General features: G+C 63.1%; 51 protein-coding genes and 2 pseudogenes. 22 read left to right on the top strand and 31 right to left on the bottom strand.

Going from position 1 to position 54,732, the window contains the following annotated elements; genetic code table 11:
• From X739_RS0134895 to X739_RS144700, 4 genes are all read left to right on the top strand, one after another.
• Window positions 1-371, top strand: a 371-nt coding sequence (locus X739_RS0134895; RefSeq protein ID WP_031252163.1) for a LysM peptidoglycan-binding domain-containing protein, incomplete at its 5' end; no start/stop codon positions are given.
• A gap of 79 nt (window positions 372-450) precedes the next feature.
• On the top strand, window positions 451-798 hold the full coding sequence (locus tag X739_RS144690) for a metalloregulator ArsR/SmtB family transcription factor (protein ID WP_023773364.1): 348 nt from the start codon (window positions 451-453) through the stop codon (window positions 796-798).
• 24 nt (window positions 799-822) lie between these two features.
• Entirely contained in the window at window positions 823-2,706 is a 1,884-nt protein-coding gene (locus X739_RS144695) for an ABC transporter ATP-binding protein/permease (RefSeq protein WP_023795306.1), read from the top strand.
• Between the two features lie 94 nt (window positions 2,707-2,800).
• Complete coding sequence (locus tag X739_RS144700; protein ID WP_023795305.1) at window positions 2,801-3,148, top strand: hypothetical protein; 348 nt, start codon at window positions 2,801-2,803, stop codon at window positions 3,146-3,148.
• On the opposite strand, the gene X739_RS144705 is transcribed toward X739_RS144700, so the two are convergent.
• Window positions 3,145-4,011: an SMP-30/gluconolactonase/LRE family protein gene (locus tag X739_RS144705; protein ID WP_023795304.1), complete on the bottom strand. Its 867-nt coding sequence runs from the start codon at window positions 4,009-4,011 to the stop codon at window positions 3,145-3,147. The genes X739_RS144700 and X739_RS144705 overlap by 4 nt on opposite strands.
• 404 nt (window positions 4,012-4,415) lie before the next feature.
• Here X739_RS144705 and X739_RS144710 point away from each other — a divergent pair, with 404 nt between their 5' ends.
• Both X739_RS144710 and pssA read left to right on the top strand, forming a co-directional pair.
• The gene (locus X739_RS144710; protein WP_015318533.1) at window positions 4,416-5,114 is read left to right on the top strand and encodes a phosphatidylserine decarboxylase; all 699 of its coding nucleotides are present in this window, start codon (window positions 4,416-4,418) and stop codon (window positions 5,112-5,114) included.
• Between the two features lie 74 nt (window positions 5,115-5,188).
• Window positions 5,189-5,935: a CDP-diacylglycerol--serine O-phosphatidyltransferase gene (gene pssA / locus X739_RS144715; RefSeq protein WP_245273911.1), complete on the top strand. Its 747-nt coding sequence runs from the start codon at window positions 5,189-5,191 to the stop codon at window positions 5,933-5,935.
• Window positions 5,936-5,962: 27 nt separating this feature from the next.
• On the opposite strand, the gene X739_RS144720 is transcribed toward pssA, so the two are convergent.
• Window positions 5,963-8,185, bottom strand: a complete 2,223-nt coding sequence (locus X739_RS144720) for an AMP-binding protein (RefSeq protein WP_023795303.1) — start codon at window positions 8,183-8,185, stop codon at window positions 5,963-5,965.
• A 102-nt stretch (window positions 8,186-8,287) separates the two neighbouring features.
• Window positions 8,288-8,695: a 4-oxalocrotonate tautomerase family protein gene (locus tag X739_RS144725; RefSeq protein ID WP_023773370.1), complete on the bottom strand. Its 408-nt coding sequence runs from the start codon at window positions 8,693-8,695 to the stop codon at window positions 8,288-8,290.
• Window positions 8,696-8,807: 112 nt separating this feature from the next.
• Here X739_RS144725 and X739_RS144730 point away from each other — a divergent pair, with 112 nt between their 5' ends.
• Window positions 8,808-9,671, top strand: a complete 864-nt coding sequence (locus X739_RS144730; protein ID WP_023795302.1) for a LysR substrate-binding domain-containing protein — start codon at window positions 8,808-8,810, stop codon at window positions 9,669-9,671.
• Window positions 9,672-9,885: 214 nt separating this feature from the next.
• On the opposite strand, the gene X739_RS144735 is transcribed toward X739_RS144730, so the two are convergent.
• Both X739_RS144735 and X739_RS144740 read right to left on the bottom strand, forming a co-directional pair.
• Entirely contained in the window at window positions 9,886-10,791 is a 906-nt protein-coding gene (locus tag X739_RS144735; protein ID WP_023795301.1) for a DMT family transporter, read from the bottom strand.
• Between the two features lie 60 nt (window positions 10,792-10,851).
• Window positions 10,852-11,739: a DMT family transporter gene (locus tag X739_RS144740; RefSeq protein ID WP_023782875.1), complete on the bottom strand. Its 888-nt coding sequence runs from the start codon at window positions 11,737-11,739 to the stop codon at window positions 10,852-10,854.
• A gap of 335 nt (window positions 11,740-12,074) precedes the next feature.
• Between X739_RS144740 and X739_RS144745 the strand changes: the two genes are divergently transcribed.
• From X739_RS144745 to X739_RS144755, 3 genes are all read left to right on the top strand, one after another.
• Window positions 12,075-12,656, top strand: coding sequence for a VOC family protein (locus X739_RS144745; RefSeq protein ID WP_023782876.1), 582 nt, complete (start codon window positions 12,075-12,077; stop codon window positions 12,654-12,656).
• Window positions 12,657-12,682: 26 nt separating this feature from the next.
• Window positions 12,683-13,519 (top strand): glutathione S-transferase family protein, encoded by an 837-nt coding sequence (locus X739_RS144750; protein WP_023782877.1) that lies wholly within the window; start codon window positions 12,683-12,685, stop codon window positions 13,517-13,519.
• Between the two features lie 166 nt (window positions 13,520-13,685).
• Window positions 13,686-14,393, top strand: a complete 708-nt coding sequence (locus X739_RS144755) for a LuxR C-terminal-related transcriptional regulator (protein ID WP_023773376.1) — start codon at window positions 13,686-13,688, stop codon at window positions 14,391-14,393.
• Between the two features lie 13 nt (window positions 14,394-14,406).
• Here X739_RS144755 and X739_RS144760 read toward each other — a convergent pair whose 3' ends face one another.
• The 3 genes from X739_RS144760 to X739_RS144770 all read right to left on the bottom strand — a co-directional run bounded on the left by X739_RS144760 (window position 14,407) and on the right by X739_RS144770 (window position 18,360).
• Window positions 14,407-15,510, bottom strand: a complete 1,104-nt coding sequence (locus X739_RS144760; RefSeq protein WP_023773377.1) for a polyamine ABC transporter substrate-binding protein — start codon at window positions 15,508-15,510, stop codon at window positions 14,407-14,409.
• Between the two features lie 69 nt (window positions 15,511-15,579).
• Entirely contained in the window at window positions 15,580-16,686 is a 1,107-nt protein-coding gene (aguA, locus tag X739_RS144765; protein WP_023773378.1) for an agmatine deiminase, read from the bottom strand.
• 156 nt (window positions 16,687-16,842) lie between these two features.
• Entirely contained in the window at window positions 16,843-18,360 is a 1,518-nt protein-coding gene (locus X739_RS144770) for an alpha/beta hydrolase (RefSeq protein WP_023773379.1), read from the bottom strand.
• Window positions 18,361-18,553: 193 nt separating this feature from the next.
• Between X739_RS144770 and X739_RS144775 the strand changes: the two genes are divergently transcribed.
• Entirely contained in the window at window positions 18,554-19,057 is a 504-nt protein-coding gene (locus X739_RS144775) for an OsmC family protein (RefSeq protein ID WP_023773380.1), read from the top strand.
• Between the two features lie 51 nt (window positions 19,058-19,108).
• Here X739_RS144775 and X739_RS144780 read toward each other — a convergent pair whose 3' ends face one another.
• From X739_RS144780 to rpsF, 13 genes are all read right to left on the bottom strand, one after another.
• Window positions 19,109-19,327: a hypothetical protein gene (locus X739_RS144780; RefSeq protein ID WP_015318519.1), complete on the bottom strand. Its 219-nt coding sequence runs from the start codon at window positions 19,325-19,327 to the stop codon at window positions 19,109-19,111.
• Window positions 19,328-19,498: 171 nt separating this feature from the next.
• Complete coding sequence (locus X739_RS144785) at window positions 19,499-20,140, bottom strand: hypothetical protein (protein ID WP_023795300.1); 642 nt, start codon at window positions 20,138-20,140, stop codon at window positions 19,499-19,501.
• Between the two features lie 77 nt (window positions 20,141-20,217).
• The gene (locus X739_RS144790) at window positions 20,218-20,958 is read right to left on the bottom strand and encodes an SDR family NAD(P)-dependent oxidoreductase (protein WP_023773382.1); all 741 of its coding nucleotides are present in this window, start codon (window positions 20,956-20,958) and stop codon (window positions 20,218-20,220) included.
• 48 nt (window positions 20,959-21,006) lie between these two features.
• Window positions 21,007-22,476 carry an amidophosphoribosyltransferase gene (purF, locus tag X739_RS144795; RefSeq protein WP_023773383.1) on the bottom strand — a complete coding sequence of 490 codons (1,470 nt, stop codon included), beginning with the start codon at window positions 22,474-22,476 and terminating at the stop codon, window positions 21,007-21,009.
• Between the two features lie 104 nt (window positions 22,477-22,580).
• Window positions 22,581-23,240, bottom strand: a complete 660-nt coding sequence (locus tag X739_RS144800) for a CvpA family protein (protein WP_023773384.1) — start codon at window positions 23,238-23,240, stop codon at window positions 22,581-22,583.
• Window positions 23,241-23,287: 47 nt separating this feature from the next.
• Window positions 23,288-24,691: a DNA repair protein RadA gene (gene radA, locus X739_RS144805; protein WP_023773385.1), complete on the bottom strand. Its 1,404-nt coding sequence runs from the start codon at window positions 24,689-24,691 to the stop codon at window positions 23,288-23,290.
• Window positions 24,692-24,827: 136 nt separating this feature from the next.
• The gene (locus tag X739_RS144810; RefSeq protein WP_023773386.1) at window positions 24,828-26,318 is read right to left on the bottom strand and encodes a replicative DNA helicase; all 1,491 of its coding nucleotides are present in this window, start codon (window positions 26,316-26,318) and stop codon (window positions 24,828-24,830) included.
• Window positions 26,319-26,563: 245 nt separating this feature from the next.
• Complete coding sequence (locus X739_RS144815; protein ID WP_023773387.1) at window positions 26,564-27,529, bottom strand: small ribosomal subunit Rsm22 family protein; 966 nt, start codon at window positions 27,527-27,529, stop codon at window positions 26,564-26,566.
• Window positions 27,530-27,531: 2 nt separating this feature from the next.
• Window positions 27,532-27,855: a YnfA family protein gene (locus X739_RS144820; RefSeq protein ID WP_023782884.1), complete on the bottom strand. Its 324-nt coding sequence runs from the start codon at window positions 27,853-27,855 to the stop codon at window positions 27,532-27,534.
• Between the two features lie 89 nt (window positions 27,856-27,944).
• A complete protein-coding gene (locus tag X739_RS144825; protein WP_023795299.1) occupies window positions 27,945-29,237 on the bottom strand; it encodes a cyclopropane-fatty-acyl-phospholipid synthase family protein in 1,293 nt (430 codons plus the stop codon).
• A gap of 177 nt (window positions 29,238-29,414) precedes the next feature.
• Window positions 29,415-29,999 (bottom strand): 50S ribosomal protein L9, encoded by a 585-nt coding sequence (gene rplI, locus X739_RS144830; RefSeq protein ID WP_023773390.1) that lies wholly within the window; start codon window positions 29,997-29,999, stop codon window positions 29,415-29,417.
• A gap of 213 nt (window positions 30,000-30,212) precedes the next feature.
• Window positions 30,213-30,461, bottom strand: coding sequence for a 30S ribosomal protein S18 (gene rpsR / locus X739_RS144835; RefSeq protein ID WP_006203718.1), 249 nt, complete (start codon window positions 30,459-30,461; stop codon window positions 30,213-30,215).
• Window positions 30,461-30,949: a 30S ribosomal protein S6 gene (gene rpsF, locus X739_RS144840; protein WP_015318508.1), complete on the bottom strand. Its 489-nt coding sequence runs from the start codon at window positions 30,947-30,949 to the stop codon at window positions 30,461-30,463. Before rpsF ends, rpsR begins: the two co-directional genes overlap by 1 nt.
• A gap of 459 nt (window positions 30,950-31,408) precedes the next feature.
• Here rpsF and X739_RS144845 point away from each other — a divergent pair, with 459 nt between their 5' ends.
• Complete coding sequence (locus X739_RS144845; RefSeq protein ID WP_023795298.1) at window positions 31,409-33,055, top strand: pilus assembly protein; 1,647 nt, start codon at window positions 31,409-31,411, stop codon at window positions 33,053-33,055.
• Window positions 33,056-33,107: 52 nt separating this feature from the next.
• Here the strand turns inward: X739_RS144845 and X739_RS144850 are convergent, their stop codons facing one another.
• On the bottom strand, window positions 33,108-35,069 hold the full coding sequence (locus X739_RS144850; RefSeq protein WP_023795297.1) for an LTA synthase family protein: 1,962 nt from the start codon (window positions 35,067-35,069) through the stop codon (window positions 33,108-33,110).
• A gap of 243 nt (window positions 35,070-35,312) precedes the next feature.
• On the opposite strand from X739_RS144850, the gene fabD reads away from it, so the two are divergent.
• The 8 genes and pseudogenes from fabD (at window position 35,313) to gmk (ending at window position 42,030) form a co-directional block, all read left to right on the top strand.
• The gene (gene fabD, locus X739_RS144855) at window positions 35,313-36,263 is read left to right on the top strand and encodes an ACP S-malonyltransferase (protein ID WP_023773393.1); all 951 of its coding nucleotides are present in this window, start codon (window positions 35,313-35,315) and stop codon (window positions 36,261-36,263) included.
• Between the two features lie 38 nt (window positions 36,264-36,301).
• A pseudogene (locus X739_RS1000000168325) lies at window positions 36,302-36,409 on the top strand (type II toxin-antitoxin system RelE/ParE family toxin); the annotation flags it as partial.
• Between the two features lie 31 nt (window positions 36,410-36,440).
• The gene (fabG, locus tag X739_RS144860) at window positions 36,441-37,178 is read left to right on the top strand and encodes a 3-oxoacyl-[acyl-carrier-protein] reductase (protein ID WP_023795296.1); all 738 of its coding nucleotides are present in this window, start codon (window positions 36,441-36,443) and stop codon (window positions 37,176-37,178) included.
• A 211-nt stretch (window positions 37,179-37,389) separates the two neighbouring features.
• A complete protein-coding gene (locus X739_RS144865; RefSeq protein WP_006203723.1) occupies window positions 37,390-37,626 on the top strand; it encodes an acyl carrier protein in 237 nt (78 codons plus the stop codon).
• Between the two features lie 34 nt (window positions 37,627-37,660).
• Window positions 37,661-38,923, top strand: a complete 1,263-nt coding sequence (gene fabF / locus X739_RS144870) for a beta-ketoacyl-ACP synthase II (RefSeq protein WP_023773396.1) — start codon at window positions 37,661-37,663, stop codon at window positions 38,921-38,923.
• A gap of 102 nt (window positions 38,924-39,025) precedes the next feature.
• Window positions 39,026-40,306 (top strand): endolytic transglycosylase MltG, encoded by a 1,281-nt coding sequence (gene mltG, locus X739_RS144875; RefSeq protein WP_023795295.1) that lies wholly within the window; start codon window positions 39,026-39,028, stop codon window positions 40,304-40,306.
• A 155-nt stretch (window positions 40,307-40,461) separates the two neighbouring features.
• Window positions 40,462-41,352, top strand: coding sequence for a YicC/YloC family endoribonuclease (locus X739_RS144880; RefSeq protein ID WP_023795294.1), 891 nt, complete (start codon window positions 40,462-40,464; stop codon window positions 41,350-41,352).
• 21 nt (window positions 41,353-41,373) lie between these two features.
• Complete coding sequence (gene gmk, locus X739_RS144885; protein WP_023773399.1) at window positions 41,374-42,030, top strand: guanylate kinase; 657 nt, start codon at window positions 41,374-41,376, stop codon at window positions 42,028-42,030.
• Window positions 42,031-42,081: 51 nt separating this feature from the next.
• On the opposite strand, the gene rsmA is transcribed toward gmk, so the two are convergent.
• The 6 genes from rsmA to lptF form a co-directional block, all read right to left on the bottom strand.
• Window positions 42,082-42,921 carry a 16S rRNA (adenine(1518)-N(6)/adenine(1519)-N(6))-dimethyltransferase RsmA gene (rsmA, locus tag X739_RS144890; protein WP_023782892.1) on the bottom strand — a complete coding sequence of 280 codons (840 nt, stop codon included), beginning with the start codon at window positions 42,919-42,921 and terminating at the stop codon, window positions 42,082-42,084.
• On the bottom strand, window positions 42,921-43,934 hold the full coding sequence (gene pdxA, locus X739_RS144895; protein WP_023782893.1) for a 4-hydroxythreonine-4-phosphate dehydrogenase PdxA: 1,014 nt from the start codon (window positions 43,932-43,934) through the stop codon (window positions 42,921-42,923). Before pdxA ends, rsmA begins: the two co-directional genes overlap by 1 nt.
• A gap of 13 nt (window positions 43,935-43,947) precedes the next feature.
• Window positions 43,948-44,880 (bottom strand): peptidylprolyl isomerase, encoded by a 933-nt coding sequence (locus tag X739_RS144900; RefSeq protein WP_023773401.1) that lies wholly within the window; start codon window positions 44,878-44,880, stop codon window positions 43,948-43,950.
• A gap of 88 nt (window positions 44,881-44,968) precedes the next feature.
• Window positions 44,969-47,407, bottom strand: coding sequence for an LPS-assembly protein LptD (locus X739_RS144905; protein ID WP_023795293.1), 2,439 nt, complete (start codon window positions 47,405-47,407; stop codon window positions 44,969-44,971).
• Entirely contained in the window at window positions 47,407-48,492 is a 1,086-nt protein-coding gene (gene lptG, locus X739_RS144910) for an LPS export ABC transporter permease LptG (RefSeq protein WP_023795292.1), read from the bottom strand. Before lptG ends, X739_RS144905 begins: the two co-directional genes overlap by 1 nt.
• The gene (gene lptF / locus X739_RS144915) at window positions 48,489-49,691 is read right to left on the bottom strand and encodes an LPS export ABC transporter permease LptF (RefSeq protein ID WP_023795291.1); all 1,203 of its coding nucleotides are present in this window, start codon (window positions 49,689-49,691) and stop codon (window positions 48,489-48,491) included. The genes lptG and lptF overlap by 4 nt, the downstream gene beginning before the upstream one ends.
• 363 nt (window positions 49,692-50,054) lie before the next feature.
• On the opposite strand from lptF, the gene X739_RS144920 reads away from it, so the two are divergent.
• Window positions 50,055-51,626 carry a leucyl aminopeptidase gene (locus tag X739_RS144920; protein ID WP_023795290.1) on the top strand — a complete coding sequence of 524 codons (1,572 nt, stop codon included), beginning with the start codon at window positions 50,055-50,057 and terminating at the stop codon, window positions 51,624-51,626.
• Window positions 51,627-51,635: 9 nt separating this feature from the next.
• Window positions 51,636-52,085: a DNA polymerase III subunit chi gene (locus X739_RS144925; RefSeq protein ID WP_023773406.1), complete on the top strand. Its 450-nt coding sequence runs from the start codon at window positions 51,636-51,638 to the stop codon at window positions 52,083-52,085.
• Window positions 52,086-52,313: 228 nt separating this feature from the next.
• Here X739_RS144925 and X739_RS1000000170655 read toward each other — a convergent pair.
• From X739_RS1000000170655 to X739_RS144935, 3 genes and pseudogenes are all read right to left on the bottom strand, one after another.
• Window positions 52,314-52,418, bottom strand: a pseudogene (locus tag X739_RS1000000170655) (hypothetical protein); the annotation flags it as partial.
• A gap of 280 nt (window positions 52,419-52,698) precedes the next feature.
• Complete coding sequence (locus tag X739_RS144930; RefSeq protein WP_023795289.1) at window positions 52,699-53,748, bottom strand: glycosyltransferase family 2 protein; 1,050 nt, start codon at window positions 53,746-53,748, stop codon at window positions 52,699-52,701.
• Window positions 53,745-54,662 carry a lysylphosphatidylglycerol synthase domain-containing protein gene (locus X739_RS144935; protein ID WP_245273910.1) on the bottom strand — a complete coding sequence of 306 codons (918 nt, stop codon included), beginning with the start codon at window positions 54,660-54,662 and terminating at the stop codon, window positions 53,745-53,747. The genes X739_RS144930 and X739_RS144935 overlap by 4 nt, the downstream gene beginning before the upstream one ends.
• Between the last annotated feature and the right edge of the window lie 70 nt (window positions 54,663-54,732).

Genomic DNA, 54,732 nt, shown 5'->3' with positions numbered 1-54,732 from the left:
CCGCTGTTGCCGCTGCTCCGGGCGAGACCGCGCCGGCTCCCGCCGCGCCAGCCACCGAGGCCCCGGCTAAGGTCGCGGCAGCCACGCCGCCGAGCGACGTGCCCGAAATCGTGTCGCCCAAGCTCGAACATGCCGACAGCGCGGTCATCATTCGGCGCAACGATACACTGTGGCGGATCTCGCGGCGCGTCTATGGTCACGGCATGCGCTACTCCACCATATACCTCGCCAACCAGGACCAGATCAGGAATCCGAACCGCATCTGGCCGGGGCAGGTGTTCAAGGTTCCGGAAAAGTCGAAGGAAGGCGAAGCCGCCGACCTCAAGGCCATGGGCGAGCAGGCGACGACCGCGCCGATGAAGACGGAATAGGGATAGACCGGCAATTCCGGCAATCTACCCATCGGCCTAGCTTGCCCTGTCATCGTTCATCGTCTATCGCCGATGAACGATGACAGAATGCGTTCCCTTACCAGACCATGCCGCCTCGGCACTGCCTGGCTGCATGCCGGACAGCCGCGCTGTCGCGGCGCGGTTCGCAGCACTTTCGCATCCGGCGCGGATCGAGATACTGAGGCATCTGTCGGCCAGCAATTCCTGCTGCTGCCGTGAGGTCGTCGACCGTTTCGCTCTGGCCCAGTCGACGATCTCCCAGCATCTGAAAATACTGGTCGAGGCGGGCCTTGTCCGGTTCGAGCCCGACCGTCAGCGATCGCGCTATGCGGTCGATCGCGCGGCACTGGCCGACGTGTCGGCATCGCTGGCCGCGCTCATCAATTCCTGCTGCTCCGGCCGCTGACCCTCTCACCTAAAGGCAAGAAAAGTGGCCGAAAAAACCGTCTCCGCCGACACATCCACACTCACGACACTGCGCAATCTCTGGCCCTATATGTGGCCGGCCGACCGCGCCGATCTCAGGGCACGGGTGACGTGGGCGACGCTGCTGCTGGTCGTCGCCAAGGTGACGCTGGTCGCCGGTCCCTATTTCTTCAAATGGGCGACCGATGCGCTGGCGGGCGGCTTCAAAACGCCACCGCCGCTGCCATCGTTCATGCTTGCCCCGGTGATGCTGGTCATTGCCTATAATGTGCTGAGGCTCGTCCAGCTCGGCTTCAACCAGCTCCGCGATGCGCTGTTTGCCCGGGTCGGCCAGCATGCGGTTCGCCAGCTTGCCTTCCGCACCTTCGTGCACATGCATCAGCTGTCGCTACGCTTCCACCTGGAGCGCCGCACCGGCGGCCTGTCGCGCATCATCGAGCGCGGCACCAAGGGCATCGAGACGATCGTCCGCTTCATCATGCTCAACACCGCGCCGACGATCCTCGAATTCGGGCTGACCGCCGGCATATTCGGCTTCACCTATGGCTGGAAATATGTGGCCGTGGTGGCGGTCACCGTCTGCCTCTACGTCTGGTTCACGGTAAAGGCCAGCGATTGGCGCATCTCGATCCGCCGCGACATGAATGACAGCGACACCGACGCCAATACCAAGGCGATCGACTCGCTGCTCAACTTCGAAACGGTCAAGTATTTCACCAATGAGCGCATGGAGGCCGAGCGCTTCGACCGTTCGATGGCGCGTTACGAGGTCGCCGCAACCAAAACCTGGACCTCGCTCGGCTGGCTGAACTTCGGCCAGGGCTTCATCTTCGGTGTCGGCACGGTCGTCGTCATGTGCATGTCGGCGCTGGAGGTGCAGGCCGGCACCCAGAGCGTCGGCGATTTCGTTTTCATCAATGCCATGCTGGTACAGCTTTCCGTGCCGCTCAATTTCATCGGCTTTATCTATCGCGAAATCCGCCAGGGCCTCACCGACATCGAGCACATGTTCGACCTCCTCGACGTGCCGCAGGAGATCGTCGACAAGCCCAACGCCAAGCCGCTGGCCGTCAGCGCCGGCAAGGTCGAGTTCCGGGACGTCCACTTTTCCTATGATCCGAACCGCAAGATCCTGAAGGGCGTCTCCTTCGAGGTGCCGGCCGGCAAGACCGTTGCCATTGTCGGGCCGTCGGGTGCGGGCAAGTCGACCATCTCGCGGTTGCTGTTCCGCTTCTACGACGTGCAGGGTGGCCAGGTTCTGATCGACGGCCAGGACGTGAGGGACGTGACGCAGGACAGCCTGCGCGCGGTGCTCGGCATGGTGCCGCAGGACACGGTGCTGTTCAACGACACCATCGCCTACAACATCCGCTACGGCCGTGTCGGCGCGGGCGAGGACGAGGTGCGCAAGGCCGCCGAACTCGCCCAGATCGGGCCGTTTATCGAGAAGCTGCCCGACGGCTACAAGTCGATGGTCGGCGAGCGCGGGCTGAAACTTTCCGGCGGCGAGAAGCAGCGCGTGGCGATCGCCCGCACCATCCTGAAGGCACCGCCGATCCTGATGCTCGACGAAGCGACTTCCGCACTGGACAGTCATACAGAGCAGGAGATCGAGGCCGCGCTCGACCTCGTCAGCAAGGGCCGCACCACCATCGTCATCGCTCACCGCCTGTCGACGGTGATTGCCGCCGACGAAATCATCGTGCTGAAGGACGGTCAGATAGCCGAGCGCGGCACCCATGTCGACCTGATGCGAAAGCACGGCCTCTATGCCTCGATGTGGGACCGCCAGCGCGAGGCGACCGAAGCCGAGGAGCGGCTGCGCATTGCCCGCGAAAGTGACGAACTGGGTGTCGTCGTGCGCCGGCGCACATCGGAGATGTCGTAGCTCAAAAAACGTCTTGACCTCAACTTGGGTTGAGATTGTAGACCGTCGCCCGAGAGCCGCAAAACAGCATCGTCGAGGACGGGATCAAATGGATATGAGCACTACGAATCAGGATGTTAGCGGCGGCAGCGTGTTCAGGGTCGACAAGTTCGTGGTGCCCGCCAATGCCCGCGACGAGATCCTCGCAAAGGTGAAGATGACGCATGAGTTGCTGCGTCTGCAGCAAGGCTTCGTCCAGGACTTTCTGCTCGAGCAATTGTCAGGACCGGGCGAGTTCAACCTCGTCACGATCGTCGAATGGGAAAGCCAGGCTGCCGTCGACAATGTGGTGCCGATCGTCAGGGCGGCGCACGAGCGCATGGCCTTCAACCCGCAGGAGACGATCGCCCGGCTCGGAGTGCGAGCTGATATCGCCAATTATCAGCGCGTGGCCGGACTCTAGCCAGGCCAGCCCACGCCCGGCGCCGGCGCTTCGATGCCGAGCACCTGGCCGGTGCGGGCGTCGCTTGTCATATGCTCTAAGCCGCGCCACTCGGCGGCGGTGATGAACAGCGTTTTCCTGTTCGCACCGCCCAGCATGCAGGCAAAGCAGCCGCGATCGGCGGTGACGGTCTGCAAGACGTCACCGCCTTCGCGCACCCGCACGCAGTGCTTGTTGGGAACATCGGCATACCAGACCGCCCCGTCGGCATCGAGGCAGATGCCGTCGGGATATCCGTCGAGCTCGGCCCAAATGCGTCTGTTGGACAAGGAACCGTCGGCGGCAACGTCAAACGCGGTCAGCCGGCTGGCATGGGATTCGGCAATGATCAGCGTCTCGTTGTCCGGGGTCAACGCCATGCCGTTGGCGAAGGCGATAGTGTCCGCCACTTGCCTGATCGCGCCATCCGGTGTGACCAGCACGATGGTGCCGGGACCGAAATGCTGGCCGGCCGCCGGCGCCGGCCCGCCGCCATTGACGTAGATGTTGCCGCGCCCATCGACGACGATCTCGTTCCATGGGCTTTTCGACAAGCCACGCAGATCGGCGTGGGTGACCAGCGAGCCATCGCCATCCTGCCGCAACAGCAAGCCCTCGCGGCCTGAGACAACCAGCAGACGACCATCCGGTAGCCAGTCGATGGAGTAGGGCAGGACAGCCGAAACCGTGAGCATGACCTCGCTGCCGCAGTGCGCATTGAAGGCAATAATCTCGCCGGTTCCCCAATTGCAGACCCACAGGCGCCCATCATGCCAGCGCGGCGATTCGCCGAAGGCGAGGCCTTCCGTGACGATATGCGGTTTGTTGCCAGATGGTGTTCGCATGATCAGGAGCCTCCGTTGCGCGCGTCATCGGCCCTTGGCGATGAGGCGCTTCTCCCCAAGGACGGGCGAGATGAAAGTCTCCCGACAGCGGGCCGGTGTATTTTCGTGCGGGAAGAGCACTCCATCGGCTCACGTTGACGCCGAAGGTGCCGGTCTGAGCGAGGGCGGCGTCGGCGCAGATAGGTTTCTCGGCCTTTCTGGCGGCCCGGCGCAGTCAAAGGACAGCTTCGGCAGCTATGGCACAGGCATGCAATTCGGTCTCGACTTCACGAACACCGAGCATAGGGCCGTCCCCGGTCATAGGCGATCCGTGCCTGTTCATCCGCGCCGGCGATTGTCGCGTTGCGGGCAGGGGGTGTTTCGGCTATTGAGGCCGGACCTGAAACAGGGACCGCCCCCAGCCCATGAGCCTTGTCGACACGGTCAAGAACGCGTTCGTACCGATCCATCGCGAAGGCTACCCCTTCATCGCGGCGTTTGGCGCGGCGACGCTTTTCCTCGGCTATTTCTCCTCGATCCTGTTCTGGATCGGCCTGATCCTGACCGCCTGGTGCGTTTATTTCTTCCGTGACCCCGAGCGCGTCACGCCTGTTGACGACCGCCTGGTGGTAAGCCCCGCCGATGGCATCGTCTCGGCGGTGGGACCTGCCGTGCCACCGCGCGAGCTTGGCCTCGGCAATGTCGAGATGACCCGCATCTCCGTGTTCATGAACGTCTTTTCCTGCCACGTGAACCGCTCTCCGGTGCGCGGTCGCATCGCCAGGATCGAACATCGGCCGGGAAAATTTCTCAATGCCGAACTGGACAAGGCGAGCACGGAAAACGAGCGCAACGGCCTTGTCATAGAGAGCCCCAACGGCACGGTGGCCGCAGTCCAGATCGCCGGCCTGGTGGCGCGCCGCATTGTCTGCTGGACCGAGGCCGGCGCTTCGATCGGCACCGGCGAGCGTTTCGGCCTGATCCGTTTCGGCTCGCGCGTCGACGTGTTCCTGCCCTTGACAGCCACGCCGCGCGTTGCCGTTGGCCAGACGGCGGTCGGCGGCGAAACCGTGCTCGCCGAATTCGGCGGTGTCGCCGGCACGCCCCTCGTGCGGATTTCCTGACGGTGGGCACGCAGTATAAAAAATTCGAGGCCCATGCCAGCGGCGGTCCGCGTATCCGCGAGATACCGATGCGCATGGTGCTGCCCAACCTGGTCACCGTGCTTGCCATCTGCGCCGGCCTGTCCGGCATCCGCTTCGCCTTCGAAAACCGTTTTGAGACCGCGGTGGTGATGGTGCTGCTCGCCGCCTTCCTCGACGGAATAGACGGGCGCCTTGCGCGCATGCTGAAGGCGACGTCCAAATTCGGCGCGCAGATGGATTCGCTGGCCGACATCGTCAATTTCGGCGTCGCGCCGGCATTGGTGCTCTATGCCTTCCTGCTCGATAGAGCCGGCTCGCCGGGCTGGATCGCGGCGCTTCTGTTCGCCATCGCTTGCGGGCTCAGGCTTGCCCGCTTCAACGTGCTCGACGACGAGAAGGCCGAACGTCCCATATGGCAGAGTGAATATTTCGTCGGTGTGCCGGCGCCTGCAGGCGCCGTGCTGGTCATGCTGCCGCTTTATCTCTATTTCCTGCGGCTTGGGCTGGAGCCTAGCCGTCCGGCCGCCTTCGTCGCAACCGGCTTCACCATCCTGGTGGCCTTCCTGCTGGTAAGCCGCTTGCCGGTCTATTCAGGCAAGAGCGTCAAGATTCCCGGGGACAGGGTGCTGCCGATCATCCTCGCCGTCGTCCTCTACATTCTCTTGCTGATGACCTATCCCTGGTACACGCTGACGGCATCGGTCGCGGGCTACCTGGTCTTTCTCCCATTCAGCGTGCGCGCCTACTCCAAGCGTGCCAAGCTGGAAGGCGAGAAGGTGCCGCCTTCGGACATAGGTTAGAAAGTCGGCCGAAGTCCCTGATCCGACTTAGGCAGCCACGCCAAGCCCAAGCCGGTCGATCGCCAGCTTGCGCGTCGAGACATAGTCGGTCTTGCCGGAGCCGAGTACCGGGATCTCCTCGACCTTGACGATGTCGTTGGGCACCATCAGTTCGGCCGCGCCAGCCTTTTTGCCGAACTGTCGCAACTCCTCGGCACTGGCATCGTCGGCGGTGGTGACCAGCACGATGCGCTCGCCCCGCCTCTTGTCCGGCACCGCCACCGCCGCATGGCGTTCTTCCGGCCAAAGCGACTGCACCAGCATCTCGACCGCGCCCAGCGACACCATCTCGCCAGCGATCTTGGCGAAGCGCTTGGCGCGACCGCGAATGCTGATGAAGCCTTCGCGGTCGACGGCGACGATATCGCCGGTGTCGTGCCAGCCGGTCAGCGGCTGTAGCTCGCCGGGGCGGTCCGCGGTCATGTAGCCCATCATCATGTTAGGCCCGTCGAGCCACAACTGGCCGGCATCGTTGATCCCTTCGACCGGCTCCAGTTTCATGCGAATGGCCGGCAGAAGCCGGCCGACCGTGCCGTCGCGGCCGTGGATCGCGGTGTTGACGGCAACCACGGGCGCCGCCTCGGTCAGTCCGAAGCCCTCGATGATCTCGGCCTGGAAGCGTTCGCGATAGACGCGGCGGGTATCCGGCTTCACCGCCTCGGCGCCGGCGACGACGAAGCGCAGACTGGAGAAATCCCCGTCCTTGGCGGTGCGCGCATAGTTGGCGAGGAACGTGTCGGTGCCGAACATGATGGTCGGTTTCACCTTGCGCGCGATCTCGGGGATGAGCTTGTAGTGGAGAGGCGAGGGATAGAGGAACAGCTTTACCCCGGTGACAAGCGGCAGGATGGTGCCGCCCGTCAGGCCGAACGAATGGAACACCGGCAGCACGTTGAGCAGGATGTCCGCCGGCGAAATGGTGATCCGCGCCTCGGCCTGCATGGCATTGGCGAGGAGGTTCTTTTGAGACAGAACAACGGCCTTCGGCGTACCTTCGGAGCCGGAGGTGAACAGGATCACGCCGGGCTGTGCCGCGTCCTGCCGCTGCAGCGGCAGGCGCCACAGCAAGGCGGCTGCAAGCTTGTCCAGCGTGGTGACGCTTTCGCGTACATCTTCCAGCCACAGCAGCCTGGCGCCGCCCTTTTCGACCGCAGCGACGATATCGGCGAGATCGGCCTTCTCGACGAAGGCACGTGAAGAGACAACGGTGCGGATGACAGCGGTGCGGACAGCCGCGGTGACGCTTGCCGGCCCGGCCGTGTAGTTGATCATCGCCGCCACACGGCCCGCCGAGAGCAGGCCGACGAGCGACAGCACGACGCCGTTGGCGTTGGGCAGCATCACCCCCACAGCTTCGCCCGGCGCCGTCACCGCCTCGAAGCGCCTGCCCAGCACCCGCGCGCCGATGAACATCTTGCGGTAGCTCAGCGCCCCGGAAATGACGTCGTCGATGATCGGATGCGAAGCGCCGACTCTGGTTGCGGCGTCGCGCATGGCCAGGAACAGGCCGCGGTCGAGGTCGGTGCCAAAAAGCCGGGCCTCCGCGACGCGGTCGAACAGCGCATTGGTGTTGGAAGCCTGGTCCGGATTGCGCGCCACCAGTTCGGCGATCGTCATCGGCTCCAGGACACTGACCGACAGCCGTGGAAACCAGTGACGCGGTGCCTTGTCCGCCGGCGTCAGCGACACCGGCAGGTTGCGGGCGCCGGCGACGAAGATCGGCACGATGCGGGCGTCGGCCTGCATGGCGATGCGGGTGACCGCGCGAAACAGCCGAAACGTCTTGACGTCGGGCTCGACCGCGTCCGGCAGATAAACGGCCAGCCGGCCCTTGCCCTTCAGCACGCGCACCAGTCGGCGGCTGACGAAGACATGTTCGGCGTTGAAGGCAATGGTGCGGCCGAGTTCGCGCCAGGGTTCGAGCCAAGGCGAACGGGCCGAGACCCCGTCGAGTATATGCAGCGTGTCGTCGGGCAGCAGCGACAGCATCAGCGCCGGCTCGAAGCGCGACTGGTGCGAGATGACATAGATGACCGGCACCTGCGCCTTGCGAGCGATCTTGATGCGATTGTCGCTGGTCCGGTAGGCGAGCTTGAACGGTGCGTAGAGCAACGCCTGGGTGAAGCGCAGGCCCAGGCGGAATTTTTCTATCACGCCGATCAGCAACCAGGCCACAACCAGACCCGCAAGCAGCGCCAGTGTCAGGATCATGCCGCGTCTCTCCCAACGATTTTGTCATTGCGGCTCTTGTGCGACCGCTTCGGGGCAGAGCCTAGCGGAAGTCGAGGCAAGGTCAATGCGGAAGGGGCGCCCTTACGCCGCGTTCAGCCGCCCGCTGATGAAACGGAACTCCTGCGTCTTGCCGCCGTAGCCATAGGCCGCTGCCGGAACCTCATGCACGAAAGCATAGCTCTCCTGGTGCACGCCGCCTAGCAGGCGGCCAAAGGCGTCGAAGATCGCCTTGAGATAGGCCTCCAGTTCGAGCTTTGTGTTAGTGCCGTCGACCACCTTGATGTCGAGCCAGAACGTGTTGGTGCCGTGCTCGGCGAGCGACTTGCCGCCGGCGAACCAGTGCTGCGGATCGAGATAGGACACCGCAACGGCTGTGATCGTGGGATCCTTGCGCAACTGCGTGGCGGTGATCTCGGTTATTTCCCTAGCGATGCTGGCTGACAAGGTGGCGTCAGGCTTGCCGGTCACCCTGACATTGATGATTGGCATCTTTCTTCTCCTTGGTTTGTAGCGGCGTGGTCGCCGTTGAAAAGACCATGCCACCATCTGTTGATCAAAAAAACTGAATTGTTTTCAACTGATAATTCGATAAAGTCGAATTATGGAAACGCTCGATCCCGACCTGCTTAGAACCTTCCTTGCTTTCGTCGACAGCGGTTCGCTGGCGGAGGCGGCGGCGAATGTCGGCCGCTCACCCTCGGCGGTGACGGCCCAGATGCAGCGCTTGGAAGAGGTGGTCGGTGAGCCACTTCTGGCGCCGCGGGGCAGGGGGCGCGGCCTGACGCCGGCGGGCGAGGATCTTGTCGGGCACGCCAGGCGTATTCTTGCCGTGCATCGCGAGGCTTGGCTGGCGCTGAAGGGAGCACGGGCTGCCGGGCGCGTCGCCATCGGCACGACACAGGATTTCGCCGATAGCGGCCTGCCGGACCTGCTGCGTGCCTTCGCCTCCAGCCATCCCCGCGTCAGGATGGAACTGCGTGTCGGCCGCTCCGCCGAACTGGCGCAGGCGTTACAAGCTGGCAGCCTCGATCTGGCGATCGTCATGCGCCAGGCTGCCGTGCCGGACGAGGTCGGCGTGTTGCGCGAGCCGATGATATGGCTCTGTTCCAACAAGGGACTGGCCTCGCGGCAGGAAGAAGTGCCGCTGGCGCTGCTCGACCCCTATTGCGGGTTTCGCGAGGCGGCGCTCGCCGCGCTCGACGCCGCCGGCCGCCCCTATCGCATCGCTGCCGGCAGCGCCAGCCTGGCCGGGCTGCGCACCGCGGTAAATGCCGGTGTTGCGCTGACCTTGCGAACCCCGCGCTTTGCCCATTCCGGCATCGTCGAAGCGCCCCGCGAACTTGGCTTGCCGCCGGCTCCGACGGCTGAGTTCGCGATCCGGCTGCGCGCCGGTGCCGATGCGTCCGCGGGCGATCTGGCGACATTGCTCGGCGGAAGCCTCGCTTTGTCCGGACCGCTTGGTTAATTGACGAGGCGTGAAGCTCCGCCGCCGGTCTAGGGCATGGAAACCGACTTGCGGTCGGCCGGTCTATGCGAACAAAAAGCCGTTGCAAAGAAAAAGCCGACCTTGCGGTCGGCTTGGAGTAGGACGGGCCGAGGGGTTTGGGGGACTTGGGGGGGTGGCCCGTCGCATCAACAATGTCTGAGCAGGATGATGGTTCCGTGACTTGGAAAATTTTTTACGAACTATTTGCAGACGCTTGCCGGGAGCGTGCCTTCAGCCAGTCGCGGCCGGCATGGGCAAAGACGGCGCCGAGCACGATGGCACCGCCGACCATGCTGGCCATAGGCGGGATTTCGGCCAGGAACAGAAATGCAAACAGGATCGCGAACGGCACTTCCGCCGAACCGAGCAGGCCGGATTCAGGCGCCGGGATCAGCCGCGAGCCTTCCGTCCACAGGATGGAAGCCAGCGCGAAGGACGCGCCGAAGGTGGCAAGCAGGATAGCGTCCCTTGATGAGACCGCCAGGGGATCGGTGACGAACCATCCGAGTATAAACAGCAGGAACGCCGAAACCGCGCCGGCCCACACCACGGGCGTGTCACGGAATGCGCGAACCATGATCATGTACAGCGCGCTGCCGGCCGTCATCAGCAGCGCCAGCCCGTCGCCGAACAAATTGCCAGTGGCAAAACCCGACCACACCATGATGGCGACCCCGCACAGCGACACCGCCGCCGCCACCATCGTCTGCAGCCGGAACGGCTCGCGCACCAGCATCCAGGCCAGTACGGCGGCAATGAAGGGCGACGTCGCGTAGATGACCGCGACATTGGCGACAAAAGTGAACTTGAAAGCGGAAATGAAGGCGATGCTGGCCAGTGCGCCTTCGACGGCCAGCAGCCAGCCGCGCCAGCCAAGCCGCAGCGGTTCACGGTTGCCGGCACGGCGGCGGCGCAACAATACGTAGAGGCTGATCAGGATCGCGCCGACAAAGCCACGCCAGCAGGTGATCGTCAGCGGATCGGCATGGATCGACTTGGTCAGCACGCCGGTCAGCCCGAATACAGCCGCCGAGGATGAGACCAGCAGGATACCCAGCGTGCGTTCGGTGGTTTCCGCGGTGGCCGTGATCTCAGTCATGTTGGCAGCCTACCTTGCCTCGTCCTGACATCGTGGTGTCGTGAGTAATGGCCATCCACGTCAAAGCCGCTTGCGGAAATGTTCACCGCCGACGATCAGCAGGCCAGCCGCGACAATAAGCGCGGCACCCAGAAAGACCTCGCGGCGCGGCACGTCGCCCCAGATCGCGAAGCCGAGCGCGAACGCCCACAATAGTGAGGTGTATTCGAGTGGCGCCAGGATCGATGCCGGCGTGCGCTTCATGCCCTCGAAGAGAAGGTATTGCGCGAGGCCGCCGAGCGCACCGACGCTGGCAAGAAGCAGCAATTGTGCCGGGTCCGGCGTATGCCACCACAACAGCGCCGGCACCGCCGAAAAAACCAGGAAATAGAAATTGTTGAGGAGGAGCTGGATCGTCGAGCGCTCGGCAAGCGCCGTCTTGCGCAGAAGCACGATGGCGATGCCCCACAGGAAAGCCGCCGTCAGTACCAGCAACACGGGCACGGACAGGCCAAGATGGGCGGGATCGCAGGCGACAAAGACGCCGGCAAAGCCGACCAGAACGGCCAGCCAGCGCAGAAGGGGCACCTTTTCGCCGAGCAGGACCACCGATAGCACAGTGACGATGATCGGAGCCGCGTAATAGACGGTGGTCAGTTCGGCGAGTTGCAGGCTGCGGGCGGCATTGTAGTAACAGAGCCAAGCGGCGAGCGTGAAGGCGCTGCGCACCAGCATCGGCCGCACGATCGGCGAACGCACCGTGTCGGCGAACAGCGGCCGCCCGCCGATCACCGCGCAGGCGCCAAGAATGGTGATGCTGCGGAAGAACATGATCTGCCAGACGGTCATGCTGGTGACCAGCAGTTTGATCGAGACGTCCTGTGTCGAAAACAGCAAATAGGCGGCGCCCGTCAGCAGGATTCCGGCGAAGACCCTTTCGCGTGTATCGAGAATGGCGATATCGGCCATAGGCGTGCGCCTGCTTGAGTGAAGGCGGCCCCAGCCCCTGTCGGCTCCGCACCTGCCAGCTATACGGGCGAAATCCCGCACGGCGCTGCTCCAGCACCGCGCTTGCTTTTGGGGCAGGCGGCAGTGGCGCGAAATGCAGCTTGTCCCGGATGCGGCTTCTGGCGCGGCACGGCCGATTGGTTTAGCATCATCTCATAAAGCCGAAGACGAAGGCAGGCGCGGAGAACGCCGGGGGACGGACAGCGAATTGGCGCTCAGCTCATGCCAGATGTAGCATGTACAGGCGCGGCTTGACGGCCGCCTCTGCCAGAGCGGATATTGCGGGGAGAAGGCTGATGCAGAAACTGCAGTCGCAAGGCGTCCATCACATCACGCTGGTGGGTGCCGGTCGCCAGACCTCGATCGATTTCTGGGAAGGTGTGCTGGGCATGCCTTTCATCTTCGAGCAGCCCAATCTCGACAAGCCGAGCGAAAGCCATCTTTATTTCGATCCGGGCGACGGCCGGCTGATCACCATCTTCACCGACGAGACCCGCACGGCCGTGCAGCGCCGAACCCCGACCGACCCGGGCTGCGTGCATCACATCGCCTTTGCGGTGTCCCGCGTCACTTTCCTGCAGGCTGTCGCCCGGCTCGACGAGCGCGCCATCAAGCACAGTGGCGTCAAGGATCGCGGCTTCATGGATTCAATCTATTTCGAGGATCCGCTCGGCCTTCTGATCGAGCTTGCCTCTTATCGTTTCGAGCCGCCTGCAGGGTTCACCCATGCCGATGTGCTGATGGAGGCGCATAAGCTTCGCGTCGCCCGTGGCGACTACAACATCGCCGAGGTGCACCTGGCTGATGCGATCCAGGCGCTGGTGGAACGCGCGCGCGCGACATTGTCGGCGGACCGGGCGCCCAAAAATCCATACTGAAGGCTGAACAGGCAAGGGAGGAACACGTGGCAAAAGCAGTGACGAAGAGCGCAGGGAAACCGGCCGCCAAACCAGCGGCAAAAGCGACCGCAAAACCGGCGACCACGATGGCGTCAAAGCCAGCCGCCGGCAAGGCCGCGGCCAAGGCCAAGGCGAAACCGGCAAGGAAATCGGCGCTGACCATCAGCATGCTGAAGCCGAGCGTCAACAACATGACCGTTCGCGTCTTTGCCCGCGCCGCCGGACTCGACCATGCGGAGACCGATGCGTGGGGGCACACGCGCTCGCCCGAATACATGGCGCGCAATCCGGCCCACCTGACGCCGATGATCGAGGACAAGGGCCTGCCGCGCGGCGTGCTGTGGGAGAGCTGCGCCATCATGCAATATCTATCCAACAAGCATGGGCTGGAGAAATTCTACCCCAAGGCGCCAGCCAAGCGGGCGATGATAGACAGCGCCATGTTCTATCTGATCGGCACGCTCTATCCCTATGTCGCGCGCGCCACCTATCCCGCGCTCGGCTTCCCGCAATATGCCGGCGAAGTCGGTCATAGCGACGCCCACCCCGACAGGAAATCGGAAGCGCAGAAGGCCGCGGTCGCCGCCATTGCCGAACCGCTCGAGGTCTTCCACTCCTTCTTCCGCGACGGCAAGCCGTTCATCGGCGGCAAGAACCCGTCGATCGCCGACATCCGTCTTGCGGCGACGCTCGAATTCCTCGCTGTCATCGACTACGCCCTGCCCAAATGGGCGAAGGAATACGTGGCGGCGATGGAGAAGAAGCTCGGCAACGCCTATGCTGGTCCGGCCGGCGACGTGCGCGGCTACATCGCCCATGTGAGATCGCAGGCTAAGGCGTGAGTTCAACCAGTCGATGGGGCGATGAGCTGCGGAAGCGGCCGCGGGACTGATCTCACCGGCGACGTCGCGGTTCCCCGCCAGCTTGAAGTTGGCGGGGCTTACGTTAGTCTGGACGCGGATGCAGTCGAATTTTTCTCTCGACCGGCTTGAACGCTGGAGTGGTGGCGTGGCCGCCGCGGCCCTGGCGGCAACGCCCGAAGACTTGTCGGCCCGCTTCAGCGCGGCGGCAAGGGTGCTGCTTGGCTCGGATCGTGTCTATGTTGGCTTCTATCGTCGCGACATAACATCCCTGACCATCGACGATGCCGGACCCGATCGCTGGAACCGCGACTATGATGCGCGCGTCTATCGCCAGGATCCGTTCTTTCAGAGGTTCGCCAGCACCAGACGGGATTTCCTGCTGCCGTTGTCGGCTCTCAGCCAAGGCGATTTCGAGCGCACGCCGTATTATCGCGAATTCTACGGGCCCTCCGGCAGCTTCGATGAAATAACCGGTGTGTTCAACCTCGACGGACTGACCGCCGGCTATGTGACCTTTTTGCGCCGCGATGGCGCGCCGCGTTTTGGCGAGCATGATCTGGCTGTGGCCGGCGCTGCTTGCAGCGCGACAAAGCTCATTCTGCAAAGGCTGCTTCATTTGTGCCGTCTTCGGGACAAGGCTTCCGCAATCGAAGCCGCAGGGTCGCAACTCAGCGCCCGGGAAAGGCAGATCGCGCGGCTCCTGATCGAGGGTGGCAGCGCCAAGACGATTTCGCGAAACCTGTCGATTTCACCCGGCACCGTGCGCAACCACATCAAGCAGGTCTACCGCAAGCTCGGTGTGCACTCCCAAGTCGAGTTGCTGGCCGCCGGCTGGAAGGCCTCGCCCAACTGACGGTTCGCCAGCCTCACTGTCCCGTCACGACGCGTGTCCACATACGGTTTTGCAGTCGCAGCAGCTTTGCGTCGTTGTTCTCGACCACGAACAGCTTGGCCTTTACATCATCGGACGGGAAAACGCCGGGATCCTTTGCGACGGCCTGATCCATCAGCGGCAGGGATTCCGGGATGGCATTGGCATAGGAAACATAACTGGAATTGGCCGCTGCGATATCGGGCCGCAAGTTGAAATCGATCCAGGCCTGGGCATTCTCCGGATGCGGCGCATCCTTCGGCACGGCCATCGTATCGAAGTTTATCAGCGTGCCTTCCCTTGGAATGGAATATGCAATCTCCAGCTTCTTCGCGGATTCCGCCGCACGGGTCTTGGCCTGCAATATGTCGCCCGACCAGCCCAGCACGACACAGATGTCGCCATTCGCCAGGTCGTTGATGTATTTCGACGAGTGGAAGTAACGGATATAGGGCCGCACGTTGCCCATCAGCTCTTCGACCTTGGCGAGGTCGTCCGGACTGGTCGACCTGGGATCGATGTGGAGATAGTTCATAGCCATAGGAATGATCTCCGCCGGAGCATCGATCATGGCGACGCCGCAATCGGAGAATTTCTTGACGACGTCGACGTCGAAGACCATGGCGAAGGATCCTGTCGGCGCATCCGGCATCCGTTGTTTGACGGCAGCGACATTGTAGCCGATCCCATCTGTGACGGCCATGTAAGGCACGGCGTACAGGTTCTGCGGATCCGCGCCCGCGATCAGCGACAAGGCTTGCGGATCGATTTTCGAGTGGTTTGAAAGCTTCGATCTGTCGAGCCGCAGGAAAGCGCCTGCCTTCACCTGGTTCTTCAGGAACGGAAAGGCCGAGGGATAGACCACATCATATCCCGAGCCGCCGGTGAGCAGTTTCGTCTCAAGGACCTCGTTGCCGTCATAGACATCGTAGCGAACCTTGATACCTGTCTCCTTCTCGAATTTCTCAGCCGTGTCCGGCGCGATGTAGTCGGACCAGTTGTAGACGTTGACCACCTTCTCATCGTCCGCCCGGGCGACGCCGAAGCCGATAACGCAGGCAAGCGCGGCGGTCACGATTGGGAAGAGCAGAGCGCGCATGGGTATCTCCTTTTGCCGGGCGGGCCAATGCGGCGCACCGTTCTGATTTCGCTTCGGCACCCTTGCCGCTCAACGCCGTTGCGGCGCATAAACGGGTAAGGTGATACAGGCGACATTGCCGCCTCCGAGCAGAATTTCGCGGGAGTTCTCGATGCCGACGATCTTGTGGTCGGGAAACAGCGTGGCGAGCTGTTGCTTTGCCTTCCGGTCGAGATCGCAGCCGAATTCTGGCACGACCACGACGCTGTTGCCCGGATAATAGTTGATGTAACTCGCCGCGATCCGGTTGCCGGTCGGCCGCGCCCAGGTCGAATCGACCCGGTCCACGCTCTCGCTTTCTTCCATCGTCATCTCGATCGGCAGGGGATGGTGCAGCCGATGAACCTCCAGGCGACTGCCACGCGCGTCACGGGTCGAACGCAGCACCTCTTCGGCTTCGCGTACTATCTCATATTGCGGATCATCCCGCTCGTCGGTCCAGCTCAGCGCCACAACGCCCGGACGAACGAAGCAGCAGAGGTCGTCGACATGGCCATCCGTCTCGTCGAAAGCAAAACCGCGCGGCAGCCAGATGATTTTGTCGACGCCGAGATACTCGCCCAGCTGTTCTTCCACCTTCGCCTTTCCGAGATGGCCATTACGATTGCGATTGAGCAGGCACTGCTCGGTCGTGATGAGCGTACCTTGGCCATCGCATTGCAGTCCGCCGCCTTCGGCGATCAGCGGTGCGCGATAACGGTCCATCCTCTCGATATCGAGGATCTTTCGCGCCACGAGGTCGTCGAGATCCCAAGGCGAGTAGAGGCCGCCGTCGAAACCGCCATAGGCGTTGAAGATCCAATCGACGCCGCGCACTTCGCCTCGATCACTGACGACGAAATTAGGGCCACTGTCGCGCAGCCAGGAATCATTGGTGGACATTTCCACCACGCGCACCTGGCTGGGCAACCGCGCTCTTGCGTTCTGCCACTGGCGGCTGGACGCCACCACCGTCACCGGCTCGCTTTGCGCGATCGCCGCTGCGACATTGGCGAACAGCTTCTGCGCGGGCTTGGCGCCCAGCCGCCAGGTGTCCGGTCGTTCAGGCCAGATCAGCCAACAGGCCGATTTGGGCTCGAATTCGCCAGGCGCGCGAAACCCATCCTGCCTCGGTGTGGTCGAGAGCGTATGTGACATTGTGGACCGCCGGAAATGGAATGACGAAGCCTTGCCCGATCAGACGGTTTTGGGGCCTTGTCCGTCAATGTCCCATTTGGGACAGCTTGATCACCGCGCCCGCCACCGGGCCTGCATCGGAGCCTTGGTTGCCCGGGGGACTCGATGTCCTGTCGTTTACTGGGTTGCCTGGTAAAGCTCCGAAGCGGCCTGCTTCAGCGCGCGCCGTCCGTCGGGTTCGAGATACATCATGTGCCCACCTTCAACGACGTCGAGGCGGATCGGCCTGGCGCCGGCGAGCGACGGGATCTGGCTGACCAGATAACGCGATGCCAGATAGGGAGTAACGAGATCGGTGTAGCCGTTGACGATGACGACGCCCAGCGCGGGATTCAAGGACCGCGCCCGTTGCAGATCATCCATCACGCCGGCATAGCCCTGGCGCGAGGCGCTCGTCCCATAGTCCCAGTTGTGGCTGATGTCGCCGTTCAGCAAGCGGTAGCTGACATCGGTGCGAAAGTTCAGCTCGTCGCGCGCGTAAGCGACAAAGGCCGAGGTCAGCGCCGGCACACTACGGTCCAGCACCGGATCGGGGCCAGCGATACGGGCGCTCTGGGGAGCGATGTCCGCCGTCGCGATCATGCCGTCATAAGGGCTGAGCACCTTGCCCGTGGCACGGCCAAACTCCCGTGCGAAGAGCGAGGTCGGAACGCGGGCGAAGTTGCGGTGAACGAGGTCGAGAGGCAGGCCGGTGATCTCGGCCACGCGATCGCCCGCCAGCCGTCCGCCTTGCTCCAGCCCACTGGTGAGCGCACTGAGGTACTCGCCAAGTGCATAATGCTCGACCTCGGCGAGCTTTTTCCGCAATGTGTCGCCGTTGACGCCTTCACTGCGCAGGCGAACCGCGGCGAGGGAGGGTAGTTCGAGAGCCCAATGCAGCGGCTCGAATTCGTCGGGCTGCACCAGGGTGAATTCCAGCGCTGGCGAGATCAGCACGATGCCGCTCGGGCTGATGCCGATGTCTTCCTGCAGTGTCCTGGCAAGCAGTGCCGCCCGGAATCCGCCATAGCTCTCACCGGCGAGGAACAGCGGAGATCCCATGCGGCCGTTTTGGGCGAGATAGAGTCTGATGAAGGCGCCGATCGAACTGGCGTCCTGGCTGACGCCCCAGAAGTCGTGCGTATCCTGGCCGGGCGCCTCGCGGCTGTAGCCGGTTCCCACCGGGTCGACGAAGACGAGGTCGGTCATGTCGAGCCAACTGTCGGGATTGTCGATGAGTTTTTGCGGCGCGGGGAGGAATTCCCCGCCGGCTCCGGTCGCCACGATGCGCGGTCCGAGCGCGCCGAGATGCAGATAGGCTGAAGCGGCGCCCGGGCCGCCGTTGAACACGAAGGTGATTGGCCGCGGTGCTTCCGTCGCCACGCTCTCCCGTGGCTTCAGCGTATAGGCAACATAGAAGATCTCCGCCGTGACCTCGCCCTTCCCGGAGAGCAGCGGAAGCGTGCCGGCCTTTGCTTGATACTGCAGGCTGCGTCCGCCAATCGTGATCGAATGGTCGGTGATCTCAGGTGACGGCAGCAGTGAAAGCACGCCGCCCGCGGGTGCCGGCCGCTCCGTCGTTTCGGCCAGGAGAGGCTGCGCGAAGCCGGCAAGCATGAAGAGGACAAGGGAGACGAGTTTCAGCTTGGAACGCATGAGACCTCCGCGGAAAGGACTCCCGCATAGCTATGGCCGAGGCGAATGAAGTCAAAGGGAACAGACGGTGACGCGCCCAGTGCTGTTCCGCCGAAACCATTTCCTGACAGCCGGGGTCGTCATGTTCGGATTGCCTCACACGTCTCGCAGGACCATGCTATCACAGCAGAAAGCCGTTCTCGGAGGAACGAAAATGGACGCAACCGAGCTCAAGGCCATGCAGGCGCCGCTGAAGCAGGCCTACCGCGGCGACGCCACGCAAGCACTGATCACGCTAAGGGCAAAGGGCTCGATCGACGAACAGTCGGTGGCCTGCAAGGTGGAGACGGGCAGGGCGTTGGCAATCGCCGGCCTTCATCCGGCAACAGGCGGCTCGGGGCTCGAACTGTGCTCCGGTGACATGCTGCTCGAGGCGCTGGTGGCGTGCGCCGGGGTGACGCTGAAGGCAGTGGCGACGGCGCTCGAATTCAAGCTCGGCGCCGCTACCGTTGAAGCCGAAGGCGACCTTGATTTTCGCGGCACTCTTGGCGTCGCCAAGGATGCGCCGGTTGGCTTTCGCGCCATTCGGCTCAATTTCAATCTCGACACGGCGGAGCCACGGGAGCGCATCGATTCGCTGCTGAAGCTGACCGAGCGCTATTGCGTGGTGTTCCAGACCATCAACCAGAAGCCGGAACTGACGGTGAGCGCGCGGTGATGAATCACAAGGCCCGCGGCAGCGGTCGCGGGCCTTGTGAATACCTGATGCTTACTGAGCTGCCGGCTCTTCGGCGTCGCCTTCGTCGGTGAAGGGCGAGGCGCTCGGCACGCACTGCACGGACCAGCCGGCGGGTGTCGGCTGCTTCTGATACTCGGTGATGGCGGCGGTGCACTGTTCGCGCTTGTCGAAGGTGCTGGGCAGCACGACCATGCCGCCCTGCGGGCCGGCGATTACCAGATACCAGACCAATGCTGCGGTCGTAGCCATGGAGTTTTCCTTGTTCTGCCCAGCTCGGGCTCTCGTTGCAGGAGTCGTTCGATCCTAACAACTCCTCGGAAATGACGAAAGCATGACCGCCCAGCGGCCTTCTCGCCTCAGATCACAGCCGCGTGATGATGCGTCGGGTTTTCTAGCCGGCGTGTTGCCCTCCACTATGGTTCAGTTGGTCGCAAAACAATAGAACAGGCCGTCGCCGCCTGTGCCTTTCAGCGCCTCCTGGCTGCAGCCGCCACGCGAGGCATGCGAGGAATTCCACGACTTCGCCGCCGCCGAATCGTCGAGACCGGTGCGGTCGTGATGGCCCATCATCGCCGCCCCTTCGGAGCCGCTCATCGTCCAGTCGCCGCAGGTCTGGTCGGCGATCCTGGTGCCGTCGGGCTTGGAGCCGGTCAGCATGTCGTGCCGGTTGGGCGTATCGCCGCGGCCGTTGACCGTTTCACCCTTCTCGTTCAGCGCGGTCTGCTTGGTGATGCCGTTGGCGTCGCCGTGCAGCGAGGCGATATCATCGGCGATCTTGGTGTCCTTGGCGTTGAACCAGGGACCCTTGCCGATGCGATCGCGCGCATCCTCCGCGCTGGTCGAGAGATAGGCGTGCCATGTCTTGCCGGTGACGCCGGCGGCTTCCGCCAGCGACGCGCAATAGGCATCCGCGCCCTTCAGCCCGCCGAGATCGGCCCCCTTGCCGGAGCCGACGCTGGTGACGAAGAAACTCATCTTGGCATCTTGGGAAACGGCCACACCGACCGTAGCTCCAAGAGCGGTGGTAAGGGCGGTGGCGGCAACGATGGCGAGTCTTGGCATGTCGGTCCTCCGGTTTCGAATGTCCTACGTCGGAAGAACGTAGCCGAAGGCTGTTTTAATCCGTTTCGAACCGGCTTTTATTCCGGTTGCCGGTAGGCGACGAAGCGGTTGTGCTTGGCCTGGAAGATCAGCCCGGTCTCTTTGAGGTCCGGGCTGGCCAGCGGCACGATGCGTTTGGCGATCTCGGAGGGGTGCGGCAATGTCTCGGGATCCTCACCGGGCACGGCTTGCGCGCGCATCGCGGTGCGGGTGGCGCCGGGATCGGCTGCATTGACGCGCAGCGGCAGGCTTTGCGTCTCATGCGCCCAGGAGCGCATCATGGTCTCCACCGCCGCCTTCGATGCCGCGTAAGGCGCCCAGAAGGCGCGCGCCGAATGCGCCACGTTGGACGACAGGATAATCACCCGGCCGGCATCCGAAAGCCGCAGCAGCGGGTCGACCGAACGGATCAGCCGCCAGGTCGAGGTGACGTTGATGGTCATCACCTTTTCGAAGGTCTTGGCCTCGACATGGCCGATCGGCGAGATGACGCCAAGCACGCCGGCATTGGCGACGAGGATGTCGAGCTTGCCCCAGCGCTCGTGGATGGCGCCGCCCAGCCGGTCGATGCCGGCCATGTCGGCGAGATCAAGCGGCACCAATGTCGCCTGGCCGCCGGCCGCCTTGATCTGGTCGTCGAGTTCTTCCAGCCCGCCGACGGTGCGGGCAACCGCGATGACATGCGCGCCGGCGGCAGCCAATTCCCTGGCGATGAAATAGCCAATGCCGCGCGAGGCGCCGGTGACGACCGCAACGCGGCCGGTAAGGTCGAGGGTCATGCGATGGCTTCCGGAACTCTGGCTAAGGCTGATGACAATCCGGCAATTCTACGCCCCGCTTGTCGCCAGCAGCGACAGCGTGCGCACATTGTCGTGGCCTTCGAAGTCGAGCAGGCGGGTCGGATACTGGCCGGTGAAGCACGCGTCGCAGAACTGCGGCTGCTCATCGTCGCGGCTCGCCTCGCCGACGGCGCGGTAGAGCCCGTTGATCGACAGGAAACCGAGCGAATCGACCCGAATGAACTCGGCCATCTCTTCCACCGACATGCGCGAAGCCAGCAGCTTCGACTTCTCCGGCGTGTCGACGCCATAGAAGCATGATGCGCTGGTCGGCGGCGAGGCGATGCGCATGTGCACTTCCTTGGCGCCGGCGTCCCGCACCATCTGCACGATCTTCTGGCTGGTGGTGCCGCGCACGATGCTGTCGTCGACCAGCACCACGCGCTTGCCCTCGATCATGCGGCGATTGGCGTTGTGCTTGAGCTTGACGCCCATATGGCGGATCGAATCGCCGGGCTGGATGAAGGTGCGGCCGACATAGTGGTTGCGGATGATGCCGAGTTCGAAGGGAATGCCCGCCGCCTGGCTGAATCCGATTGCCGCCGGCGTGCCCGAGTCCGGCACCGGTACGACGATATCGGCGTCGACCGGATTTTCCTGCGCCAGTTCCGCGCCGATGCGCTTGCGCACCTCATAGACATTGCGGCCCTCGACCGAGGAGTCGGGTCGGGCGAAATAGACATATTCGAAGATGCAGAAGCGAGTCTTCTGCGGTTCGAACGGGAACAGGCTCTCAATGCCCTTGGAGGTGACGACGACCATCTCGCCGGGCTTCAGGTCGCGCACGAAACGCGCGCCGATGATGTCGAGCGCACAGGTCTCGGAGGCCAGGATCCAGGCGCCGTCGAGATCGCCCAGCACCAGCGGGCGGATGCCGAGCGGATCGCGGCAGCCGATCATCTTCTTGGCCGTCATCGCCACCAGCGAGAAGGCGCCCTCGACCTGGCGCACCGCGTCGATGAAGCGCGAGTTGAGGTCGCGCTCCTTGCTGGTCGCGACCAGATGCAAAAGCGTCTCGGTGTCGGAGGTGGAGGAGAAGATCGCGCCTTGTTTCTGCAGCGCGCGCTGTACCGTCATGGCGTTGGTGAGGTTGCCGTTATGGGCGACGGCAAAGCCGCCATCGGCCAATTCGGCGAAGAAGGGTTGGATGTTGCGCATGCCGGCGCCGCCGGTGGTCGCGTAGCGCGTATGGCCGATGGCGCGGTTGCCTTGCAGGCTGTCGATGACGCGCTGCTTGGTGAAGGTGTCGCCGATCAGGCCGACATGGCGTTCGACATGGAATTGGGTGCCGTCATAGGAGACGATGCCGGCCGCTTCCTGACCTCGATGCTGCAGCGCATGCAGGCCGAGTGTGACGATGGCCGCCGCGTCCTGCCGGCCAAAGATGCCGAACACGCCGCACTCGTCATGGAAATGATCGTCAGCCTCGGCGGAAAGCACGTCGTCTGCGTCTGCCATCTTAAGCTCCGCTAAAATCGCCATATAAGGCGGTCGCGCGTCGAAAGCAACGCACTGCATGCGATCGTTCACATGGATCGATCGTCAGACGCCGCGTTCGGACCTCAGTTGGCGGGCGCTGGCGCCGGCTTGGCGGTGTTGTCGGCAGGACCGGCGTCGTTGTCATCGGGCGCTGGCGCATTGGCGTCGTCGCCGCCGGCTGGTGCATCCGCCGCCGGTGCGTCGGGCGCGACGGGCGTCTCGACGGCCGGCTGATTCGGATTGAGCTTCTTGAGGATGGCGTTTTCCGGGTCCTCTGGCAGCAGGCTCTCGAGCTTGGCGCCGATCTGTTCCAGCAGCGGCCGCGACTTGGCTTCCGTGACCCAGGCCGGGGCCTTGGCGCCGGCCAGCCAGTTGAAGAACAGCAACGCCACCGCGACGACCAGGACGCCGCGCGCGGCGCCGTAGAGGAAGCCGAGCGTGCGGTCGAGGGCGCCGATGCGCGAATCGATGATCCAGTCGGCAAGCTTCATGGTGATGACCGAAACCACGATCAGCGCGATGATGAAGACCACGCCTGCGGCCGCCGCCATGGCGATCTTCTCATTGTCGACATAGGGCTTCAGGTAGGGCAGGACCGGTTTGTAGAAGAAGAAGGCCGCCGCCGCCGCCGCCGCCCAGGAGACGACCGAAAGCACCTCGCGCGAAAAGCCGCGAACCATGGCGAGCATCGCCGAGACCAGGGTGAAGCCGACGAGAATTCCGTCAAGCAGCGTAATCGGCATGTCTTTGGCCCCACTCCGATCTCTTGTTCACGACTCGACGAGCCGCGTCATTCTTCATCGTCGGCACGGCCCCGCCGTGAGCCGGCTATGCGCGCCACGAGGTCGGCAAGCTCGGTCGGTTGGAAAGCGCCGGCCCCGATCCCCCCAGCAAGTTCCTCGCTGCCCAAGGGCAGAACCGCGCTACCAAAACCCAGCTTTTCGGCTTCCTTGAGACGCTGCTGCGCATGCGCCACCGGCCTCACCGCGCCCGAAAGGCTGATTTCGCCGAAATAGACGCAATCGGCGGGGAGGGCAAGACCAGTGAGCGAGGAAACCAGTGCGGCTGCGACCGCGAGATCGGCTGCCGGCTCGCTGATGCGGTAGCCGCCGGCGACGTTGAGGTAGACGTCATGCTGCCCGAAACGGACACCGCAATGCGCTTCCAGCACTGCCAGGATCATCGACAGCCGCGCGCCGTCCCAGCCGACCACCGCCCGGCGCGGGGTGCCAAGCGAGGAGGCCGCGACCAGTGCCTGGATTTCGACCAGAACCGGCCTGGTGCCTTCCATGCCGGCGAAAACCGCTGCTCCCGGCGATTTCGCGTGCCGTTCGCCAAGGAAAAGCTCGGATGGATTGGAGACCTCGCGCAGACCTTTGTCCGACATTTCGAAGACCCCGATCTCGTCGGTCGGTCCGAAGCGGTTCTTCACCGTGCGCAGGATGCGGAAGTGGTGGCCGCCTTCGCCCTCGAAATAGAGCACGCCGTCAACCATGTGCTCGACCACGCGCGGACCCGCGATCTGGCCTTCCTTGGTGACATGGCCGACCAGCACGATGGCGGCACCCGTGGATTTCGCGTAGCGGATCATCGCCTGGGCGGCGGCGCGCACCTGTGTGACGGTGCCTGGCGCCGAATCGGCCAAGTCGGTCCACAGCGTCTGGATCGAATCGAGGATGACCAGATCGGGCCGCTTGCCGTCGGCGATCGTGGCAAGGATATCCTCGACATTGGTCTCGGCCGCGAGTTCAACCGGGGCCGAGGCGACGCCGAGCCTCTGCGCACGCAGCCTGATCTGGGCAACTGCCTCTTCGCCCGAGACATAGACGATGCGATGGCCCTTGGAGGCAAGGGCGGCCGCGGCCTGGGTGAGCAGCGTCGATTTGCCGATACCGGGATCGCCGCCGACCAGAAGTGCCGAGCCCCGAACGAAACCGCCACCAGTGGCGCGGTCGAGTTCACCGATGCCTGAGATGATACGCGGCGCGTCCTCGATATCGCCCGAAAGCGTTGTCAGCACCACCGCGCGGCCCTTGCGGGCATTGCGCGTGTTGGCAGGGCCCGAGCCGATGCCGCCAGATGTGCCTTCCTCGACCAGCGTGTTCCACTCGCCGCAGGCATCGCATTTGCCGGCCCAGCGCTGATGCACCGAACCGCAATTCTGGCAGATGAACTGGACGCGGGATTTGACCACGCTTTACCTTCCCGCCCGCCGGCGGGCGCCGCGCGCGACAGCCAATCTCCCCCCATGTAGAGGAGATGTCCGGCAGGACAGAGGGCGGCGCAGAGCGTCGAGACCCGTTGCTATCGGCGAGGTCGCTGGCAAGAGGCTACTCAAACCTTTCCGCGATATGGTGCTCTTCCGCGAGATCGGAGAAGCGGGTGAATTCGCCGTGGAAGGCGAGCGTGACAGAGCCAGTCGGCCCATGGCGCTGCTTGGCCACGATCACCTCGGCCTTGCCGCGCATCTCGTTCATGTCGTTTTCCCACTTGACGTATTCCTCGGTGCCGAGCTTCGGCTCGCGGTTCTTGAGGTAATATTCCTCGCGATAGACGAACATGACGACGTCGGCGTCCTGCTCGATCGAACCGGATTCGCGCAGGTCGGAGAGCTGCGGGCGCTTGTCGTCGCGGCTTTCGACCTGACGCGAGAGCTGCGACAGCGCGATGATCGGCACGGCCAGCTCCTTGGCCAGAGCCTTCAGGCCCGTGGTGATCTCGGTGATTTCCTGCACGCGGTTCTGCGAAGACTTGGCGGATGAACCCTGCATCAGCTGAATATAGTCGATGACGATCAGGTCTAGGCCGCGCTGGCGCTTCAGACGACGCGCACGGGCAGACAACTGGGCAATGGAAATACCGCCGGTCTGGTCGATGAACAGCGGGATCTTCTGCATGGTCTGAGAACAGGCGACCAGCTTTTCGAAGTCCATTTCGCTGATTTCGCCGCGGCGGATCTTGGAGGACGAGATTTCCGTCTGTTCGGAAATGATGCGGGTTGCGAGCTGTTCGGACGACATTTCGAGCGAGAAAAAACCGACCACGCCGCCATTGGCCGCCTTGAATGAGCCATCGGCCTGCTGCGCCGGCTCATACATCTCGGCGATGTTGAAGGCGATGTTGGTGGCGAGTGATGTCTTGCCCATGCCTGGACGGCCGGCGATGATGATCAGATCGGACGACTGCAGGCCGCCCATGCGGCGGTCGAGATCGCGCATGCCGGTGGCGAGGCCCGATAGACCGCCGTCACGCATATAGGCGGCGTTGGCCATGTCGACCGCGGTCTTGACCGCGTCGGTGAAGCTCTCGAAGCCGCCGTCATAGCGCCCGGTCTCGGCCAGCTCGAACAGGCGGCGCTCCGCGTCCTCGATCTGTTCGGAAGGCGACATGTCGACAGGGGCGTCATAAGCGATGTTGACCATGTCCTCGCCGACGGTGATCAGCGCCCGGCGCGTCGCCAGATCATAAATGGCGCGGCCGTAGTCGGTGGCGTTGACGACGGTGACGGCTTCCACCGCCAGCCGCACCACATACTGCGCTACCGTCATGTCGCCGACCTTTTCGTCGGCGGGCAGGAAGGTCTTGAGCGTGATCGGCGTCGCCGCCTTGCCCATCCGGATCAGCTCGGCCGCGACATCGTAGATCTTGCGGTGCAGGGGTTCGTAGAAATGGCCGGACTTCAGGAAGTCGGACACCCGGTAGAAGGCGTCGTTGTTGACGAGTATAGCGCCAAGCAGCGCCTGCTCGGCCTCGATGTTGTTGGGCGATTCGCGATAGAGCGGTTGCTCCGCCACGCTGAATTTTCGTGCTGCCTCTGCCATGATGTCCCCGATTTCAATCCCCGTCTGTCGATATCAGAACTGGACAAGTCAGTGCTGACTTATCTGCAACAGCCCGTGAAGAAGCGGCTTTGGTACGCGCGATTCACAGCCAAAATTTTTCGGTGGAAAGAATCGCAATTGACTCGAATCGAGAGTTGCGAACTTAGCGTTTTTCGCAGGAGAACAAAACAGGAAAGTGAGCGCTGCTGACACCGCATTGCAAGGCTGTCGCGTCTCTTTCATCCTCATGCCATTGAATCGCCCCAATCCGCCCGCCGCGCCACCTTGAACGCGTCACCGTCGCGCTTGGTGAAGAGCCTTTCGCTGGCGCTGCCGTTTGCCTCGCAAAGCTTGAGCACGACCTTGCCGGAACCGGATTTCGGCGGCGCGACGACCCGCGCGGCGCGGAAGGCAGCCGGCTGGCGCGAAGCGGCGACATAGATGAATTTCTCATCTTCCCACGGTACTTCCGCCTCTTTGGCCAGGCGGTGCAGGCGCGAGCGGGCGACGCGGCGGGAAAAGTGGCACCAGTCCGGCGGTTTGAGCGGGCAGGGCGCCTCGTGCGGACAGGGCGCCAGCACATGCGCGCCGGCCGCGATCAATTGTGCGCGTACAGCTAGAATGCGCAGCCAGCCCGCCGGCGTGCCCGGCTCGACAATCAACAGCGTGTCCCTGGTGAGTTGCCATAGCCGGTCGACCAGTTTGGGCAGGGACGCCGGCGCGATCTCGTCCAGCACATAGGCGCATGTGACGAGGTCGGCGGACTGGAGGTCGGCAATGTCCGTCGTGACATCGCCGGCCCGCCAGACGGTCCGCGCCGTGATCGCATCGGCGGCAAGCGTCTCACCGACCTTGCGTACCGCGGCACTCGCCTCAAGCAGCGTGGCCAGTTCCAGTTCAGGCCAGAGATCACTGGTGGCCCAAAGCACGGTGCCGGGGCCGGCGCCGACGTCGAGCAAGGTCGCGGGTGCGAAATCCGGCCGGGCTTCGGCGAGCGCATCGAGGCTGGCGCGGACCGCGGCGTAGGTCGCCGGCATCCGCGTCGCCAGATAGGCCTTGACCGCCATGTCCTGCGCCATATGCAGCCGACCGTCGCGCAATTCGGCGCGGTAGCGGTCGGACAGGGTTTTCGCCGCCTGTTTCAGGTCCGGCAGCGGCACCTTTTCCAAAAGGCGATCGACAGCCTGCCGAAGAGCGGCCGGCAGCTCCACGGCTATGCCCCTCTCGGTGCAAGCAGGATGATCGAGGCGCCAGCCATGCAGAGCGCCGCGCCGGCAAGGTCCCAGCGATCTGGCCGCACGCCCTCGGCCAGCCACAACCAGGCGAGCGAGGCAGCGATGTAGATACCGCCATACGCGGCATAGGCGCGGCCGGCCGCATTGGTGCCGACCAACGCCAGAAGCCAGGCGAACACAATCAGAGAGGCAAAGCCAGGCAGCAGCCAGAGCGGCGACTTCTCCAGCCGCCACCACGCCCACACCGAAAAGCAGCCGGCGATCTCGGCAAGCGCCGCGGCTGTGTAGAGGAGATAGGTCATGAAAAAGGCCTCGCGACGATCACGAGGCCTTTTTCGGGGCAGGAGCCTGCAATGGCAAGCGCCAATAATGCGTCCCGTCAGCGCTGCCCCTATTCCGCCACCTTGCGTCGGCGGGCGGGCTTGGCGGACTTCTCGACAGGAGCCGCCTCGCGGCGGCCCATGTCACGCAACTCCAGCGCCTTCTCGCATTTGCCCATATAGTCGCGCGTCATGGGCAGCGTGTCGTTCTTCTTGGTGATCTGGAACTGGAAAATCACCAAGTCCTGCCAACGGAAGGCAGCTTCCGAGGCGGCCAGATAGAACTCCCACATGCGGCAGAAACGTTCGTCATAGATCGCCTTTGCCTTGTCCCGGTTGGCGGCGAAGCGCTGGCCCCAATGCTTCAGCGTGTCGGCATAATGAAGCCGCAGAATCTCGACGTCGGTGACCACGAGGCCGGACTTTTCGATCGCCGGCAGCACCTCGGACATTGCCGGGATGTAACCGCCCGGGAAAATATACTTGCGGATGAAGGCGCTGGTCGCCCAAGGCACGCCGGAGCGGCCGATCGTGTGCAAAAGCATGACGCCATCAGGCTTCAGCAATGTTGCCGCCTTGTCGAAGAAGGTGCGGTAATGGTTGACCCCGACATGCTCGAACATGCCGACCGAGACAATGCGGTCGAAGCGTTCGTTGAGCTCGCGATAGTCCTTCAATTCGAAATGGACGTGGTTTTCCAGCCCTTGCGCATGGGCCCGGTCGGTGGCGACGCCATGCTGTTCCGTCGACAGCGTCACGCCCTGCACGTCGACATCGAAGGCCTTGGCCAGATAGAGGCCGAGCCCGCCCCAGCCAGAGCCGATGTCGAGCACCGTCTGGCCGGCCTTCAGCCTGAGCTTGGCGGCGATATGACGTTTCTTTGCGGCCTGCGCCTCGTCGAGCGTCATGTCCGGCTGCTCGAAATAGGCACAGGAATACTGCATGTCCTCATCGAGGAAGAGCCGGTAAAGCTCGCCCGACAGATCGTAGTGGCGTTGCACGTTGCGGCGCGAGCGCGCGGCGGTGTTGATCTGCTGAAGGCGGCGGAAGGCGTGGCGAAGGCCCTCAATGGCTTTCGACCATGTCGCGTCGATGCCGCCGCTGCCCATGTTCTGGAAGGCAATGCGCATCAGTCCGAGCACGCCGCCTTCCAGAATGTCCAGCTCGCCGTCCATGTAGGATTCAGGCACCGCCAGCATCGGATCGAAGGTGATGGCGCGCTCGGCATGGCGGGTCTTGATGTGCATGTGCACCAGCTCGCCGCTGCCGTCGCCGAAGATGAATGTCGTGCCTTTCGGCCCGGTTACCTTGAGACTGCCCGTGCGCACAAGGCGGTCGAGAACGCGCTTCAACAGAATATTCATGGTCCGGTGTCCCCTCACGGTCAGACAGGCTGTCCTACTCTGCATCAATATATAGGGTTTCGAAAAGTTCCTTTTGGCACAAAAATGCCCGGGCGAGAGGCCCGGGCATTGGTCCAGAAATGACTGGAAATCGACAGCATGATCGGAGCGCCGGTCCGGCGCTCGGAGCGCATGTGATCAGGCGTTTTCTTCGCCGCCTTCGAACTCGGCATTCGGATCGAAGAAGTTTTCCGGCCGCGCATTGTCGTTGATGTCGTCGCCATAAATGGCTTCGGCGGTGGTCAGCGTCTCGCCCTTGGACTGGCGCTCGGCTTCGTCAGCCGTGCGGGCGATGTTGAGGGTGATGGTGACTTCGACTTCCGGATGCAGCGCGATCGCCACATTGGTGACACCGATGGTCTTGATTGGCTGGTTGAGCTGGATCTGGTTGCGGTTGACCGTGAAGCCTTCCGCGATCAGCAGGTCGGCGATGTCGCGCGTCGACACCGAACCGTAGAGCTGACCGGTTTCACCAGCCGAGCGAACGGCGATGAAGCTCTTGCCGTCGAGCTTTTCGGCAACCTCTGCGGCTTCCGACTTGCGCTCGAGGTTGCGGGCTTCGAGCTGGGCGCGCTGGCCTTCGAACTTCTTTTTGTTGGCTTCGTTGGCGCGCAACGCCTTGCCCTGCGGCAGCAGGAAGTTGCGGGCAAAACCGTCCTTGACCTTGACGGTATCGCCCATCTGGCCGAGGCGGGAGACGCGTTCGAGAAGGATGACGTCCATGATTATGTTCCTTTTGGTTGGGCGTCCGCCCACAAGGCCGACGCCGAATTCTCTGGAACAGGTCAGGAAGCAAAAGGGCGTTGCCGCCGGTGTCGCTGTCCTGCCTGTCGCGGCAGTTAGAGGTTTTGACCCCAACTCGGGATTTGATGCTAACCGGTCATGCCCGTCATGGCCGGTGACAGGAACGGGCGGCGAACCGCCCGTTCGGAAGACTTAGCGAACCACGTAGGGCAGCAGGCCGAGGAAACGGGCGCGCTTGATCGCCTTGGCGAGCTCGCGCTGCTTCTTCTGGCTGACGGCGGTGATGCGCGACGGCACGATCTTGCCGCGCTCGGAAATGTAGCGCTGCAAAAGACGCACGTCCTTGTAGTCGATCTTCGGGGCATTGGCGCCGGAGAACGGGCAGGTCTTGCGGCGGCGATGGAAAGGGCGCCGGGTCGGGATCTGGTTGATGTCGACCATTATTCTGCACCCCCTTCAAAACCTTCGCGCGGACGGCGCGGACCACGGTCGCCGCCTTCGCGATCGCCGAACGAACGCGGGCCACGATCGCCGCGGTCGCCGAAGCTGCGGGCCGGCCGATCGCCACGGTCGCGATCGCCGAAGCCACCGCGCTCGGAGCGCTCTTCGCGCTTCTGCATCATGGCCGAAGGGCCTTCCTCATGCGCCTCGACCTTGATGGTCAGGAAACGCAGCACGTCCTCGGACAGACCCATCTGGCGCTCCATCTCGTTGAGCGCTGCCGGCGGGCAGGTGAGGTCCATCAGCGTGTAGTATGCCTTCCGGTTCTTGTTGACCCGGTAGGTGAGGGACTTCAGTCCCCAGTTCTCGACCCGGCCGACGGACCCGCCATTCGCTGAGATGACACCCTTGTACTGTTCGACAAGCGCATCGACCTGCTGCTGCGAGAGGTCCTGCCGGGCAAGAAACACATGTTCGTAAAGAGCCATTATGGTTCAGTGCCTTTCTTCGTTTCTCTCCCGGTTCCCGGCGGCAAAAGCCTCTGCAACTTCTCTGACCCGCATGTGCCTCAAAGGCGCGGGGAAGAAAGGAGCATGACGAGACGGTCGAGAGCGGAGACACGGGAGGCGGAAGCGCTTCTGGCTTCACACGAAGGTTTTCAAAAAACCTCCGGCCCTCCGTTCAGCCCCCAGCTGGGACCGGCAGATTGGCGGCGTCTATAAAGCAATCCGCTGATAAAGCAAGGCCAAGCGCCATTCCCTGATGTCGCAGGCCGCAAGGACGAGGTGGCAGCACCGGCAAGGCCTGGCGATTTCCCGGCAACCGGCCCTTAACCACAATGTCAGGTTGTGCAGGGTTGAGCCACGCCGTCAACGGTCGATTCATCATGCAAGGCGCAAAAGCCCGATAACCGCGCATATCGAGCGGCAAGCATTTGCGGGGTAAGGATGCTTCTCAACAGATTCTGGCGCTCGAAGAGCGGCAATTTCGCGCTTCTGATGGGATTGGGGCTGCCGGCCATTCTGTCGGCCGTGGCCTTCGCGACCGACGTCTCGACCATGATGCGGGCAAAGAGCAACCTGCAGAATGCACTCGATGCGGCAAATCTTGCCTCTTCCCATCTTGGCGATCTGGACATTACCCGCACCGATGCTTTCGACCGCTATTTCCAGGTCAACATCGCCGGGCATGGTGAACTCGTCAACGCCAAGGCGACCCTGGCCGTCGACCGGGGCGTCAATTTCATCAAGACCAAGGCGGTGGCCTCGGCCGACGTCGGCTTGAATTTCGCTTTCCTGTTTGGTCAGAGCAAGCACATCGTGGTCGATGCCTCGGCGGTCGAATCGAACAATCAGCTCGAAGTCGTGCTGGTGCTGGACAATACCGGTTCTATGGCAGGCGTCCGCATTGCCGCGCTGAGAACAGCGACGAAATCGTTGCTGGACACGCTTGAAGCGACAAAGTCGCCGACGCGCGAGGTCCGCGCCTCGCTGGTTCCTTTCGTCACGGCCGTCAACGTCAATGGCGACGAATTCGATCCGTCATGGGTCGACATGGACGGTAAATCCTCAACCAATGGCGTCAATTTCCCGGTCGTAGATGGCAAGCGGCCCAACCATATGGCGCTGTTCAAGCAGCTCAAGGAGAATGGATGGACCGAGCCCGGATGGAACGGCACAGGATGGAAGGGCTGTGTCGAGGCGCGACCGGGCGCTTACAATATTTCGGACACCCCACCCGATCCGGCCAAACCCGACTCTCTGTTCGTTCCGTATTTTGCACCGGACGACCCGGAAGATGCCCAGATGCCGTCAGCGTCCTATGGCAATTCGGCTAAATATTACAATAACTCCTATCTGGACGACGTCAGCGACAAGGCCAAGCTCGCCAAGCAGAAAGGCAACCTCCTGCGTATCGATTTCAGTGATCTTCTTGGCGATGTGTTGGCGCCTGGAAATTCCGCCAAGGAAAAGATCGCCAAATATGTCGCGCCCGCCAGGGAACTCATCACCGAGACCGGCTCCGCCATCACCGTAGGCCCGAACCGTGCGTGTCCGACACCGGTGGTTCCCCTGACCGGCGATTTCGACAAACTGCGCAAGGCAGCCAGTCAGATGACTGAGTGGAACGGCTCGGGGACCAATGTTTCCGAAGGCCTGTCATGGGGCATGCGCGTGCTCTCGCCTGGCGCGCCGTACACCGACGGCGCGCCATGGAAAACACCAGGCGTTAGCAAGATCGTGCTGCTGCTCACCGACGGCGAGAATGTCGTTTATGGCGCCAGCGAACAGCCAACCAAATCCGACTACACATCTTATGGCTATCTCGCGGGTGGCCGTTTCGGATCGGACAACCAGACGGCAGCGGCGCGCAACGTCGACGGGTGGACCAAGAGCGTCTGCACTCAATTGAAGGATGAGGGCGTGCAAATCTACACCATGGTGCTACAATCCGACACCGCCGCCAACCGCACCCTTTACAGCGCCTGCGCCTCGACCCCCAGCGACTATTATGCCGTCAACGATCCGGCCAAGCTGCCGAACGTGTTTCTGCAGATCGCCAACAAATTTTCGAAGCTGCAACTGACGAACTGAGTTGGCTGATCCGAAGGCGGGCGGCAGGGAAATCAATCGCCCGCCGATCGGTTCAACTCGTATGCACGACGACCTTGTCGACCGTTTCGGGGAAGAAGTCGGGCGCGGCATGGCGCTTGCCGAACATCATGTCATACTGGATCAGCTGGAAATCGCGGATCGCCGGGTCGATCTCCTTCTGACGCGACCAGTCGGGCGTGGCCGCGCCGGCCGGGGTGAGCAGCAGGTTGCGGTCGACAACGCGATAGCGCTCCCGCATCTCGCCCAGGAAGCCGGTGTAGTAAGGATGGGTGATGCCGGCGGCGGTGAGGATATGATAGGGCAGGAACGCGGGGCTGACCGTGCCCAGGTTCTCGACCGGGCCCGAGCGGTTCGACCAGATGATCAGCGGTGTCGCGTGATGTTCGAGGGCGGCTTCCGGCGTCGGTTCCTTGCGCGGTGCGACGTTGTCCTTCAGGAAGCCGGTCTCGACATAGACCGGTCCGAGCGGCGGCAGGTGGTCACCGAAAAACGCGACAATCGTCGGCCGCTCGCGCGTCTTGGCCCATTCGATCAGCCGTTCAAGGCCGCGGTCCGCGTCGGCTGAACCTTCGGCGTAAGAGAGCAGCGAGTCGCGCGCCCACTGGCTGATCGGCGCTTGCACCGAATGGGTCGGGTTCGAATAACGGTTCGGTTCATAGGGGCCGTGGTTCTGCAGGCTAACGGCGAAGAAGAACACCGGGTCCTCGCTGGCGTCCGCTTCGCGTATGATCTCGTCGGTCATCGCCGCGTCGGATGCCAGCGGTCCGCGCTTTTCCATGGGCGGCAGCGTCTCTTCCGATTTGAAGTCGTTGAAACCGAAATCGGCATAGACCGCCCCGCGGTTCCAGAACCAGTTCGTGCCTGGATGGATGGCGCGTGCCCTATAGCCTTCGCTCTTCAAGAAGGTCGCCATCGACGGCGTCGGGGTGCGGACATATTGCTGGTAGGGGATGCTGCCGGCCGGCAGGAAAGCATTGGAAAAGCCGGTCAGCGCTTCGAATTCGATGTTGGCGGTCATGCCGCCGAATTCGGGCGAGAACATCGAGCCCGAGCGGAGCGCCCGCACATTGGGCATCGGATCGGGGTTAATGGTGACTCCGGGCAGCTTGGTTGGATCCCAGAAGGATTCGCTCATGACGATGATGATGTCCGGCTTCTGGGCCGGCACCGAGGCGGTCACCTCGGGCCGCTCGATCGCCGCGATCGCCTTGTCGGAATAGCCCGGCGGTGCCGAGACATGCGCCATCGGCACGTTGAGCGCGAAGGCGAGCGCGAAGCCGTTGGAGGCGTAGTTTTCCTTCTGGTCCCACATGATCGGGATGATCTGCAGCCGGTCCCTGGTCCACGAGAAGGTGGCGTAATCCATGATCGAGACGAAGAAGGCGAGCAGCGGCACCGCCAACGTCAGCCGGGCAAGGCGGCCCTTGCGGCTGAGGGCCGGAATCTTGCGGCGCCATAGCCGCCAGCCATAGACGAGCAGGGACAGGCCGGCGACGATGCCCGCGACCATGGCCAGCGCCGTCATTGGCCGCTCACGCACCAAGAGCGGCAACAGGGCGAAGATCTGGCGGGCGTAGAGGAAATCCGTCGGGTAGAGCGGATCGCCGAGATAATGCGACTTCTGGTGGCCGACAAAGGCCAGCGACAGGGTCAGCGGCGCAACGATCATCAGGCTCTGATGACTGCGGCCGAGCACCGCGTCGAGACCGATCAGGACCAGCGCGAAGACGACGATGGTTGTCCAGCCCGGCTTGAACGGCTGCAGGAAGAAGGAAACGGTGCCGGCGATATCACCGCGCACGATCAATTCGATGGCGAACACTAGGACGGCCGAGATCACTAGGCTGATCAGCCCGTAGCGGACAACAGGCCATCTACGACCCGGCAGATAGCCGGTGGACGGATCGTCTTCCAGGAACTGCGGCGCCGCGTTGCCGGCACGTTTGAAACTCTTTGCCACTTTAACTTCCCACCCGAAGACAACCCACGTCATTCGATTGTCATATAATTGTCACGCAAAGCTAGCGCCTGTGGCGGAAATAAGAAGAGCCAGCGAACGATTCGTGAGCGGTTTTCATCAGGTGTGATCGCCAAAAAGCCTTTCGGAACAGGCACTCACACATGGATAAGCCCATTGGCATGGGCTGAAGTGGCTTGACTTGGCGGCCTGCCTTGCGTCACAGGCAGGAAAAATTCGTAGTATCAGGCAAGCAAAACCAGTCAGGGGAGCCCTCGCATGGCCGTTGCATTCACCTTTCCGGGACAGGGTAGCCAGGCTGTCGGCATGGGCAAGGATCTTGCCGATGCCTTTCCGGAGGCACGCAGGATTTTCCAGGAAGTCGATGACGCGCTCGGCGAAAACCTGTCGAAGCTGATCTGGGAGGGTCCCGAAGAGACGTTGACGCTGACGGCCAATGCGCAGCCGGCGCTGATGGCGGTGTCGCTGGCGGCGATCAGGGCGCTGGAAACGCGCGGTTTCTCGCTGAAGGACAAGATCGCTTATGTCGCCGGCCATTCGCTGGGCGAATATTCGGCACTCGCCGCCGCCGGCTTCGTTTCCGTTGCCGATGCCGCCCGTCTGCTGCGCATCCGCGGCAACGCCATGCAGGCAGCGGTGCCGGCCGGCGAGGGCGCCATGGCGGCGATCATCGGGTTGGAGCAGGCCGATGTCGAAGCCGCCTGCGTTGAGGCCGCCCTGGGGGCTGGCAAGGGGGCCGTCTGCCAGGTGGCGAACGACAATGGCGGCGGCCAACTGGTCATATCGGGGGCGAAGGCGGCGGTTGAACTGGCAGCGAAACTGTGCACCGCAAAAGGCGCCAAACGGGCGCTGATGCTGCAGGTTTCGGCGCCCTTCCATTCCGCGCTGATGACGCCGGCGGCCAATGTCATGCGTGAGGCACTTGCCGGCGTGACAACGACCGCGCCCATCGTTCCCGTGGTGTCCAACGTATCGGTGCAGCCGTCCACCGATCCTGACGGGATCGCCGGGCGCCTGGTCGAGCAGGTGACCGGTCGCGTCCGCTGGCGCGAAACGGTGGAATGGTTCGGCGCCAACGGCGTCACCACGCTTTACGAGATCGGTGCCGGCAAGGTGCTTTCAGGATTGGCTCGTCGCATCAACCGCGACATCGCCACCGCCTCCGTGGGTTCCGCAGCCGAGGTGGAGGCGGCTGTGGCTGCGCTGTGACTTCAATTCGTCGCCGCCGACATCTTCTTTGACGACTTTTTTGGAGATATCGGATTGGGGATTACCGCGCAATCTGCGATGTACAGGACAGGCGGCTGGTCATTCTGGTGGTAACGATTGGCCATCGGGGTGATGTTTGTCGATAACCGTCCGTACGATTTGAGAAGAGGACAAGAGATGTTCGAACTGACCGGCCGCAAGGCGCTTGTCACCGGCGCATCGGGGGGCATCGGCGAGGCGATCGCCAGGGTGTTGCATGCGCAAGGCGCGACCGTCGGCCTGCACGGCACGCGCGTCGAGAAACTGGAGACGCTGGCCTCCGAACTGGGCGACCGGGTCAAGCTGTTCCCGGCCAACCTGTCGAACCGTGACGAGGTCAAGGCACTCGGCCACAAGGCGGAGGCCGATCTGGAGGGCGTCGACATCCTGGTCAACAATGCCGGCATCACCAAGGACGGCCTGTTCGTGCGCATGTCGGACGCCGACTGGGATACGGTGCTGGAGGTCAATCTCACCGCCGTTTTCCGGCTGACCCGTGAACTCACTCACCCGATGATGCGCCGCCGCCATGGGCGCATCATCAACATCACTTCGGTGGTCGGGGTGACCGGCAATCCCGGCCAGGCGAATTACTGCGCCTCCAAGGCCGGCATGATCGGCTTGTCCAAATCGCTGGCGCAGGAGATCGCCACCCGCAACATCACCGTCAACTGCGTCGCGCCGGGCTTCATCGAATCGGCAATGACCGACAAGCTCAATGACAAGCAGAAAGAGGCGATCATGGCGGCCATCCCCACCAGGCGCATGGGCACCAGTGCCGAAGTGGCATCCGCCGTTGCCTATCTGGCTTCGAATGAGGCAGCCTACGTAACCGGGCAGACCATTCATGTGAATGGCGGTATGGCGATGATCTGAGCGAGGTCCGAGAGCAACACCGACGGGCTGTGAAAACCCACCATTTCGGCTTGGACCTCGGCTATTTTTCGTGTAATGCGGCCCGCAACCCGGCGGTTCGGGCAAAACCGGTCCGTGGCCGTTGCGTTTCCGGCAGGACCATCTTTCAGCTTGATTAGCGGCATTCCGCCCGCTAACGAAGACAGACAAACAAAAGACGAGGATGCCCCAAATGAGTGACACCGCAGAGCGCGTCAAGAAGATCGTCATCGAGCACCTTGGCGTCGATGCCGACAAAGTGACGGAGCAGGCGAGCTTCATCGATGATCTGGGCGCTGACAGCCTCGACACAGTTGAACTCGTCATGGCGTTCGAAGAAGAATTCGGCGTCGAGATCCCCGATGACGCGGCCGAGACCATCCTGACGGTCGGCGATGCGGTGAAGTACATCGACAAGGCTTCGGCCTGACGCTTTTCGCAGTCGTCACCGGGGAGGACCTGCGATGAGGCGTGTCGTCGTCACGGGCCTTGGCCTGGTTTCGCCGTTCGGTATGGGCTTCGAGCACGGCTGGAAGGAACTGCTGACCGGCCGCAGCGCTGCCAAGCGCGTCACCGAGTTCGAGGTGGACGATCTTGCCTGCAAGATCGCCCACGTCATTCCGCGCGGCGACGGCTCCAACGGCACGCTCAATCCCGAAGCCATTCTTGAGCCGAAGGAACTTCGCAAGATCGGCGACTTCATCCTGTACGGGATCGCGGCCGCCGATGAAGCGCTGAAGGATTCGGGCTGGCAGCCTTCAACCGAGGAGGAGCGTTGCGCCACCGGTGTGCTGATCGGCTCCGGTATCGGCGGTCTTGAGGGCATCGCCGAGAACGCGATCATCCTCAAGGAACGCGGCCCGCGCCGCATCAGCCCGTTCTTCATTCCCGGAAACATCATCAATCTCGTTTCGGGCCAGGTTTCGATCCGGCACGGGTTGAAAGGCCCCAACCACGCTGTCGTCACCGCTTGCTCGACCGGTGCGCACGCCATTGGAGACGCCGCCCGGCTGATCATCTTCGGCGATGCCGACATCATGCTGGCTGGCGGCGCCGAATCGCCGGTGACCCGGCTGTCGCTCGCCGGCTTCGCCGCGTGCCGGGCGCTGTCGACCGAGCGCAACGATACCCCGCAAACGGCCTCGCGGCCCTATGACCGCGACCGTGACGGCTTCGTCATGGGCGAGGGCGCCGGCGTCCTCGTGCTGGAGGAGCTCGAGCATGCCAAGGCGCGCGGCGCCAAGATCTATGCCGAGGTGACCGGCTACGGCCTGACCGGCGACGCCTATCACATCACCGCACCGGCTGAAGATGGCGACGGCGCTTTCCGTTGCATGACGGCGGCATTGAACCGGGCAAAGCTTACGCCGGCCGATGTCGACTACATCAATGCGCACGGCACCTCGACCATGGCCGATACGATCGAACTCGGCGCTGTCGAGCGGCTGGTCGGCGATGCGGCGTCGAAGATCTCGATGTCGTCGACCAAATCGTCGATCGGCCATTTGCTGGGAGCGGCAGGCGCGGCCGAGGCGATCTTTTCGATCCTCGCCATCCGCGACAATATCGCGCCGGCGACCATCAACCTCGACAATCCAGAACGCGAAACCGCGATCGACCTGGTGCCGAACAAGCCACGCGCCCGCCAGATCGACGTGGCACTGTCCAATTCCTTCGGCTTCGGCGGCACCAACGCCTCGCTCGTCTTCCAGCGGTATAATGGCTGACGGTCCGGTTGCCGGACAATGCTTTGGCGTGTCGTGAATTTTGCCATATTCACCCCTACTCTGCCGCAGGGGATTCGTTGAGAGATCGAACGGTAGGGCGACATGAACACTAATCCGTCGGGCAACGGAGAATTCGGGCAAAGGCCGGCGAACACCGGGCCAATCGTGCCGAAGACGGCCAGCGAAGCCTTGCGGCCGGAAGCCGGAACACCGCCGCCGAAACGCTCGCGCGCTTCGCGCAGCCAGGTCGTCGTGTTCATGAACTTCGTCCTCTCCGCGGTGATGCTGATGGTTCTGGCGGCGGGCGTGGCCCTCTATTTCGGCAAGCAGGAATTTACCGAACCCGGCCCATCCGCTAATGGCGACACTTTCCTTGTCAAGCCCAGCACCGGGGTCCAGGACATTGCCGACCAGCTCGAGCGCCGCGGACTGATCAGCGACGCCCGCGTGTTCCGCCTCGGCGTGCGTGCCTTCGGCAACGATTCCGCGCTCAAGGCCGGTGAGTACGAGATCAAGCCCAGGGCATCCATGCGCGACATCATGGAACTGCTGAAGAGCGGCAAGTCGGTGATGTATTCGCTGACTATTCCCGAGGGGCTGACGGTCGAGCAGGCCTTGCAGCGCATCGCCGACGAACCCGCTTTGAGCGGCGATATGCCGGCGAAGACGCCCCCCGAGGGCAGCCTTGCCACCGACACGCTACGCTTCACGCGTGGCGCAACGCGTCAGCAGATGGTCGACAAGCTGCTCGCCGATCAGAAGAAACTGGTCGATGAGGTGTGGCAGCGGCGCGCGCCGGATCTGCCGCTGGCCAGTGTCGAGGACTTTGTCACCCTGGCCTCGATCGTCGAGAAGGAAACCGGCAAGGGCGATGAACGCTCACGCGTGGCCGCCGTCTTCCTGAACCGGTTGGCCAAGGGCATGCGTCTACAGTCCGATCCGACCATCATCTACGGTCTGTTTGGCGGCAAGGGCAAGCCGGCGGATCGCCCGATCTATCAGTCCGACATCCAGAAGCAGACGCCTTACAACACCTATGTGATCAGCGGCTTGCCGCCGACACCGATCGCCAATCCGGGCCGCGCGGCCCTTGAGGCCGTGGCCAATCCGTCGAAGACCGAAGATCTCTATTTTGTCGCCGACGGCACGGGCGGTCACGTCTTTGCCTCGACACTGAACGAGCATAATGAAAACGTCGCCCGCTATCGCGCGCTGCAGAAGAAGCAGGCCGATGAGGCAGCCAAGGCTGCTGCTGCCGCCGGTACCGGCGGCAGTGCCGACAAGCCTGCTGACGACAAGCCTGCTGACGACAGGCCTGCCATTGACAGCGGCACCGATGGCGACAATGGCGATGCGGGCGGTGATGCGGGTGCGGCCCGGTAAGGCGAAGAAAAGCGTTGCCTGGAAGGCGGCGGCCTGACATTTGAAGGAACGCCAGGCGTCCGATTTCGACGTATTCGCGGAGTGATCATTTTAAGCCGCACTTGTCCCTCCGGAAAACCGGTTTCGGGGTGAGGCGCCAGGGATGTGCAGGCGACATGAATTTGCAGAGCATGACCGGTTTTGCGCGCGCCGTCGCCGAGCATGACGGCACCTCCATTGCCTGGGAAGTCAAATCCGTCAACGGCAAGAGCGTTGAGGTGCGGTTGCGGCTGCCTCAGGGGTTCGAGCGGTTGGAGCCTGTGCTTCGGCAAACGCTGCAGAAGCGTTTCGCGCGCGGCAACTTCCAGGCGACGCTGACCATCGGCCGTGCCGCCGGCGCCCAGGCGCAACCAGTGGTCGACGAGGTGTTTCTGAAAGATCTCGCCGGCCTGGCCAAGCGATTGCAGGAACAGTTCGGCGTTGCGCCCGCGACGGCTGACGGATTGCTGTCGCTGCGTGGTGTGCTCGACGTTCCCGAAACCATCGAAACCGACGAGGCGCGGGCCGCGCTCGACACCGCCATCATGGCCGCGCTCGACGTGGCGCTGAACGGCCTGGAACAGGCCCGGCAGGGCGAAGGTGCCGCACTGGCCCTGCTGTTGTCAGGTCATATCGACACCATCGAGACACTGACGCTGCGCGCGGAAGCGGACCCGTCGCGCGAGACGGTGGCGATCCGCGAACGCATCGCCGAGCAGGTCAGGCTGTTGATGGACGCATCCGCCAATCTGGATGCAAGCCGATTGCACATGGAGGCGGCGTTTCTTGCCACCAAGGCCGATATTCGCGAAGAAATCGACCGGCTGAAAACGCACGTCGCGTCTGGCCGGGCCCTGCTCGAGGGCGGCGGCGCCGTTGGCCGCAAGCTCGATTTTCTGGCACAAGAATTTAACCGTGAATCGAATACGCTGTGTTCGAAGTCGAATGCCGCCGCCGTCACCGCGATCGGGCTGGAACTGAAGGCGGTCGTCGACCAGTTTCGTGAACAGGTCCAGAATCTGGAGTAGCCGATGGTTGCCAAGGAACCGATGGTTGCCAGGGATTTGGGATCCCGCATCCGCCGCCGGGGCTTGATGCTCGTCCTGTCGTCACCATCGGGTGCCGGCAAGTCGACGATCGCGCGCAACCTTCTGGAGAGCGATTCCAGCCTCGAACTGTCGGTCTCGGTCACCACAAGGCCTCGCCGCGGCTCGGAAATCGAGGGCGTTCACTACCATTTCCGCACGATGCGCGAATTCGAGCGGCTGCGTGATTCCGACGCGCTGCTCGAGTGGGCCGAAGTGCATGGGAATTGCTATGCGACGCCGCGCGAGCCTGCCGAACTGGCGCTGGCGCAGGGACGCGACATGCTGTTCGACATCGACTGGCAGGGCGCCCAGCAGCTCAAGGAGAAGATGCGCGCCGACATCGTCTCGATCTTCATCCTGCCTCCGTCGATGAAGGAATTGAAGGCTCGGCTGAAGCGCCGCGCCGAGGATCAGGAAGCAGTGATCGAGACGCGGCTCAAGAACGCCCGCAACGAGATCGAGCACTGGAAGGAATATGACTTCGTCATCGTCAACGACGATCTAGACCGTGCTTTCGCTGAAGTGCGCGGCATCGTCGTGGCCGAGCGGCTGCGCCGCGACCGCCGGCCGGGTCTTTTCGATTTCGTATCGGGCTTGCTGGACGAGAAGACGGATTGACCGCTTTTTTCCTTCTCTCCAGACAGCCCTGCGTGAGCGGGGAGGAGAGAGCTAGACCGCATTGGTCAACCGCACGAACTCCTCGACGCTAAGCGTTTCGGCGCGTCGTGTCGGGTCGATCCCCACTCGTTCGAGCAAGGCCTCGCCGCCAAGGCTTTTCACGCTTTGCCGCAACATCTTTCGGCGTTGGCCGAAGGCGGCTTCCGTGACCCGACCGAGTTTCTTCACATCGGCGGGCAGGGGTGTCGTGCGGGGTTCGAGATGCACCACCGAAGAGGTGACCTTGGGCGGTGGCGTGAAGGCCTGAGGCGGCACGTCGAAGGCGATCCTGGCCTGCGTGCGCCAGCCGGCGAGCACACTCAGCCTGCCATAGGCGTCGCTGTCGGGCGCTGCGACGATGCGCTGGGCGACCTCGCGCTGGAACATCAAAGTCATCGAGGCATAGAAGGGCGGCCAGTCCGTGACCGTCAGCCATCGGACCAACAGTTCCGTGCCGATGTTGTATGGCAGATTGGCCACGATCCGCACCTGCCCACTATCTCCAGCCGCCGCCGCGACGAGAGCGGCGAAGTCGGTCTTCAGCGCGTCGCCCGAAATCACCTCCAGCCGGCCGGGGTAATGAGCCGAGATTTCGGCAAGCGCTGCCAGGCAGCGTTCGTCGCGTTCTATGGCGACGACCCGGCGGGCGCCGTTGGAAAGCAGCGCCCTCGTCAGCCCTCCGGGCCCAGGCCCGACCTCGATCACCGTGGCATTTGTCAGGTCGCCGGCGCTGCGCGCGATCTTGCCTGTCAAATTGAGGTCGAGCAGGAAGTTCTGCCCAAGCGCCTTTTTCGCCTGCAGTCCATGACGCTCGATGACGTCGCGCAGCGGCGGCAGCCCATCGATGCTCATCAGGCCCCGGCCTTCGCGTCGGTGTCGGCGAGTTTTCTGGCGAGCTTCAGCGCCGCGATCAGGCTGTCGGGCCGCGCAATGCCCTTGCCGGCGATGTCGAAGGCGGTGCCGTGGTCGGGCGAGGTGCGGATGAAGGGCAGCCCCAGCGTGACATTGACCGCGTCGTCGAAGGCCAGCGCCTTGGCCGGGATCAAGGCCTGATCGTGATACATGCAAAGTGCTGCGTCGTAGCCTGCTCGCGCCCGGGCATGGAACAGCGTGTCGGCGGGCAGGGGCCCGAAAGCATCGATGCCTTCGGCGCGCAGGATGTCGACCGCCGGGCGCACGACATGCTCGTCTTCCGTGCCCATGGAGCCGCCTTCGCCGGCATGCGGATTGAGGCCGGCAATGGCGAGCCGCGGCTTGGCGACACCGAAGCGGCTGGCAAGGTCGGCCGCGGTGATGCGCGCGGTAGCGACGATCAATTCGGTGCTCAGGGCCTTCGGCACCTCGGCCAGGGCGATGTGGATGGTGACGGGAACCGTGCGCAGGTCCGGGCCTGCCAGCATCATCACCGGCATCGCCTCGACGCCGCTGTGCCGAGCCGCGAGATGCGCCAGATATTCGGTGTGGCCGGGAAAAAGGAAGCCCGCATCGTAGAGCGGCTTCTTGGCAATCGGGCAGGTCACGACGGCGGCGGCCTCACCGGCAAGGCAGGCGGCGACCGCTCGGTCGATCGCTTCGACGATGCCGGCCGCATTGGCCGGGTCCGGCCGGCCGGGGCTGTCGATGAAGCGGGCCGTCAGCGGGACGATCGGCAAGGCGTGGCCAAAGACCTCGGTCGCCTGCACCGGCGTCACCTCCTCGACGGGCAGCAAAACGCCGAGGTGGCGCGCGCGTGTGGCGACCGCAGCCGGGTCGGCCAGCAGATAGAAGGGGGGCAAGCCGACATCGTCACGCGCAAGGAAGGCGGCGATGGCTATTTCAGGGCCGATACCGGATGGGTCGCCGACACTCAACGCCAGCGCGGTCATCGCGCTACCCACGTCAGCGCTTGACGATGCGGGCTTTGGCCTTCAGCTCGTCGACATATTTCTTGCTGAGATCGTCTGCGGCCTTGTCGTTGGAACCTTCGCTCTGGAACACCATCTGGGCGGTCTTGTCGTCGGACACTTCGCGCGAAGAGCAAATGCCGATGAATTCGACGCCGCGTTCGGTCTCGCGCGTAACGGTGGCGCCGCCGACCTTGGTCGCTTTGATCTGCTCGGCCCAGTCTGGCGGCAGTTGCGGTGCCAGAATCCGGCCGAGATCACGAACCGTGACGTCGATCAGGCCCTTGGCGAACTCGCGCGTCGTGTTGCAGCCGTTGAAGCGAGCGCGCATGGCGTCGGCCTCGCGCTTGCGCTTGGCCAGCGTCGCGCTGCGTTCGGCCGCGGGCACGACGAAGATGACCTGCTGCAGCATGTATTCCATGGCGCTCGGCTTGGCGCCGCCCTTGTCGAGCATGCGTCGCACCGCGTCCTGTTCGGTCACGCTGCCGCCTTCGCCGGAACGGTAGCGCGCGCTCAGGGCCTGATTCCAGGCCATCTGGGCGCGGATGAACTCCTTGAAATGATCCTTGCCGACACCGGATTTTTCCATGACGCCGTCGAGTTGGCCGAGCTGCATTTTGTTGTTGGTGGCGAAGCGCTGATAAGCGGCCTCGACCTGGGCATCGTTGATGCGGATGCCAAGCCGCCTGGCCTCGGCGAGGCGCAGCGTTTGGTCGATCATTTCCTGGCCAGCATCACCCTTTTTGCGCTGCAGCTTCAGGAAGGCGGCACGATGGGCGATATCACCGGTGGTGATCGGTATGTCGTTGACGACGTATTTGATCTCGCTGGCGAAAGCCGGCGGCGTCATGACGGTCATCGACACGGATGTCGCCGCCACAAGCAACGCGAACCCTGCTGAAAAGAGGTATTTCCTCATCCTTGGCATCCCAATTCTATTCCCGGCTCCGCCCGTTCCGTCCCCTTCCGGATGCGCGAATCCGTGCCAGCCCTATGCGGCGAAACGATGTCGCCGCCTATTGGATGGTGTCGACTCCGTTGCTCGACGAGCCGAAGTCGCCGAGGGTACGGAACGAGAGGTTGAATCCGATGCTCTGCGTCACTTCCCTGGTGTTCAGGTCACGCGACTGCGCGTACGTCATCAGATAGGTGAAGCAGGAATCGTTGTAGGCGAAGCCCACCCCGTCCTTGACCAGCAGGCCCTCCTGCAAATCGTAGGTTCCTGTCCCGAACACGCGCCAGTTCTCGGCAAGATGGGTGGATGCGCCGAGCGTGACCTCGTGACGGTCGGTGGTGAAACCGTAGAGCGGCTGGGCCTGGATGAAGGCATACTTGGCGCTCAACGACACCGGCAGGCCGGAATAGGCAGCTTTCAGCTCGGCGCGGCGGATCTCGAAGCTCTGTTCGTCGAACCGGCCGCTGACCGATGCCGCGAATCCATTGGGGCTGGTTATGCCAAACAGGCCGACATAGTCGGACTTGGTGGTCTCAAGGCCTGAATTTGCTCCGACATTGACGAGGTCGGGTGCCGCGAAGGAGTTCTCGCCGCCAATCTGATAGGATTGGCCGAAGATGGCATTGGTGCCCCAGCCATTGATGTAGGAGCCGGAATAGCGCAGCCCGACATTGGCACGCGAGCCGCCCTCGATACGGTCATAACCTGAGAACTTGTCGCGCTCGAAGAGCGTGGTCGCATCGAAAACCATGCTCTGCGCGTCTTCGTTCGGAATGGAGAGGCCGCCGACATACTGTTCGTTCGGACGCAGGAAGACCTGTGCCATCGGCTCGACAACGTGGCTCGACCCGCTGGCCAGCGAGAACAACAGGGGCCAACTCATCTCGAGCCCGGCAGTCGCCATGTAGCGGGCAAAGGACGAGCGCATGTCGTCCTGCTCGCCCAGGTTCGTCGCCATCTGGTTGATCGCGGTGAGCGAGGCCGATGACGCTCTGACATAGTCGACGTCGCCTTGCAGCGCCAGCAGCGGTGTCAACACCAGCCCGTCATCGGTGACAAAGCTCCGTTTCCACTCGGCTTCGGCGGTGAGACGGCTGGATTCGCCTTCGATACCGCGCACGCGTTGCGTACCCGAGCCGGGTACGTACGGGGTAAAGTAGGTCTCGTCGAGATCTTCGCGGCGGATGACGCGCGTATTGACGTTGAGCGACAACTGGCCGCCGGCGACCGATGTGTCGGGGATATAGGCATAGTCGAGCGAGGGCAGCACCCAGGGCTGCTGACCGCTTCGCGCGGCGGGATTGTCGTTGGGCGTATCTTCCTGGACCTCGAAATGCATGGCGCGCACGTCGAAATAATTTCGATCATTGAGGCCCGTGAGGTAGACCGAGGACTGATGGACGTACGAATTGTACTTGGCGATGTTGTAGGTATTCGAGAAGTTCTTGTCGGTCTGCAGCAACACGTCCCAGCCGAAATTCCAGCGTTCGTTGATGGCGAACTGCCCTTGCGTGCCCATCATGCCGCGGAACTTGTTCGGATCGCCCACCGCACCGGAATCGATATTGTGGCCAGCGGTCGAGGGGAACGCGGCGCCGTCGAGGAAGTCGTCCGGATTCTGCTGCTGGATCCCGGCGACCTTAAATGTGTATTCGCCGTTGTTGAAGCGCTGGCGCCATTCGGCTTCGCCAAGGAAGCCCTGCTTGGTGTAACCGCTTCCGGTCACAGTCAGATCATATGTCGGCGAAAGGGCGAAATAATAGGGAACCTTGACGCTGTACCCCAGATGGCTGTTGTAGCCGATGCTGGGGATCAGGAAGCCGCTCTTGCGCTTCACTGTGGGATCGGCGATCTCGAACGCCGGCAGGTAGGCCAGTGGAAAGCCGAAGAACTCGAAATTCGCGTTCTCGAAGCGAACCGTCTTCTTCTCACCGTTCCAGATGATCTTCCTGGCTTTGACGCGCCATGTCGGCGCCTTGTCGGGCTTGTCCTCGCAAGGTTCGCAGGCGGTGTAGACGCCATTGTGGAAGGTGGTCAGCACACCGCCCATGCGTTCGGCGCTTTCGGCGGCGAAATAGGCCTTGTCGACCGTTTCAACGCGCAGCGCGTTGACGAAACCGTCGGCGAAATCGTCGGTGATGTCGATGTGCTGCGAATTGATCTTGGTGCCGTCGCTGTTGACGATCTCGACATTGCCGCTGGCAACCATCCGCTTGGTGTTGCGGTTGTAGACGACCTTCTGGGCGACGAGGCGGTTGCCGCCATAGTCGATCTGCACGCCGCCGACGGCGGTCACGGTCTGGTTGTCGTTGTTGTATTCCAGCGTGTCAGCGGCCAGCAGCATCTGCGAACCGGATGGAACGGTGGTCGCCAAGTTGCCGACCTCCTGCGCGAAGGCCGGCAGCGGGACGCCGCAGGCAAGCAGGCACGCCAAGGCGCTCGCCGCATAAAGGCGCGCCAAATGGGCCTGCCTGTCGCTGGGCAAAAACGCCTCCCTCACTAGCCGTCTTCCTTGTATAGCAGGAAAGTCACCCCGAAGAACATAGCTACCACGACCGGCACCCAGGCGGCTATGGCTGTCGGCACGAACCCCGCCACGCCGAACGCCTTCACCAGCACCGAAACGACATAAAGCAGAAACCCGGCAACGACGCCACCCAGAATCATCGTTGCCGATTGTCCCATCCTCGCAAACCGCATTGAAACTGTTGCAGCAATCAGCGTCATGGCGACGAGCAGGAACGGCAACGCCACCAGCGAATCAAACTGCATGGCAAAGGCATTTGCCTTGAGGCCGAAGGAACGGGCAACCTCGATTTTTCCGGGCAGGTCATAGAAGGGAATTGTCTCCGGGCGCGCCAGCCGCTCCTGCACGAATTCCGGCTTCAGATTGGTCGGCACACGATCGCTCGCGACGGGCTGGATGGTGCCGTTCCTGAAGGTCTTTACATCCTGCAATTCCCAATAGCCGTCGCGCAGGTAGGCCCGTGCGGCGTCCTTGCGCTCGACGATGTTGCCTTGCTGGTCGAGGATGAAAAACACGGCATCGGCCATCTCCAGGCCCTGGTCGAGGATGGCCCGCGCGCCGATGATCGTGTCGCCGGAACTGGTTTTCTGGCGAATCCAGGGCGCGGCATCGGCTGAAACGGTATTGGACTTGCCGGAGCGCAGCTCGGTCTCGATCTGTTCGGACAAGGAGAAAGCGTGGGCGGCAAGCGGGTTGATGATCCCGACCGACACGACGCCGAACAGCAATGCGCCGATGCAGCACGGCAAAAGGAACTGCCAGGCGGAAACGCCCGCGGACCGCGCGATGACGAGTTCGTAACGTCGGTTGAGCGAAACCAGCGTCGCCATCGCCGAGAACAAGCCAACAAACGGCACCGTCTGCAGCATGATCATGGGCATTCGAAGGCCTGAAATGGCCATCGCCGTCCCATAGGTGAAGCCCGGCAGGCCAGTGGTGCGGCCCGACAATTCCGTGAAATCGATCAGGAATACCAGCGCCAGAAGGCCGATGAAGAACCAGATCGTGATCGCCACGTAACGGAAGAAGAAGTAACGGCCCAGCGTCCAGCCCATCAGCCGACTCCCTGGCCCGAGGTGTCGCGCCTGGACAAACGCGACTTGAGGGCATTCCACCCTTCACCGATGCGGCCGGCTAGGTTTGTCATCCAGTCCGCCCAGGCAACCGGCAGTTCCATGGTCCTGTTCGACACGATGAACCAGATCGCCACCGCGGAAGCCGCGATCGGTATGCCATAGACCACATAGGAATATTGCGGGACCTCGTCGGCCTTGCTCGCGGCGAAGAATCCCAGCCAGCGTACGAACAGCGATATCGCGATGGCGGTGATCAGCGGATTGACGCGCGCCTCGCGATGCGAGCGCGCGTCTCCCGCGACCGCGAGCGCGATCAGTGCGAAAACCATGGAGTATGTCCATTCTGAAAACCGCTGGTCGACCTCCGCCCGGTACTCCTGCGGACTTTGCTGGTAGTTCTTGTCGTTGGGGCTTGGATTGAGCAGGTACTGGGTGGTCTGGTCCTTTGGCAGGAGCGTTACCTGGTTGGCCGCCGACATAAAGGCCGACATGTCGAAGGCATAGGACGTGAACCGGATGACACTGAGGTCGCCTGTCAGCGTCTTGCGATGGATGACGCCGTCATTCATCATCAACACCTTTTCGCCGCCCCGCTCGATGATGCTGCCGGTCTTGGCATAATAGACGAGATTGACGCCTTCCTCACGGGAATCGGCGACGAAGATGCCACCCAGCCGGTTGTCGGGAAGCCGCTCGCCAATCTGCAGGAACAGTCCTTCCTCGATCTTGCGGAAGGTGCCTTCCTGAATGATCAGCGACAAAAGGTCGGCGCGCGACTCCGCCACCAGGGCGCGGTTCTTTTGTCGTGCATAGGGGTCGATCCCGTTGTCCACGGCGAACGAAAAGACGCTGGCGGCCAGCGCCAGCAGCATGATCGGCCGCACGATGAGCCAGCGCGAGGCACCCGATGCATTGACCACCGCGAGTTCCGAATCCGAATTCATCACGCTGAGTGTCTGCGCGACCGCCACCACGAGCGCGAAAGGTACGACGATCGGAACGATGGACGGGAGAATGAGAGACGCGACCTCGAAGAAAGTCAAAGCCGACTGGCCGCTGTCGGTGACCAGATTGATCTTGGCCAGCACCTGCGTCGTCCACACGATGGCCAGCGTCCAGACCAGCGCTGCGATGAAGACAACGAAAGTGCGGCGCATGATGTAGCGTTCAATGACCTTCATGAAGGCTTTACTCGATTTTCTCGAACGGCATCATGCCACCACGCTAAGGGTAGCTGTCCGGCCACGCCCGCACAACTGGCTCCGTTGGGCTGCATCAGGCAGGCGATCCGGTTCCCGTCCCACGTCGCGTGCCGCAGCGGGTCGGAGTGTCGGCGGCAATGGATAAGAAAGGACGAACATCGATGGTTAACAACAGGTTGCGGCATGAAGCGGGGCCGTGCCGCGACGAATCGCCTCGATTCCACGTCACATATGGGTAGCCATTTTGGCAAAGTCTTGCCAAATGCAGGAAAACGACCAAATGTCGCGGATCGCTTCAAACCGCTTCGCGCAAAGTCGCCCAATCCCCGAAAGCAGGACATGATGAACCCGAGACCGTCGATCGCCTTTGCGAAATTCGCCGCGCCCCAGGCGGCGGCGAGCAGGAAGGGCACGGTCTTCGTGCTGTCGGCGGATAATGGCGGCCTGAGCGATTCGGCCAGGGCTTACGATCCGGGCAAGACGCTGGATCGGGCTTTCCCGATCGCCGAGTTTACCGGCAAGCTCGCCGGCATCGTCGAAATCCTGGCGCCGCAAACAACGTCGCTCGACAGGTTGGTCGCGATCGGCGCCGGCAAGGTCGCTGGGCTCGACGAATATGCCTGGCTGAAGCTCGGCGGCACCGTTGCGGCATCGCTGCGCAAGGCAACCGACGTGGCCGTGGTGCTCGACCTGGCCGGCGCCTCGCCCGATGGCAAGGACGCCGCGAACCTCGCGGCGGGCATTCTTTTGCGCAGCTATTCCTTCGACAAGTACAAGACCAGGAAGGATAAGGACGACGGACAGGGGGGCGGTCAAGGGAGCGGCCAAGGGAGCGGCCAAGGGAGCGGCCAAGGGAGCGGTAAGGCCGACCCGAAAAGGCCGGTCAAGGTGACCATTCATACCGCCGATCCTGCAGGCGCCAAGAAAGCTTTCGCCGATGCCGAGGCGGTGATCGACGGTGTGCTTCTGGCGCGCGATCTCGTCAACGAACCGGCAAACGTGCTGGGACCTGTCGAGTTCGCCGCCCGCGCCAAGGAACTCGAGGCGCTCGGCGTCAGCGTCGAGATCCTGACCGAGAAGGAGATGAAGAAGCTCGGCATGGGCTCGCTGCTGGGCGTCGCGCAAGGCTCGCCCCGAGGCGCCCGCATGGCTGTCATGCAATGGAACGGTGGCAAGCCCAAGGACAGGCCTGTCGCCTTCGTCGGGAAGGGTGTCACATTCGACACCGGAGGCAATTCGATCAAGCCGGCCTCGGGCATGGAGGATATGAAGGGCGACATGGGCGGGGCTGCCGCCGTGACCGGGTTGATGCATGCGCTCGCCGCGCGCAGGGCCAAGGCCAATGTCGTCGGCATCATCGGTCTTGTCGAAAACGCCGTCGACGGTCATGCCCAGCGCCCCGGCGATATCGTCACCTCCATGTCGGGACAGACCATCGAGGTGCTCAACACCGACGCGGAGGGGCGCCTCGTTCTGGCCGACGCGCTGTGGTACTGCAACGACCGCTTCCAGCCAAAATTCATGGTCAACCTGGCAACGCTGACCGGCGCCATCATGGTTGCGCTCGGCCTGCATTATGCCGGCCTGTTCTCCAATGACGACGAACTGGCGCAAAGGCTGACCGCGGCCGGACACTCAACGCAGGAACGGCTGTGGCGCATGCCGCTCGGCGCCGAATACGACAAGCTGATCGATTCCAAGAACGCCGACATGAAGAACATCGGCGGCCGCTACGGCGGCGCGATCATTGCCGCGCAGTTCCTGCAGCGCTTTGTCAAGGACACGCCCTGGGCGCATCTCGATATTGCCGGGACCGCGATGGGCTCGCCGTTGAATGAGATCAATCAGTCCTGGGGTTCGGGTTTCGGTGTTCGGCTGCTGGACCGGCTGGTGCGTGATCACTACGAGAGCTGACGTTCATCCATGGCCGATGTGCTGTTCTACCATCTGACCGAATCGACGTTGGAGGATGCGCTGCCGGGCCTGCTCGAGCGCAGTGTCGATCGCGGCTGGCGCGCCGTGGTGCAGACCGGCACCGAGGAGCGGCGCGACGCGCTCGACCAGCATCTGTGGACTTTCCGCGACGATTCCTTCCTGGCGCACGCGACTGATCGCGAAGCTTACCCCGGTGAACAGCCAATCCTGTTGACCACCGGCGACGGCAATCCCAACCAAGCCAAGATCAGGTTCCTCATAGACGGCGCGGCGCCGCCCGACCTCGGCGGCTATGAGCGTGCGGTGTTCCTGTTCGACGGCCATGACGCGGCCCAGGTCGAGATGGCCCGGGCGCATTGGAAGACGATGAAGGACGCGGGCCACGCCGTGACCTACTGGCAGCAAACCGCGGACCGCCGCTGGGAGCGCAAGGCGTAGGGCAACCCACGGAAAGTGTGGACCTATCCCGGGAAAAGCGCGCAGCGCTTCGCGTGGCGAATTGCACAAGAACGAAGCGAGAAACGAACAACAGCTCCAGCCCGGCGGCTTTCGCATGACAGTTCTAAAGCCTTGCCCTGATCCGGTTCTGTTTCCCGGTGGCGTAGTTGCCGTATTCAACTTCATGGACTCGTCCGACCGGTTCCGATGCGAGCTCCTGAAAACGTGCCACTCGCCATCAGGCGACTTGCGCTTGTAGATCGCCTTGCCGGTCTGGCGATGCAAAAACAAGAACGGAGCAGGCGAAGGGGCAACCAGCCTTGCGGCAGACATCGACTTCGCGCTCGTAAGCGAAATCCAGTCCTTGGGTGCCCAGTTGGCCCAGGTGAAGCCACCGCTCTTGTCTACCATTTCCTGCACCCAGCTCGGGGCGGGGTGATGCGCCAGTCCTTCGACCAGGTCCACGGCTCGATCGTGATTAACAGCGAGCGCCCGCGCTGCTGGGCATAGGCAGAGGCAGCGTCGATAGGTGGGCGCAGAGTTGCGCGCTATCTCTTGCCGTTCGACCGCCATGGGCTCGGGGCCATGGAATATCCATGGCGTTCCGATCTCCTCATGAAGGTCGGCCCGGGCGGAGCCAGCCGTCATCGTCGCCGGGCGTCGGCCGTGGACGCGCGACATAGGCCGATGATCCGTTGGCCTCGTGATAGACGCGGGCCAGCATTTCCGCCAGTACGCCCGACGTCACCATCTGCACTCCAGCTATCAGCAGAAAGAAGCCAGTGAACAGCATCGGCCGTGTTCCGATGTCTTGCGCGAAAAACAGCTTCAGGCAAAGCAGATAGGCAAGTATGAGCGAACCCAGCGCGCCGAGCGCGATGCCGATGCCGCCGAAGAAATGTCCGGGCCGTGTGCGATAGCGCATGAAGAAATACATGAACACCAGATCGAGCACGACCCTGAAGGTGCGCGAAATGCCGTATTTGGACTGGCCGTGGATGCGGGCATGATGCGTCACAACCTCCTGCGCGATGCGTCTGGGGGTGGTCACGGTAGCCAGCCATGCCGGGATGAAGCGGTGCATCTCGCCATAGAGTTTGACGCTGCGGATGACGCTGCCGCGATAGACCTTGAGGCTGCAGCCATAGTCCTTGAGGCGCACGCCGGTGACGCGCGCAATCAGCGCATTGGCGATACGTGAAGGGAGTCTGCGCATCAAAAGCCCCTCCTGGCGGTCCTTGCGCCAGCCGACCACCAAATCGAGATCCTCGCTCAGCAGGCGGTAGACCATGCGCGGGATGTCGAAGGGATCATTTTGCAGGTCGCCGTCGATGGTGGCGATGACATCGCCGCGCGCCGCGTCGATGCCGGCCTGCATCGCGGCGGTCTGCCTGTAATTGCGCACGAGTTCGACCGCATGCACATGCGGGTCGTAATGCGCAGCCAGGCGCCTGATCTCGCTCACCGTCGCGTCTGTGCTGCCGTCATCGACCAGCACGACCTCCCACGGCTGCTCGTAGCGTTCCATCGCTTGGTGTATCCGTGTCAGCAGCGGCTCAACGTTTTCGGCCTCGTTGTACATGGGCACGACGATGGACAGCGTATGGTCCGGCATCACCGCGCCGTCCGGCAGCCCCGAAGCAGGGATGGGCAATATGTTCATTGGGATGGCTTCCTTGCAGGTCCGACGGCCGGGGTCCCTGGCAGCGTCGATTTCGAGGGAAACAGCCAGGCTATAGCGCCGGTAGCGATAGCCGAGCAGAAGATGAACAGGTGCAGCGCCAGTGCCGCCTGCAGACCACTCTTCATCGCGATTCCGGACGTGAGCAGCGCTGCCGCCGCTCCCGCTTCATAAGTGCCGAAGCCGGCGACGCCTTGCACCGGCAATATCGCGGCGCCTTCGGCCCCGACGACGCCTGGAAAGGCCGTCGTGAAGGATGTTCCCAGTATCAGGGCCAGCAGCCATCCCTGCACGGCGAGCTTTAGCGACCAGTTGGCGATCGTCCACCACCAGCCGTAACGCGAGCGCCCGGTCGCCTCGGTGAAGGTGTCGCGAAGCAGGCCTAGCTTCGACACGATCCTGCCGCGCCCGGCCCAGTCATGCGGCGCGCGCGCCCAGCGCGGCAGGTACCAAGCGCCAGCGATCAAGGCGGCGATTCCAGCGATCCTTATCGCCGCATGCAGGCCCGGCCACACCGCCAGGGCCAGCACGCCGACGACGAAAGCGTCCTGCAGCCTGAACCACAGCAGCGAGGCGCTGGCGCGCATGATCGGCACGCCGAAGACCTGGCGCAGGAGCAAGGGAAAGGCCGTCTCGCCGCCCCGGAAGGGTACGACGTTGATCATCGCATTGTGGATCAGAATGACGCGCAGGCAGGCTCCGAAACGGCCATTCACCTCGTCGCGGAATTCATCGCAGACGCGCAGCGCCCGCAAGACATAGGTAACGAACAGAGCGAGCGTGACAGTCACGAACGAACCAGGCGTGATGCTGCTGAAGGCATCGCCGACCATCTTCCAGCGGGAGTCGCTGACGAGCCAGGCCAGCAGCGCCAGTGTCACGACTATGGAGATCACTCTTTTCAACCAATTCTCCGTTGGCTTTCACCGCCGCGTTCCGCGGCAGCGTCCGCGTGGTGCGCGAGTA

Origin of the sequence: Mesorhizobium sp. LNHC209A00 (genome assembly GCF_000502915.1) — a bacterium.
Classification (GTDB): Bacteria; Pseudomonadota; Alphaproteobacteria; order Rhizobiales; family Rhizobiaceae; genus Mesorhizobium.
The sequence above is the reverse complement of the archived record's forward strand: the minus strand, read 5'-3'. Positions and strand labels throughout refer to the sequence as shown.

What these genes read in the sequence shown, in the direction of transcription:
- X739_RS144690 (WP_023773364.1), top strand. Translation starts at nt 451, where the DNA reads ATGACAGAATGCGTTCCCTTACCAGACCATGCCGCCTCGGCACTGCCT.
- X739_RS144700 (WP_023795305.1), top strand. Translation starts at nt 2,801, where the DNA reads ATGAGCACTACGAATCAGGATGTTAGCGGCGGCAGCGTGTTCAGGGTC.
- X739_RS144705 (WP_023795304.1), bottom strand. Translation starts at nt 4,011, where the DNA reads ATGCGAACACCATCTGGCAACAAACCGCATATCGTCACGGAAGGCCTC.
- X739_RS144710 (WP_015318533.1), top strand. Translation starts at nt 4,416, where the DNA reads ATGAGCCTTGTCGACACGGTCAAGAACGCGTTCGTACCGATCCATCGC.
- pssA (WP_245273911.1), top strand. Translation starts at nt 5,189, where the DNA reads ATGGTGCTGCCCAACCTGGTCACCGTGCTTGCCATCTGCGCCGGCCTG.
- X739_RS144720 (WP_023795303.1), bottom strand. Translation starts at nt 8,185, where the DNA reads ATGATCCTGACACTGGCGCTGCTTGCGGGTCTGGTTGTGGCCTGGTTG.
- X739_RS144725 (WP_023773370.1), bottom strand. Translation starts at nt 8,695, where the DNA reads ATGCCAATCATCAATGTCAGGGTGACCGGCAAGCCTGACGCCACCTTG.
- X739_RS144730 (WP_023795302.1), top strand. Translation starts at nt 8,808, where the DNA reads ATGGAAACGCTCGATCCCGACCTGCTTAGAACCTTCCTTGCTTTCGTC.
- X739_RS144735 (WP_023795301.1), bottom strand. Translation starts at nt 10,791, where the DNA reads ATGACTGAGATCACGGCCACCGCGGAAACCACCGAACGCACGCTGGGT.
- X739_RS144740 (WP_023782875.1), bottom strand. Translation starts at nt 11,739, where the DNA reads ATGGCCGATATCGCCATTCTCGATACACGCGAAAGGGTCTTCGCCGGA.
- X739_RS144745 (WP_023782876.1), top strand. Translation starts at nt 12,075, where the DNA reads ATGCAGAAACTGCAGTCGCAAGGCGTCCATCACATCACGCTGGTGGGT.
- X739_RS144760 (WP_023773377.1), bottom strand. Translation starts at nt 15,510, where the DNA reads ATGCGCGCTCTGCTCTTCCCAATCGTGACCGCCGCGCTTGCCTGCGTT.
- aguA (WP_023773378.1), bottom strand. Translation starts at nt 16,686, where the DNA reads ATGTCACATACGCTCTCGACCACACCGAGGCAGGATGGGTTTCGCGCG.
- X739_RS144770 (WP_023773379.1), bottom strand. Translation starts at nt 18,360, where the DNA reads ATGCGTTCCAAGCTGAAACTCGTCTCCCTTGTCCTCTTCATGCTTGCC.
- X739_RS144775 (WP_023773380.1), top strand. Translation starts at nt 18,554, where the DNA reads ATGGACGCAACCGAGCTCAAGGCCATGCAGGCGCCGCTGAAGCAGGCC.
- X739_RS144780 (WP_015318519.1), bottom strand. Translation starts at nt 19,327, where the DNA reads ATGGCTACGACCGCAGCATTGGTCTGGTATCTGGTAATCGCCGGCCCG.
- X739_RS144785 (WP_023795300.1), bottom strand. Translation starts at nt 20,140, where the DNA reads ATGCCAAGACTCGCCATCGTTGCCGCCACCGCCCTTACCACCGCTCTT.
- X739_RS144790 (WP_023773382.1), bottom strand. Translation starts at nt 20,958, where the DNA reads ATGACCCTCGACCTTACCGGCCGCGTTGCGGTCGTCACCGGCGCCTCG.
- purF (WP_023773383.1), bottom strand. Translation starts at nt 22,476, where the DNA reads ATGGCAGACGCAGACGACGTGCTTTCCGCCGAGGCTGACGATCATTTC.
- X739_RS144800 (WP_023773384.1), bottom strand. Translation starts at nt 23,240, where the DNA reads ATGCCGATTACGCTGCTTGACGGAATTCTCGTCGGCTTCACCCTGGTC.
- X739_RS144810 (WP_023773386.1), bottom strand. Translation starts at nt 26,318, where the DNA reads ATGGCAGAGGCAGCACGAAAATTCAGCGTGGCGGAGCAACCGCTCTAT.
- X739_RS144820 (WP_023782884.1), bottom strand. Translation starts at nt 27,855, where the DNA reads ATGACCTATCTCCTCTACACAGCCGCGGCGCTTGCCGAGATCGCCGGC.
- X739_RS144825 (WP_023795299.1), bottom strand. Translation starts at nt 29,237, where the DNA reads ATGAATATTCTGTTGAAGCGCGTTCTCGACCGCCTTGTGCGCACGGGC.
- rplI (WP_023773390.1), bottom strand. Translation starts at nt 29,999, where the DNA reads ATGGACGTCATCCTTCTCGAACGCGTCTCCCGCCTCGGCCAGATGGGC.
- rpsR (WP_006203718.1), bottom strand. Translation starts at nt 30,461, where the DNA reads ATGGTCGACATCAACCAGATCCCGACCCGGCGCCCTTTCCATCGCCGC.
- rpsF (WP_015318508.1), bottom strand. Translation starts at nt 30,949, where the DNA reads ATGGCTCTTTACGAACATGTGTTTCTTGCCCGGCAGGACCTCTCGCAG.
- X739_RS144845 (WP_023795298.1), top strand. Translation starts at nt 31,409, where the DNA reads ATGCTTCTCAACAGATTCTGGCGCTCGAAGAGCGGCAATTTCGCGCTT.
- X739_RS144850 (WP_023795297.1), bottom strand. Translation starts at nt 35,069, where the DNA reads ATGACGTGGGTTGTCTTCGGGTGGGAAGTTAAAGTGGCAAAGAGTTTC.
- fabD (WP_023773393.1), top strand. Translation starts at nt 35,313, where the DNA reads ATGGCCGTTGCATTCACCTTTCCGGGACAGGGTAGCCAGGCTGTCGGC.
- fabG (WP_023795296.1), top strand. Translation starts at nt 36,441, where the DNA reads ATGTTCGAACTGACCGGCCGCAAGGCGCTTGTCACCGGCGCATCGGGG.
- X739_RS144865 (WP_006203723.1), top strand. Translation starts at nt 37,390, where the DNA reads ATGAGTGACACCGCAGAGCGCGTCAAGAAGATCGTCATCGAGCACCTT.
- fabF (WP_023773396.1), top strand. Translation starts at nt 37,661, where the DNA reads ATGAGGCGTGTCGTCGTCACGGGCCTTGGCCTGGTTTCGCCGTTCGGT.
- mltG (WP_023795295.1), top strand. Translation starts at nt 39,026, where the DNA reads ATGAACACTAATCCGTCGGGCAACGGAGAATTCGGGCAAAGGCCGGCG.
- X739_RS144880 (WP_023795294.1), top strand. Translation starts at nt 40,462, where the DNA reads ATGAATTTGCAGAGCATGACCGGTTTTGCGCGCGCCGTCGCCGAGCAT.
- gmk (WP_023773399.1), top strand. Translation starts at nt 41,374, where the DNA reads ATGGTTGCCAGGGATTTGGGATCCCGCATCCGCCGCCGGGGCTTGATG.
- rsmA (WP_023782892.1), bottom strand. Translation starts at nt 42,921, where the DNA reads ATGAGCATCGATGGGCTGCCGCCGCTGCGCGACGTCATCGAGCGTCAT.
- pdxA (WP_023782893.1), bottom strand. Translation starts at nt 43,934, where the DNA reads ATGACCGCGCTGGCGTTGAGTGTCGGCGACCCATCCGGTATCGGCCCT.
- X739_RS144900 (WP_023773401.1), bottom strand. Translation starts at nt 44,880, where the DNA reads ATGCCAAGGATGAGGAAATACCTCTTTTCAGCAGGGTTCGCGTTGCTT.
- lptF (WP_023795291.1), bottom strand. Translation starts at nt 49,691, where the DNA reads ATGAAGGTCATTGAACGCTACATCATGCGCCGCACTTTCGTTGTCTTC.
- X739_RS144920 (WP_023795290.1), top strand. Translation starts at nt 50,055, where the DNA reads ATGAACCCGAGACCGTCGATCGCCTTTGCGAAATTCGCCGCGCCCCAG.
- X739_RS144925 (WP_023773406.1), top strand. Translation starts at nt 51,636, where the DNA reads ATGGCCGATGTGCTGTTCTACCATCTGACCGAATCGACGTTGGAGGAT.
- X739_RS144930 (WP_023795289.1), bottom strand. Translation starts at nt 53,748, where the DNA reads ATGAACATATTGCCCATCCCTGCTTCGGGGCTGCCGGACGGCGCGGTG.